General features: G+C 74.2%; 60 protein-coding genes, 2 tRNA genes and 2 pseudogenes (1 of these 64 cut by a window edge). 28 read left to right on the forward strand and 36 right to left on the reverse strand.

Annotated elements, in window-relative coordinates; all coding sequences use genetic code 11:
* The 6 genes from AC1RSJ_RS13555 to msrA all read right to left on the reverse strand — a co-directional run.
* Positions 1-143, reverse strand: partial view of a DUF6993 domain-containing protein gene (locus AC1RSJ_RS13555; protein WP_493118950.1) — the start only. It extends 328 nt beyond the left edge of the window; only the first 143 of its 471 coding nucleotides appear in the window; the start codon lies at positions 141-143; the stop codon falls past the left edge of the window.
* 87 nt (positions 144-230) lie between these two features.
* Positions 231-713 carry a single-stranded DNA-binding protein gene (locus tag AC1RSJ_RS13560; protein WP_493118951.1) on the reverse strand — a complete coding sequence of 161 codons (483 nt, stop codon included), beginning with the start codon at positions 711-713 and terminating at the stop codon, positions 231-233.
* Between the two features lie 202 nt (positions 714-915).
* Positions 916-1,122, reverse strand: coding sequence for a methyltransferase (locus tag AC1RSJ_RS13565; protein ID WP_493118952.1), 207 nt, complete (start codon positions 1,120-1,122; stop codon positions 916-918).
* A gap of 114 nt (positions 1,123-1,236) precedes the next feature.
* Positions 1,237-1,833, reverse strand: coding sequence for a TetR/AcrR family transcriptional regulator (locus AC1RSJ_RS13570; protein ID WP_493118953.1), 597 nt, complete (start codon positions 1,831-1,833; stop codon positions 1,237-1,239).
* Positions 1,826-2,719 carry an alpha/beta fold hydrolase gene (locus AC1RSJ_RS13575; protein WP_493118954.1) on the reverse strand — a complete coding sequence of 298 codons (894 nt, stop codon included), beginning with the start codon at positions 2,717-2,719 and terminating at the stop codon, positions 1,826-1,828. Before AC1RSJ_RS13575 ends, AC1RSJ_RS13570 begins: the two co-directional genes overlap by 8 nt.
* A gap of 178 nt (positions 2,720-2,897) precedes the next feature.
* The gene (gene msrA / locus AC1RSJ_RS13580) at positions 2,898-3,425 is read right to left on the reverse strand and encodes a peptide-methionine (S)-S-oxide reductase MsrA (protein ID WP_493118955.1); all 528 of its coding nucleotides are present in this window, start codon (positions 3,423-3,425) and stop codon (positions 2,898-2,900) included.
* Between the two features lie 166 nt (positions 3,426-3,591).
* Here msrA and AC1RSJ_RS13585 point away from each other — a divergent pair, with 166 nt between their 5' ends.
* The 3 genes from AC1RSJ_RS13585 (at position 3,592) to AC1RSJ_RS13595 (ending at position 5,000) form a co-directional block, all read left to right on the forward strand.
* Positions 3,592-3,921, forward strand: a complete 330-nt coding sequence (locus AC1RSJ_RS13585) for a hypothetical protein (protein ID WP_493118956.1) — start codon at positions 3,592-3,594, stop codon at positions 3,919-3,921.
* A gap of 177 nt (positions 3,922-4,098) precedes the next feature.
* On the forward strand, positions 4,099-4,839 hold the full coding sequence (locus AC1RSJ_RS13590; RefSeq protein ID WP_493118957.1) for a hypothetical protein: 741 nt from the start codon (positions 4,099-4,101) through the stop codon (positions 4,837-4,839).
* Between the two features lie 88 nt (positions 4,840-4,927).
* A tRNA-Arg gene (locus AC1RSJ_RS13595) sits at positions 4,928-5,000 on the forward strand.
* A gap of 2 nt (positions 5,001-5,002) precedes the next feature.
* Here the strand turns inward: AC1RSJ_RS13595 and AC1RSJ_RS13600 are convergent.
* Together AC1RSJ_RS13600 and AC1RSJ_RS13605 are read right to left on the reverse strand one after the other, a co-directional pair.
* On the reverse strand, positions 5,003-5,263 hold the full coding sequence (locus AC1RSJ_RS13600) for a thioredoxin family protein (RefSeq protein ID WP_493118958.1): 261 nt from the start codon (positions 5,261-5,263) through the stop codon (positions 5,003-5,005).
* Between the two features lie 127 nt (positions 5,264-5,390).
* Positions 5,391-5,609 (reverse strand): SCO4848 family membrane protein, encoded by a 219-nt coding sequence (locus tag AC1RSJ_RS13605; RefSeq protein WP_493118960.1) that lies wholly within the window; start codon positions 5,607-5,609, stop codon positions 5,391-5,393.
* 77 nt (positions 5,610-5,686) lie between these two features.
* Here AC1RSJ_RS13605 and AC1RSJ_RS13610 point away from each other — a divergent pair, with 77 nt between their 5' ends.
* The 3 genes from AC1RSJ_RS13610 to orn are packed head-to-tail and all read left to right on the forward strand — an operon-like array spanning position 5,687 to position 8,061.
* Entirely contained in the window at positions 5,687-6,127 is a 441-nt protein-coding gene (locus tag AC1RSJ_RS13610; protein WP_493118961.1) for a MarR family winged helix-turn-helix transcriptional regulator, read from the forward strand.
* Positions 6,124-7,386: an MFS transporter gene (locus AC1RSJ_RS13615; RefSeq protein ID WP_493118962.1), complete on the forward strand. Its 1,263-nt coding sequence runs from the start codon at positions 6,124-6,126 to the stop codon at positions 7,384-7,386. The genes AC1RSJ_RS13610 and AC1RSJ_RS13615 overlap by 4 nt, the downstream gene beginning before the upstream one ends.
* Positions 7,387-7,431: 45 nt before the next feature.
* Positions 7,432-8,061: an oligoribonuclease gene (orn, locus tag AC1RSJ_RS13620; RefSeq protein WP_493118963.1), complete on the forward strand. Its 630-nt coding sequence runs from the start codon at positions 7,432-7,434 to the stop codon at positions 8,059-8,061.
* On the opposite strand, the gene AC1RSJ_RS13625 is transcribed toward orn, so the two are convergent.
* Positions 8,048-8,491, reverse strand: a complete 444-nt coding sequence (locus AC1RSJ_RS13625) for a MarR family winged helix-turn-helix transcriptional regulator (RefSeq protein ID WP_493118964.1) — start codon at positions 8,489-8,491, stop codon at positions 8,048-8,050. The genes orn and AC1RSJ_RS13625 overlap by 14 nt on opposite strands.
* Positions 8,492-8,532: 41 nt before the next feature.
* On the opposite strand from AC1RSJ_RS13625, the gene AC1RSJ_RS13630 reads away from it, so the two are divergent.
* From AC1RSJ_RS13630 to AC1RSJ_RS13655, 6 genes are all read left to right on the forward strand, one after another.
* Positions 8,533-8,745 carry a hypothetical protein gene (locus AC1RSJ_RS13630; protein WP_493118965.1) on the forward strand — a complete coding sequence of 71 codons (213 nt, stop codon included), beginning with the start codon at positions 8,533-8,535 and terminating at the stop codon, positions 8,743-8,745.
* 74 nt (positions 8,746-8,819) lie between these two features.
* A tRNA-His gene (locus AC1RSJ_RS13635) sits at positions 8,820-8,895 on the forward strand.
* Positions 8,895-9,206 (forward strand): ATP-dependent Clp protease adapter ClpS, encoded by a 312-nt coding sequence (clpS, locus tag AC1RSJ_RS13640; protein WP_493118966.1) that lies wholly within the window; start codon positions 8,895-8,897, stop codon positions 9,204-9,206. Before AC1RSJ_RS13635 ends, clpS begins: the two co-directional genes overlap by 1 nt.
* Positions 9,203-9,697, forward strand: a complete 495-nt coding sequence (locus AC1RSJ_RS13645; RefSeq protein WP_493118967.1) for a DUF2017 family protein — start codon at positions 9,203-9,205, stop codon at positions 9,695-9,697. Before clpS ends, AC1RSJ_RS13645 begins: the two co-directional genes overlap by 4 nt.
* The gene (locus AC1RSJ_RS13650; RefSeq protein ID WP_493118969.1) at positions 9,694-10,047 is read left to right on the forward strand and encodes a metallopeptidase family protein; all 354 of its coding nucleotides are present in this window, start codon (positions 9,694-9,696) and stop codon (positions 10,045-10,047) included. The genes AC1RSJ_RS13645 and AC1RSJ_RS13650 overlap by 4 nt, the downstream gene beginning before the upstream one ends.
* A gap of 14 nt (positions 10,048-10,061) precedes the next feature.
* Positions 10,062-10,598, forward strand: coding sequence for a hypothetical protein (locus AC1RSJ_RS13655; RefSeq protein ID WP_493118970.1), 537 nt, complete (start codon positions 10,062-10,064; stop codon positions 10,596-10,598).
* A 17-nt stretch (positions 10,599-10,615) separates the two neighbouring features.
* On the opposite strand, the gene AC1RSJ_RS13660 is transcribed toward AC1RSJ_RS13655, so the two are convergent.
* From AC1RSJ_RS13660 to AC1RSJ_RS13685, 6 genes are all read right to left on the reverse strand, one after another.
* Entirely contained in the window at positions 10,616-11,173 is a 558-nt protein-coding gene (locus AC1RSJ_RS13660) for a nucleoside/nucleotide kinase family protein (RefSeq protein ID WP_493118971.1), read from the reverse strand.
* Positions 11,166-11,954 carry an energy-coupling factor transporter transmembrane component T family protein gene (locus AC1RSJ_RS13665; RefSeq protein WP_493118972.1) on the reverse strand — a complete coding sequence of 263 codons (789 nt, stop codon included), beginning with the start codon at positions 11,952-11,954 and terminating at the stop codon, positions 11,166-11,168. Before AC1RSJ_RS13665 ends, AC1RSJ_RS13660 begins: the two co-directional genes overlap by 8 nt.
* Positions 11,951-13,471: an ABC transporter ATP-binding protein gene (locus AC1RSJ_RS13670; protein ID WP_493118973.1), complete on the reverse strand. Its 1,521-nt coding sequence runs from the start codon at positions 13,469-13,471 to the stop codon at positions 11,951-11,953. The genes AC1RSJ_RS13665 and AC1RSJ_RS13670 overlap by 4 nt, the downstream gene beginning before the upstream one ends.
* A 5-nt stretch (positions 13,472-13,476) precedes the next feature.
* Complete coding sequence (locus tag AC1RSJ_RS13675) at positions 13,477-14,097, reverse strand: ECF transporter S component (RefSeq protein WP_493118974.1); 621 nt, start codon at positions 14,095-14,097, stop codon at positions 13,477-13,479.
* A 171-nt stretch (positions 14,098-14,268) separates the two neighbouring features.
* Positions 14,269-15,153: a glycosyltransferase family 2 protein gene (locus AC1RSJ_RS13680; RefSeq protein WP_493118975.1), complete on the reverse strand. Its 885-nt coding sequence runs from the start codon at positions 15,151-15,153 to the stop codon at positions 14,269-14,271.
* A 51-nt stretch (positions 15,154-15,204) separates the two neighbouring features.
* Complete coding sequence (locus AC1RSJ_RS13685) at positions 15,205-15,876, reverse strand: M23 family metallopeptidase (RefSeq protein ID WP_493118976.1); 672 nt, start codon at positions 15,874-15,876, stop codon at positions 15,205-15,207.
* A 290-nt stretch (positions 15,877-16,166) separates the two neighbouring features.
* Between AC1RSJ_RS13685 and AC1RSJ_RS13690 the strand changes: the two genes are divergently transcribed.
* On the forward strand, positions 16,167-17,465 hold the full coding sequence (locus AC1RSJ_RS13690; protein ID WP_493118977.1) for an acyltransferase family protein: 1,299 nt from the start codon (positions 16,167-16,169) through the stop codon (positions 17,463-17,465).
* A gap of 56 nt (positions 17,466-17,521) precedes the next feature.
* On the opposite strand, the gene AC1RSJ_RS13695 is transcribed toward AC1RSJ_RS13690, so the two are convergent.
* Positions 17,522-18,319, reverse strand: coding sequence for a DUF3097 domain-containing protein (locus AC1RSJ_RS13695; RefSeq protein ID WP_493119010.1), 798 nt, complete (start codon positions 18,317-18,319; stop codon positions 17,522-17,524).
* Between the two features lie 168 nt (positions 18,320-18,487).
* Here AC1RSJ_RS13695 and AC1RSJ_RS13700 point away from each other — a divergent pair, with 168 nt between their 5' ends.
* Positions 18,488-19,537 (forward strand): zinc-binding dehydrogenase, encoded by a 1,050-nt coding sequence (locus tag AC1RSJ_RS13700; protein ID WP_493119011.1) that lies wholly within the window; start codon positions 18,488-18,490, stop codon positions 19,535-19,537.
* Between the two features lie 30 nt (positions 19,538-19,567).
* Here AC1RSJ_RS13700 and AC1RSJ_RS13705 read toward each other — a convergent pair whose 3' ends face one another.
* The 5 genes from AC1RSJ_RS13705 to AC1RSJ_RS13725 form a co-directional block, all read right to left on the reverse strand.
* The gene (locus tag AC1RSJ_RS13705; RefSeq protein WP_493118978.1) at positions 19,568-20,290 is read right to left on the reverse strand and encodes a hypothetical protein; all 723 of its coding nucleotides are present in this window, start codon (positions 20,288-20,290) and stop codon (positions 19,568-19,570) included.
* Between the two features lie 82 nt (positions 20,291-20,372).
* Positions 20,373-20,597, reverse strand: coding sequence for a PspC domain-containing protein (locus AC1RSJ_RS13710; RefSeq protein ID WP_493118979.1), 225 nt, complete (start codon positions 20,595-20,597; stop codon positions 20,373-20,375).
* Between the two features lie 107 nt (positions 20,598-20,704).
* Positions 20,705-22,237 (reverse strand): MFS transporter, encoded by a 1,533-nt coding sequence (locus AC1RSJ_RS13715; protein ID WP_493118980.1) that lies wholly within the window; start codon positions 22,235-22,237, stop codon positions 20,705-20,707.
* Between the two features lie 89 nt (positions 22,238-22,326).
* The gene (locus AC1RSJ_RS13720) at positions 22,327-23,844 is read right to left on the reverse strand and encodes a DUF7059 domain-containing protein (RefSeq protein ID WP_493118981.1); all 1,518 of its coding nucleotides are present in this window, start codon (positions 23,842-23,844) and stop codon (positions 22,327-22,329) included.
* 75 nt (positions 23,845-23,919) lie between these two features.
* On the reverse strand, positions 23,920-24,306 hold the full coding sequence (locus tag AC1RSJ_RS13725) for a VOC family protein (RefSeq protein ID WP_493118982.1): 387 nt from the start codon (positions 24,304-24,306) through the stop codon (positions 23,920-23,922).
* Between the two features lie 114 nt (positions 24,307-24,420).
* Here AC1RSJ_RS13725 and AC1RSJ_RS13730 point away from each other — a divergent pair, with 114 nt between their 5' ends.
* The 4 genes and pseudogenes from AC1RSJ_RS13730 to AC1RSJ_RS13745 form a co-directional block, all read left to right on the forward strand.
* Entirely contained in the window at positions 24,421-25,056 is a 636-nt protein-coding gene (locus AC1RSJ_RS13730; RefSeq protein ID WP_493118983.1) for a TetR/AcrR family transcriptional regulator, read from the forward strand.
* Between the two features lie 61 nt (positions 25,057-25,117).
* Positions 25,118-25,609 (forward strand): FBP domain-containing protein, encoded by a 492-nt coding sequence (locus AC1RSJ_RS13735; RefSeq protein ID WP_493118984.1) that lies wholly within the window; start codon positions 25,118-25,120, stop codon positions 25,607-25,609.
* A 96-nt stretch (positions 25,610-25,705) separates the two neighbouring features.
* Positions 25,706-26,218, forward strand: a complete 513-nt coding sequence (locus tag AC1RSJ_RS13740; protein WP_493118985.1) for a pyridoxamine 5'-phosphate oxidase family protein — start codon at positions 25,706-25,708, stop codon at positions 26,216-26,218.
* Positions 26,215-26,418: pseudogene (locus AC1RSJ_RS13745) on the forward strand (hypervirulence associated TUDOR domain-containing protein); the annotation flags it as partial. The gene AC1RSJ_RS13740 and the pseudogene AC1RSJ_RS13745, both read left to right, overlap by 4 nt.
* Positions 26,419-26,455: 37 nt before the next feature.
* Here AC1RSJ_RS13745 and AC1RSJ_RS13750 read toward each other — a convergent pair.
* The 3 genes from AC1RSJ_RS13750 to AC1RSJ_RS13760 all read right to left on the reverse strand — a co-directional run bounded on the left by AC1RSJ_RS13750 (position 26,456) and on the right by AC1RSJ_RS13760 (position 27,511).
* Positions 26,456-26,728 carry a hypothetical protein gene (locus tag AC1RSJ_RS13750; protein ID WP_493119012.1) on the reverse strand — a complete coding sequence of 91 codons (273 nt, stop codon included), beginning with the start codon at positions 26,726-26,728 and terminating at the stop codon, positions 26,456-26,458.
* Positions 26,729-26,855: 127 nt separating this feature from the next.
* Positions 26,856-27,335, reverse strand: a complete 480-nt coding sequence (locus AC1RSJ_RS13755) for an SRPBCC family protein (RefSeq protein WP_493118986.1) — start codon at positions 27,333-27,335, stop codon at positions 26,856-26,858.
* Positions 27,336-27,337: 2 nt separating this feature from the next.
* Positions 27,338-27,511, reverse strand: coding sequence for a hypothetical protein (locus AC1RSJ_RS13760; protein ID WP_493118987.1), 174 nt, complete (start codon positions 27,509-27,511; stop codon positions 27,338-27,340).
* 39 nt (positions 27,512-27,550) lie between these two features.
* Here AC1RSJ_RS13760 and AC1RSJ_RS13765 point away from each other — a divergent pair, with 39 nt between their 5' ends.
* Positions 27,551-27,982, forward strand: coding sequence for a YdeI/OmpD-associated family protein (locus AC1RSJ_RS13765; RefSeq protein ID WP_493118988.1), 432 nt, complete (start codon positions 27,551-27,553; stop codon positions 27,980-27,982).
* Between the two features lie 14 nt (positions 27,983-27,996).
* Here the strand turns inward: AC1RSJ_RS13765 and AC1RSJ_RS13770 are convergent, their stop codons facing one another.
* Positions 27,997-28,545 carry a GNAT family N-acetyltransferase gene (locus AC1RSJ_RS13770; protein WP_493118989.1) on the reverse strand — a complete coding sequence of 183 codons (549 nt, stop codon included), beginning with the start codon at positions 28,543-28,545 and terminating at the stop codon, positions 27,997-27,999.
* Between the two features lie 99 nt (positions 28,546-28,644).
* Between AC1RSJ_RS13770 and AC1RSJ_RS13775 the strand changes: the two genes are divergently transcribed.
* Both AC1RSJ_RS13775 and AC1RSJ_RS13780 read left to right on the forward strand, forming a co-directional pair.
* Positions 28,645-29,019, forward strand: a complete 375-nt coding sequence (locus tag AC1RSJ_RS13775) for a VOC family protein (protein WP_493118990.1) — start codon at positions 28,645-28,647, stop codon at positions 29,017-29,019.
* A complete protein-coding gene (locus tag AC1RSJ_RS13780; RefSeq protein ID WP_493118991.1) occupies positions 29,004-29,498 on the forward strand; it encodes a DUF427 domain-containing protein in 495 nt (164 codons plus the stop codon). Before AC1RSJ_RS13775 ends, AC1RSJ_RS13780 begins: the two co-directional genes overlap by 16 nt.
* 10 nt (positions 29,499-29,508) lie before the next feature.
* On the opposite strand, the gene AC1RSJ_RS13785 is transcribed toward AC1RSJ_RS13780, so the two are convergent.
* A complete protein-coding gene (locus AC1RSJ_RS13785; protein ID WP_493118993.1) occupies positions 29,509-30,888 on the reverse strand; it encodes a glucose-6-phosphate dehydrogenase in 1,380 nt (459 codons plus the stop codon).
* Between the two features lie 150 nt (positions 30,889-31,038).
* Here AC1RSJ_RS13785 and AC1RSJ_RS13790 point away from each other — a divergent pair, with 150 nt between their 5' ends.
* The 3 genes from AC1RSJ_RS13790 to AC1RSJ_RS13800 all read left to right on the forward strand — a co-directional run bounded on the left by AC1RSJ_RS13790 (position 31,039) and on the right by AC1RSJ_RS13800 (position 34,899).
* Positions 31,039-32,070 carry a hypothetical protein gene (locus AC1RSJ_RS13790; protein WP_493118994.1) on the forward strand — a complete coding sequence of 344 codons (1,032 nt, stop codon included), beginning with the start codon at positions 31,039-31,041 and terminating at the stop codon, positions 32,068-32,070.
* A gap of 92 nt (positions 32,071-32,162) precedes the next feature.
* Complete coding sequence (locus AC1RSJ_RS13795; RefSeq protein WP_493118995.1) at positions 32,163-34,220, forward strand: beta strand repeat-containing protein; 2,058 nt, start codon at positions 32,163-32,165, stop codon at positions 34,218-34,220.
* A gap of 256 nt (positions 34,221-34,476) precedes the next feature.
* Entirely contained in the window at positions 34,477-34,899 is a 423-nt protein-coding gene (locus tag AC1RSJ_RS13800; RefSeq protein WP_493118996.1) for an organic hydroperoxide resistance protein, read from the forward strand.
* A gap of 220 nt (positions 34,900-35,119) precedes the next feature.
* Here AC1RSJ_RS13800 and AC1RSJ_RS13805 read toward each other — a convergent pair whose 3' ends face one another.
* Both AC1RSJ_RS13805 and AC1RSJ_RS13810 read right to left on the reverse strand, forming a co-directional pair.
* Entirely contained in the window at positions 35,120-35,443 is a 324-nt protein-coding gene (locus tag AC1RSJ_RS13805) for a spore germination protein GerW family protein (RefSeq protein ID WP_493118997.1), read from the reverse strand.
* 33 nt (positions 35,444-35,476) lie between these two features.
* Positions 35,477-36,856 carry an MFS transporter gene (locus AC1RSJ_RS13810; RefSeq protein WP_493118998.1) on the reverse strand — a complete coding sequence of 460 codons (1,380 nt, stop codon included), beginning with the start codon at positions 36,854-36,856 and terminating at the stop codon, positions 35,477-35,479.
* A 135-nt stretch (positions 36,857-36,991) separates the two neighbouring features.
* Here AC1RSJ_RS13810 and AC1RSJ_RS13815 point away from each other — a divergent pair, with 135 nt between their 5' ends.
* Positions 36,992-37,210, forward strand: coding sequence for an antitoxin (locus tag AC1RSJ_RS13815; RefSeq protein ID WP_493118999.1), 219 nt, complete (start codon positions 36,992-36,994; stop codon positions 37,208-37,210).
* A gap of 60 nt (positions 37,211-37,270) precedes the next feature.
* Here the strand turns inward: AC1RSJ_RS13815 and AC1RSJ_RS13820 are convergent, their stop codons facing one another.
* The 3 genes from AC1RSJ_RS13820 to AC1RSJ_RS13830 form a co-directional block, all read right to left on the reverse strand.
* Entirely contained in the window at positions 37,271-38,725 is a 1,455-nt protein-coding gene (locus AC1RSJ_RS13820; protein WP_493119000.1) for a sensor histidine kinase, read from the reverse strand.
* Complete coding sequence (locus AC1RSJ_RS13825; protein ID WP_493119001.1) at positions 38,722-39,456, reverse strand: response regulator transcription factor; 735 nt, start codon at positions 39,454-39,456, stop codon at positions 38,722-38,724. Before AC1RSJ_RS13825 ends, AC1RSJ_RS13820 begins: the two co-directional genes overlap by 4 nt.
* Positions 39,457-39,544: 88 nt before the next feature.
* A complete protein-coding gene (locus AC1RSJ_RS13830) occupies positions 39,545-39,742 on the reverse strand; it encodes a CsbD family protein (protein WP_493119002.1) in 198 nt (65 codons plus the stop codon).
* A 161-nt stretch (positions 39,743-39,903) separates the two neighbouring features.
* Here AC1RSJ_RS13830 and AC1RSJ_RS13835 point away from each other — a divergent pair, with 161 nt between their 5' ends.
* Entirely contained in the window at positions 39,904-40,407 is a 504-nt protein-coding gene (locus AC1RSJ_RS13835; RefSeq protein WP_493119003.1) for a metallophosphoesterase family protein, read from the forward strand.
* Between the two features lie 12 nt (positions 40,408-40,419).
* Here AC1RSJ_RS13835 and AC1RSJ_RS13840 read toward each other — a convergent pair whose 3' ends face one another.
* The 5 genes from AC1RSJ_RS13840 to AC1RSJ_RS13860 form a co-directional block, all read right to left on the reverse strand.
* Positions 40,420-40,809, reverse strand: coding sequence for a YciI family protein (locus AC1RSJ_RS13840; RefSeq protein WP_493119004.1), 390 nt, complete (start codon positions 40,807-40,809; stop codon positions 40,420-40,422).
* Positions 40,806-41,603: a YidC/Oxa1 family membrane protein insertase gene (locus AC1RSJ_RS13845; protein WP_493119005.1), complete on the reverse strand. Its 798-nt coding sequence runs from the start codon at positions 41,601-41,603 to the stop codon at positions 40,806-40,808. The genes AC1RSJ_RS13840 and AC1RSJ_RS13845 overlap by 4 nt, the downstream gene beginning before the upstream one ends.
* Positions 41,604-41,696: 93 nt before the next feature.
* Positions 41,697-42,056, reverse strand: coding sequence for a hypothetical protein (locus AC1RSJ_RS13850; RefSeq protein WP_493119006.1), 360 nt, complete (start codon positions 42,054-42,056; stop codon positions 41,697-41,699).
* A gap of 10 nt (positions 42,057-42,066) precedes the next feature.
* On the reverse strand, positions 42,067-42,675 hold the full coding sequence (locus tag AC1RSJ_RS13855) for a PadR family transcriptional regulator (protein WP_493119007.1): 609 nt from the start codon (positions 42,673-42,675) through the stop codon (positions 42,067-42,069).
* A gap of 122 nt (positions 42,676-42,797) precedes the next feature.
* The gene (locus tag AC1RSJ_RS13860; protein WP_493119008.1) at positions 42,798-43,343 is read right to left on the reverse strand and encodes a hypothetical protein; all 546 of its coding nucleotides are present in this window, start codon (positions 43,341-43,343) and stop codon (positions 42,798-42,800) included.
* A gap of 108 nt (positions 43,344-43,451) precedes the next feature.
* Here AC1RSJ_RS13860 and AC1RSJ_RS13865 point away from each other — a divergent pair, with 108 nt between their 5' ends.
* Together AC1RSJ_RS13865 and AC1RSJ_RS13870 are read left to right on the forward strand one after the other, a co-directional pair.
* On the forward strand, positions 43,452-43,790 hold the full coding sequence (locus AC1RSJ_RS13865; RefSeq protein ID WP_493119009.1) for a hypothetical protein: 339 nt from the start codon (positions 43,452-43,454) through the stop codon (positions 43,788-43,790).
* Between the two features lie 5 nt (positions 43,791-43,795).
* Positions 43,796-44,272: pseudogene (locus AC1RSJ_RS13870) on the forward strand (hypothetical protein); the annotation flags it as partial.

Here is a 44,272-nt window from a genome sequence, read left to right on the forward strand (position 1 = left end):
TTCGCGGACCCGGATGCGCTCGCGCTCGGCTTCGCGGTCTTCGACGGCGCCGGGTCGCCGCCGACGCAGCCGGCGAGCATGATGGCCGCCGCGAGGGCTCCCGCCGCGAGCGCGAGCGGACGCGCGAGACGACGTGCGGTCATGATCCCCCACCGTTTCGACCGGGCTGCGAGCGCGCGGCTCGCCGCGCGCCGTCAGTCTAGGCGACCGTCCGGGGAGCGCCGCCCGGCTCAGAACGGCGTCGCGCCGGCGCCGACCGGGGCGGGCGCGTCGTCGTCGAGGCCGTCGACGAGCACGGCCGCGCGCTCCTCCGCCTCCACCTCGCTGAAGGTGTCCTCGGTCTTCGCGACCGTCGAGCTCATCGAGCGCGTCCAGACGGCGGTGCCCCACGACAGGTCCTGGCCGAGCGCGTCGGCGGTGACCTCGACGGTCGTGCCGCTGCGCTCGTCCGCCTCCCACGAGCGCACGCGGAGCCGGCCGAGCACGACCACGCGCTGGCCCTTCTGCAGGGACTCCGCGAGATTGAGCGCGAGCTGGCGGAACGCCGTGATGGTGAACCAGTTCGTCTCGCCGTCGATCCACTTCTGGGCGCCCCGGTCGAACCGGCGGGGCGTCGAGGCGAGCCGGAAGCTCGTGATGGCCAGCCCCTCGCCGGTGACGAGATGGCGCGGCGGGGTGGCGACGAGGCCGGTGAGGGCGATGGAGTCGGTCATGGGTTCCTCCGGATTCGGGCTGATGTCGAGGCATCGGATGCCGGAACCGGCTCGTGCCGGGAAGCGGCTCCGGCATCCGATGGATCGAGGATGCGCGCACCGGCCCGGACGCGGGACGGCCCGCCTCCCGGATGGGGAGGCGGGCCGTCTGGCGGTGCCTGTGGAGGAGCGGTGTGGCAGCCCCGGTGGAGGCCGCTCGCGCCTAGTGCTCGTGGAACTCCGGCCAGTCCGCGCCGGGGCCCATGGCCGCGTGGAGTGCGTTCTTGGCGGCGTTGAGCGTGCCGAAGACACCGCGGTAGCGGCCGTCGCGCTCCATCTTCACGAGGTAGCCGTCGTCGTTGCGGTGGATCGAGCCGACAGCCCCCGAGGGACCGAAGGCCACCCAGCGCTGCATGGTCGTGGTGCTCATCGTCGAGCTCCTTCCCCCGGCATCGGGACCGGGCGTCGCGACGGCGAGACGACGCCGTCTGAGCCGCACGGTACGCCGACGCCGCCCCTGCCGCCACCGTTTCGGAGAACCCGCTCAGGCGGTTCCCGGGCGGCTCGCCGACGCCATCCGCGCCACGCCGCCGCAGAGCACGTCGAGCAGCGCGGCGAAGCTCTGGTCGACGTCGTCGGGCATGCCGAAGCCCCCGCCCGACTCGAGCATCACGAAGCCGTGGACGGCCGAGCGCACGGTGCGGACCGCGTCGACCTCGCGCTCGGGCGGCAGTCCGAAGCCGCGGAGCGCGGCGGCGATCACCTCGACCCCGTCGGCGTAGGCCTGTGCGAGCTCCGCCGGCGGGTCCGTCCAGACGCCGATCTGGGTCGCGCGGTAGAGCCCGGGATGCTCGGTGGCGAAGGCGCGGACCGCACGCCCCAGCGCGCGCAGCGCATCCTCCCCTGCCACACCGACCGCCGCCGCCGACACCCGCCGGTCGAGCTCGCGGACGGCGACGAGCGCGACCGCCTGACGGAGATCCGGCAGCCCGCCCACGTGCTTGTACAGGCTCGGCACCGCGACGCCGGCGCTCTCGGCGACGGCGGCCAGCGTGAGGGAGTCGAGCCCCTGCGGCGCGTCGTCGACGATCCGGACCGCGAGGTCGACGACCGCGTCGCGACTCAGGCCCGCCCTAGGCACCGTCGGCCTGGCCCGTGGCCGGCGCGCCGCTGCCGGACGTGCCGCGACCCGCAGCGCCGTCGCGTACGGCGACGGCGAACGCGACGATCCTCGGCAGCACGGTCGCGGCCTGCTGCGCGTGCGCGTAGTGCGCGGCCTCCGGCACGAGCATCGTCTCGCCGCCGAGGTGCTCGCCGATCCAGGCGAGCTCGGCCGCCGGGTCGCGGTAGTCCGGATCGACGGCGCCGACGACGGTCAGGGAGGGCACGGCGGCGGCGGCCCCGACGGAGGGCTCGACGACGTCGTGATGGAGGGTCAGCGCGAGGCGGCGGAGCGCGGCGAGGCGCCCCGGGCGCGCGATCGCGGCGCGCACGGCGGCGACGTGCTCCCCGAGCCAGGGCGCCCGCGCGCCGCGGTTCAGCGTGCCCGAGTAGTACGACGCCCAGACCGCGGCACCCCACGGCCGCGCGAAGAGCACGCGGTAGCCGAGGTTCAGCGCCGTGCGGGCGGCGCCCGTCGGTCCGGTCTCGCGGAGGAACGGGCTGACGAGGGCGATGCCGGCCACGCGCTCAGGGGATGCCGCCGCGGCGAGGACGGCGGCGGATCCGGCGAGCGAGTTGCCGACGACGATCGCCGGGCCGCCGAGCCCGTCGACGAGGGCGAGCACGTCGTCCGCGACCTCGCGGTCGCCCCAGGCGGTCGCGGTGAGATCGGAGTCGCCGTGGTCGCGGAGATCGAGCGTGGCGACGCGGAAGCCGGCGTCGACGAGCGCCGGGACCAGCTCGCGCCACACCGAGCGGAGGTCGCCCATGCCGGGCACGGCGATCACGAGCGGACCGGATCCGGTCACGTCATAGGCGAGGCGGCCCTCGGGTCGCGCGAGGTGGAGCGTCGGGCTCTGTGTCATAGCCGTAAAGCTAATGTGCTTAGCCGACCGTGTCAATATCCGTGATCACGCCCCGCGCGCCGTCCGCCGCGCACCCTGGCGGCGAGCGCACCTGCGATGGTGGGCACCAGCCGCACGCGCACGCGGCGGGCGGTCATCCATGCGGATGCCCGCCCGCCGCATCAGCGCAGGAATGCGGTCAGCTCGCGAGGATGTACTGCGCGTAGCTCTTGCGCACCTTATTGACCTTCGGCAGCGCCACCGCGAGGCAGTAGCCCTGGTTCGGGTTCTTCGCGAAGAAGTCCTGGTGGTACTCCTCCGCCCGCCAGTACTGCCCGAGCGGCTCGAGCTGCGTGACGATCGGGCCGTCCCAGATCTCGGCGGCGCGGGCGATGGCCTGCTCGAACTCCGCCTTCTGCTCGTCGTCCGCGTAGAACATCGCCGAGCGGTACTGGGTGCCCACGTCGTTGCCCTGGCGGTTGAGCTGCCGCGGGTCGTGGAGCGTGAAGAACACGTCGAGGATGACGGACGACGGGACCACGGTCTCGTCGAAGGTCACGGCCACCGCCTCCGCGTGGCCGGTCATGCCCGTGCAGACCGAGTCGTAGTCGGGCTCGGAGGTCGAGCCTCCGGTGTAGCCGGACACGACGTCGTGCACGCCCTGGAGCGTGCGGTAGACCGCGTCGAGACACCAGAAGCAGCCGCCGGCGAGGACGAATGTGCGCATCGGATGATCCGCCTTTCCGTATCGAGGTTTCGAGGGGTGCAACACCGGCCGCGCGCTCCGCGTTCCCGCGCCGGCAGCCGCATGGCAGGCCACGGCGATGTCGGCGGCCCCGCCTAGTCTCGCCGCAGAACGGCAGGCCGGAGCCGCAGACCCGAAGGAGCACAGCATGTCCTCTGCGACGATCCCCGCGCCCGTCTCCAGCACGCCCGTCATCAGCACGCCCGCCGCCGGTGCACTCGGCTCCGGTGCGCCCGTGCTCTCCGCCGCGACGCCCGCGTACCCGGTGAGCCGGCGCGGCATCCGCACCGTCCCGCTCCGCGGCGGCCGGTGGCGCGTGACGCGCGAGGCCGGCGAGGTGCTCGGCTACGTCGAGCTCGTGCCGGGCGACGCCCCGCGCTGGCGCAGCTCGCGGATGCCGGCCCGCCAGGCGCGGTTCGTGCAGCTCGGCGAGTTCGGCAGCCCCGACGACGCGCTCGACGTGATCCGCCTGGGCTGACCGGTCCGGCGGGGCTCGCGGCTGCCGCGCTCCGGGCTGGGCTGCGGCGCTCCGGGCTGGGCTGCGGGCCGACGCGCTCGCGCGGGCGGGAGTGCCCCGGATCGGGGAGCACCCGGTCGGACCGCCCCCGCGCGGCGGTCCCCGGGATCCGGCGGCGCCCGGGTTAACCTCACCCGCATGGAGTGGTGGAACGGCGTCGTCGACTGGTTCGGCTCTGAGGATGGACGGCTCATCGTGCTGGGCGCGATCATCCCGTTCATCGCGATCGTGGTGGCGGGCCTCGTGGCCGCGACCATCGGGCGGGCCGCCGTGCGCCGGCTCGTCGCCCAGCGCGAGCGGGAGACCCGCGCGGCCGCCGTGGCGGCCCTCATCGCGGCCGGGCAGTCCGCGACCACCTGGCACACCCAGCCGCCGCAGACCCGCGAGCACTTCGAGCGGCTCGCGAGCCAGGCCGACGTGCAGGTGCGGCTGCTCCCGCTGGCCGGCGCCTCGTTGGCGGCCGACTGGGCCGCGCACGAGCTCTCCGACATGCGCACCAACTCCGTGAGCTTCAGCTTCCAGGCCGATCAGACGCTCGCCGAGTACCGCGACCGCCTCGTCGAGTGGCTCCACAAGCCGAGCCGCGCCCGCAAGCTCTTCGCCGCCGACCTCGACCGCTGGCGCTACGACGAGCCGGCCAAGGTCGACCCGGTCGTGCTCCAGCAGCAGCAGTGGGCCGAGGAGCAGTTCACGGCGGCGACGAAGACCGCGCCGGAGCGCGGTGCCGAGCGCGAGCTGCCCGCGGCACGGTCGTCCGATCGTCCCGCCGAGCCGGCCGAGACGCAGGCCATGGACGCCATCGACCTCGACGACGCGCAGAGCGACGACGCGGCGGCCGCCGACCCGGAGCAGCACCGAGCCGACGCCGCCCGCCCGTAGCGGCTGGGACGTCCGCCCCGCAGCCGTGCCCGTGGCCCGTGTCGCGCGTGGGTCCGTAGACTGACCCCACGCCGGCGAGAGTCGGAATCCCCCCGTAGCTCAGTGGATAGAGCATCCGGTTTCTACCCGGCTGGTCGGGAGTTCGAATCTCTCCGGGGGGACCTCAGAGCGAGCGCGCCAGCGCCGTGAGCAGCTGATCGCGCGTCGGCGCACCCTCGGCACGGAACGACTCCGAGCCGTCCGCGGCCCGGACGATGACGGTCGGGGTCGAGCGGATGCCGGCGCGCTCCGCCGCATCCGGGTCGAGGGCGACGTTCCGCTCGGTCACGGTCAGCGCCGGCACGAGCCGGCGCGCCTCCTCGAGCACCTCGCGCGTCACCGCGCACGGGGCGCAGAAGCTCGAGGAGTAGAAGTCGACCTGCATGCTGGGTCGAACCGCCGGGAGGCCGCCGGGATTCCCGGGCAGCCCGCACGAGCGGTCGGCCCGCACGAAGCGATCAGCCCGCGCCGGGCGATCAGCGCATGCCGGGCGATCAGCCCACGCAGGGCGATCAGCCGGCGACGAGCAGCCCGATCGCCGCGACGATCGACGCCGCGGCGAGCACGAGCGCGATCACGATGAGCGTGACGTGCACCTTGAGGAACACGGTGGCGCGGCCCTCGGCGTCGTGCGCACGGGGGTCCTTCGCGATCCGCGGATAGAACCGCGGCCAGGCGACGACGTTGAACAGAGCGGAGACGAGCAGCACGACGGCGGCGAGCACGGACACCCGGCGATGGTAGCGGGACCGCCCCACCCCCGAACTCGTTCACACGCGATATATAACATAGGTATACAATCGAACCCGTGAGCGAGAACGACACCATCCAGTCGCTCGTCATCTCCGCGCACCGGCTCGGCCGGATCGCCGCGGTCTCGACGGGCGATCCGACCCCGGTCGCCCATTGGCGCACGCTGTCGATCCTCCGCAGCGACGGGGCGATGCGCGTCGGCGAGCTCGCCGCGGCGAGCCGCGTCACCCAGCCCGGCATGACCCGCCTACTCGCGACCATGGTCGAGGAGGAGGTCGTCGACCGGGTGGCCGACAGCGCCGACTCCCGTGCCTGGCTCATCCGCATCACCCCGAAGGGCGAGGCCGCGATCGAGGCCTGGCACGACGCGATCGGCGCCGCCCTCTCCCCCCTCTTCGACGGACTCGACGACGACGACTGGCTGGCCCTGCGCCGCGCCGCCGAGATCCTCGACGCCCGAACCCGCACCGCATCGACCACGAAAGCCGCATCATGAACGCCCACGCCCCCGCGGAGGCCACTAGCCTCCTCAAGCAGCCGAAGACCGTCTGGGCGGTCGCATTCGCCTGCGTCATCGCCTTCATGGGCATCGGCCTCGTCGACCCGATCCTCAAGGCGATCGCCGTCGACCTCCAGGCCACGCCCACGCAGACCGAGCTGCTGTTCACGAGCTACCTGCTCATCACCGGCCTCGCGATGCTCATCACGAGCTTCGTCTCGAGCCGCATCGGCGCCCGCTGGACGCTCCTGATCGGACTCGCCATCATCGTGGCGTTCTCCGCGGCGGCAGGGCTCAGCGGCGACGTCAACGCCGTCATCGGCTTCCGCGCCGGCTGGGGCCTCGGCAACGCCCTCTTCATCTCGACCGCGCTGGCGACGATCGTCGGGGCGGCATCCGGCGGCAGCGGCGCGGCGATCATCCTCTACGAGGCCGCCCTCGGCCTCGGCATCGCCATCGGCCCGCTGGTCGGCGGTCTGCTCGGCTCGATCAGCTGGCGCGGCCCGTTCTTCGGCGTCACCGTGCTCATGGCGCTCGCGTTCGTCGCGATCGCCGTCCTGCTCGGCAAGGACGGCGGCCGCGCCACCCGGCAGCGCCTGCCGCTCTCCGCCCCGATCAAGGCCCTGAAGACCCCCGGCCTCGCCGTGCTCGCCGTGGCCGCCCTGTTCTACAACTACGGCTTCTTCACCCTGCTGGCCTGGACCCCGTTCGCCCTCCCGGACACGCTGAGCCCGATCCTGCTCGGCGTCATCTTCTTCGGCTGGGGCGTGGCCGTCGCCGTCTCGAGCGTCTTCCTGGCCCCGTTCCTCACGGCGCGGATGCGGCGCACGACCGCCATCGCGGTCGCCCTGCCCGTGCTGGCGGTCGTCCTGCTCGTCGCCGGGATCTGGGTCGCCGTCCCCGCCGTGCTCATCACCTGCGTGATCGTCGGCGGCGTCATGCTCGGCGTGCTCAACACCGTGCTCACCGAGTCGGTCATGGAGGCCACCGACCTGCCGCGCGTCGTCGCCTCGTCGTCGTACTCGGCCGTCCGCTTCATCGGCGGCGCGATCGCGCCGCCGCTCGGCGCCGCCCTCGCCGCCGCCGCGGGCACGGACGCGGTGCCGTTCTTCATCGGCGCCGGCGCCCTCGTGGTCTCGATGCTCGTCGTGCTGATCGGGCGCCCCGCCCTCCGCCGGGTGGACGGCGTGACGCCGGCCCCCGTCGCCTCGCCCGTCGAGGAGGCCGACGCGATCGGCCTCGGCGACGCCGCCTGAATCGCGCGACCCGGCCCCGACGGACCCCCGGGATAGGCTTCCCCCGTGTCATCGCACCCCGACGTCCTGGTCTGGATCGACTGCGAGATGACCGGCCTCGACCTCGCGGTCGACGAGCTGGTCGAGGTCGCCGTCGTCGTCACCGACTACGACCTGACCCCGCTCGACCCCGGCTTCACGATCGTGATCAAGCCCGACCAGTCGGCCCTCGACAACATGAACGACTTCGTGCGCGATATGCACACGTCGAGCGGCCTGATCGAGGAGATCCCGCACGGCACGACGCTGGCCGACGCCGAGTACCAGGTGCTCGAGTACATCCTGCGCTTCGCGCCGGAGAACCGGACCGCGCCGCTGGCCGGCAACACGATCGGCACCGACCGGATGTTCCTGGCGAAGTACATGCCCCGCGTCGACACGCACCTGCACTACCGCAGCGTCGACGTCTCGAGCATCAAGGAGCTGTCGCGCCGCTGGTTCCCGCGTGCCTACTTCCAGGCGCCGGCGAAGAACGGCGGCCACCGCGCGCTCGCCGACATCCTCGAGTCGATCCGCGAGCTCGCGTACTACCGCAAGGCGGTGTTCGTCGGCGAGCCCGGCCCCACGAGCGACGAGGCGAAGGCCGCGTCCGGCGCGGTCGTGACGGAGTGGGCGCCCCGCCTCAGCCGGGACTGACGGCCGTGCGGGCGGCCGCGCCGAGCTCGACGAGCGCGTCGCGCACGGCGCCGAGCCGCTCGACGTCCATGCCGAGCCGCGCCAGGATCGCCGGCGGCACCTCGAGCGCGCGCTCGCGGAGTGCGGTGCCCTCGGCCGTCAGCGCGACGGCGAGCGCCCGCTGATCGGCCGGATCGCGCGGCCGCTCGAGCAGCCCGGCGGCGTCGAGCCGTCGCAGCAGGGGGCTCAGTGTGGCCGGCTCCAGCGAGAGCCGGCCGGCGAGCGACCGCAGCGACTGCGGGCTGTCCTCCCAGAGCGCGAGCATCACGAGGTACTGCGGATGCGTGAGCCCGAGCGGCGCGAGCTCGTCGCGGTAGACGTCGACCACGTCGCGCGCCGCGGCGACGAGCGCGAAGCAGACCTGGCGATCGAGCGCGAGCGGATCCGTCATCCGACCAGCGTAGCCCGAAACGATGAGTACACTGATCATTCGTGGACGAACGAATTCGCTGGTGGGACCGCCTGAACCGCGCGCTGTACCCGTACTTCGGTCCGGCGGCGCTGGGTCCGGGGCGCGCCGGCGAGCGGCCGGTGGAGCCGGCCTCCGAGGTCTGCCCGGTGTGCGGCGGCCCGCTGCCCGAGCACCGGATCGAGCGCAGCGCCGACGGGCACACGCCGACCCGGCTGGTCTGCCCGGCCGACTGAGACCGCGCCGCCCGCCCGTGTTCTGCGATGGGCCGCGGATGCCATAGAATCGTCCGGTTGCCTCGGCAATCATGGTGGGTGTAGCTCAGTTGGTAGAGCGCTGGCTTGTGGTGCCGGATGTCGCGGGTTCGAGTCCCGTCATCCACCCCATGTACACGGACGCCGCCGCACCCCTCGTGGCGGAGCCGGATCTCGATCCCGGCACCTCCACGGAGGTCGCGGCGGACGTGCCGTGGACGACCGTCGTCTGGAACGACCCCGTCAACCTCATGAGCTACGTCGTCCACGTCTTCCGCACCTACTTCGGGCATCCGGAGCCGGTGGCACGCAAGCTGATGATGCAGGTGCACCACGACGGCCGCGCGATCGTGGCGACCGGCCCCCGCGAGGAGATGGAGCGCCACACCGAGGCGATGCACGAGTACGGCCTGCAGGCTACCGTCGAGCGGGCCGGCGCGTGACCCGCGTCGTGCGCCGCCACGGGCGCATCGAGGTGGAGCTCGACGACGGCGAGGCCGACGTGCTCGCCGACGCGGCGCGCCAGCTCGCGGCGCTGCTCGACGGCGCCGCCGAGGGCCGCGACGCCGATCCCGCGCTGCGCCGCCTGCTGCCGGACGGCTACCGCGACGACGCCGAGGCGGCCGCCGAGTTCGCCCGCTGGACGCGCGCCGACCTCACCACCGCGAAGCTCGCGGCCGCCGAGTCGCTGGCCCAGACCCTGACGGCCGCCCGCGCCGAGGGGCTCGCGCGCACGCGCATCCCGCTCACGCCCGCGGAGGCGACGGGCTGGATGCGCACCCTCACCGACCTGCGGCTCGCCCTCGCCGAGCGCCTCGGGATCGAGACGGACGACGACGAGGTCCCCGAGACGGCCGCCGGTGCGCTGTACTGGTGGCTGGGCGGACTGCAGGAGCTGATCGTCGCGGCGCTGGATGCGGAGGTGGGGCGATGAGCGTGGAGCTCGCGCGCGAGGACTTCGAGCGCCTCGTCGTCGAGGAGCTCGACCGGCTGCCCGACGAGATGGTCGAGGAGATCGACAACGTGGCGTTCGTCGTCGAGGACCGGCCTGAGGACGGCTCGCTCGACCTGTTCGGCGAGTACATCGGGGTGCCGGTGACCGAGCGCGACGTCTACGGATTCGGCGAGCTGCCCGACCGCATCGTCGTCTACCGCGAGCCGATGCTGGCGCACTGCGCCGACCTCGACGAGCTGCGGGACGAGGTGCACATCACGCTCGTGCACGAGATCGCCCACTACTACGGCATCGACGACGCCCAGCTGCACGAGCTGGGGTGGGCGTGATGCGCCGGCCCGCGGTGACAGCCGGACTCGCCGCGCTCGCGCTGCTCGTGCTCACCGGGTGCGGCGCGGACGCCGGCCAGCGCGCGCTCGTGACCTGCCTGCCCGGCACCTGGCAGCTCGACACGACCTCCGCCGCCGTCGGCGTCAAGGCCGCGTTCCTCGAGACCGGGCTCGCGATCGACAGCGTCGAGGTGCACGGCGGTCAGACGCTGATCGTCTCGGACGCGCTGCGCACCGAGGTGCACGCCGACATCACGATGACCGCCCGCGGCACGACGCACGACGGCCGGGACCTCGTGCTGCAGCAGAGCTCCACCGGCATCCGCGAGGCGGACCTCGAGCTCACCGGCGACGACCTCCGCTTCGGCTCGGTGGCCGGGATGCTCGACGAGGACCTGACGCCCCGCGTCGACGGCGAGCGCACCCGCCGCCACTACCGGATGCCGAGCACCGCGGTCATCGGTCGGCCCGGCACGGTGACCTGCACCGCCGACACGCTGACGATCGAGCGGCTGCACGGGGTCGCGCTGACCTTCACACGCGGCGCCTGACGCCGCAGCCTGACGCGCTACCGCTCGGCCGCTCCGGGCACGACGACGTCGGCGAGCTCGGGCGAGCGCTCGCGCCGGATCCGATCGGCCTCCTGCGCGGCCCAGCGGTCCCAGTGCGGCTCGTACGCTCGTCCGTCCCGCTCGAGCGCGCGCACCCGGCGGCGCGCCGCATCGAGCTCGATCCAGACGGCGAGGTCGGCCCGCCGCACCGACCTCCGGCCGATCGCCCCGCAGCCCTCGACCACGAGCGGCGCCGCCGGATCGAGCGGATGCCACTCCGCGGGCTCTGACCGCGCCCAGTCCCAGCGGGTCCATCCCGGGTCCCGGCGCCGCAGCACGGTGCGCGCGACGGCGTCGGCGCCGGCGTCGAGCCCGCTCCAGCCCGGATAGAGGTCGTCGAGGCTCACGAGCTGGGCCCCGAGCAGCGGCGCGAGCCGCCGCGCCAGCTCGGTCTTGCCGGCGCCGGAGCGGCCGTCGACGAGCACGACCGGGCGGCCCCCGGCGGCGCGGGCGCGCGCGGCGAGGTCCGCGGCCGTGCGGTCCGGGTCGGAGCAGGACGGCAGCACCTCAGGCACCGATCCACCGCCAGCTGCCCGTGACCACGGCTGCGACGACGGCCGCGACCGCGACGAGCACGCCCACCGAGAGCAGGGCGGCATCCGCCCGGCCGAGGCGCGACGCGCGCGCCCAGGTGCGCGGCCCGGGGCCGCCGAATCCGCGCGCCTCCATGGCGGTGGCGAGCGCGGTACCGCGCCGCAGGGCGAGCACGAGCAGCCCGAACGCCTGGCGCGCCGTCGCGAGCGGACCCCGGCGGTCGCCGAGACCGCGGGCGCGGCGCGCGAGGCCGATCGCGCGCCAGTCGTCGCCGACGAGCGCCAGCATCCGCAGGCCGGCGAGGGCGCCGAGCACGAACCTCGCCGGCAGCCGCAGCACCTGGCCGAGCCCGTCCGCGAGGTCGGTGGGATCCACGGAGGCGAACAGCACGACGGCCGGCAGCGCGATCGCGAGCACGCGGAGCAGTGAGGCGACCGCCAGCCCGACGGAGCCCTCGGTGACGTGCACGAGCCCCCACGACAGCAGCACGCCGCCGCTCGCCCGGCCGTAGAGCAGGATCGTCACGGCGCCGAGCGGCGCGGCGATCCAGACGGCCGCCGTCACCCGCAGGAAACGGCCGGGGCGGATGCCGGTGAGCGGCAGCAGCACGGCCTCGAGCGCGAGGGCCGTGCCCGCCGAGACCGGATCGATCGTGAGCACGAGCGCGAGCACGAGCGGCAGCGCGGCGAGGAGCCTGGCGACCGGGTTGATCCGGCCGAAGCGCACCGCGAGGCGGCTCGGCGCGGGCGGGAGCGCGGTCATCCGGCCACCCCCGCCGCCAGCGCGGCGCCGGACGGACCGGTGCCGTCGACGGCCTCGCGGTGCTCGTCGCCGTCCGGCCCGGCAGGCACCGCTATCCGGCGCGCCGCGAGCACCTCGAGCAGGGGCTCGTCGTGGCTCACCACCACCACCCCGCTGCCGTCGCGGCGCACCTCGTCGAGCAGTCGGACGACCCCGGCCCAGCCGCGCGCGTCCTGCCCGAACGTCGGCTCGTCGAGCACGAGCAGCCGCGGCGCCGCCGTCAGCGCCGTGCCGACGGACAGCCGGCGCTGCTGGCCGCCCGACAGCGAGAACGGGCTCGCGCCGGCGAGGGCGGCGAGGCCGAGGCGGTCGAGCGTCCGCTCGACGCGCTCCTCGACCTCGGCGCGGCCGAGTCGCAGCGCGCGCGGGCCGATCGCGAGCTCGTCGCGCACCGTCGTCGCGAGGAACTGGTGCTGGGGGTTCTGGAACACCGCCCCGATGCGGCCGAGCAGCCGGCGGGAGCGCCAGCGCCACGGCGACGGGCCCTCCCCGGCGGCGAGCGCCGGCTCCGCTGCGAGGGTGCCGGACACCGGCGCGAGAAGTCCCGCGAGCGTGAGCGCGAGCGTCGACTTGCCGGCGCCGTTCGGGCCGGTGATGCCGAGCACCTCGCCGCCCGCGACGGCGAGGCCGAGTCCGGACGCGACGGGATGCCCCGCCCGGCGCGCGACCGCGAGCCCCTCCGCGCGGAGCAGCGGCTCCCCCGCCGCCGGCAGCGGCCCGAGGTCGACGACGGGGCGGGCGCCCGGCAGCCACACCCCGGCGGCGGCGAGCGCGGTCCCCTGCGCGGCCACCACGGCCGCCGGTGCGCCGTCCGCGACCACCGTGCCCTCCGCTCCGAGCACGATCACCCGGGTCGCGACGGGCCACCAGAGGTCGACGCGGTGCTCCACGATCACGGCCGTGGCGCCGCTCTCGTCGAGCACACGGGCCGCGGCATCGCGCACCTCGACCGCGCCGGCGGGATCGAGCTCCGCGGTCGGCTCGTCGAGCAGCAGGAGCCGCGGCCGCATCGCCAGCACACCGGCCAGCGCGAGCCGCTGCTTCTGCCCGCCGGACAGCGCCTCGGTGGACCGGCCGCGGTCGAGTCGGAGGCCGACGTCGCCCCATGCGCCGGCGACGCGCCGCCAGATCTCGTCGCGCGGCACCGCGAGGTTCTCGGGTCCGAACGCGGTGTCGTCGCCGGCGCGGGCCATGATCATCTGCGCGTCGGGATCCTGCAGCACGAGACCGGCCGCGCCGCGCGCGCGGGCCGCCTCCTCGCCGCCGATCTTCAGCACGCCCTCCGACTCGCCGTCCTCGTCGCCGCCGAGCACGCCGGCGAGCCCGGCGAGCAGCGTGGACTTGCCGGAGCCGGACGGCCCGAGCAGCAGGACGCGCTCGCCCTCCTCGATCCGCAGGTCGAGCCCGCGCACGGCGAAGGCGCGACGGCCGGCGTGCCGCCAGCCCCAGCCGCGGGCCTCGATCGCGGGAGTGCTCACCGGGATCAGACGTCCGCGCGCACGCCGCGGCCCGACGCGAAGCGCGAGAGCACCCCGGTCGCGGCGAGCGCGCGCGTCAGCACCCAGCCGAGCAGCCCGGCCAGCACCGCGCCCGACAGGATCGAGCTGACGAGGTAGATCGCCGAGAAGGCCGGACCCGAGCCGGCGTACCAGAGCACGAGATCGTTGAGCGCGCCCGCGGCGCCGGCGCCGGCTCCGGCGAGCACGGCCACCCAGACCCGCCCGGTGTAGAGGAACAGGAGCAGCACGAGCTCGGCGCCGAGCCCCTGCACGAGCCCGGCCTCGATCGTGAGCAGCCCGCCCCACTGGTTGCCGGCGAGCGCGGAGACGACGGCGGCGAGCACCTCGGTGAAGATGGCGGCGCCGGGCTTGCGGACGACCAGGCCGCCGACCACGCCGGCGAGCAGCCACGGACCGTTGAGCAGCCCCTGCAGGCCGGGCAGCAGCGGCTCGATCACCGCCTTCGGCGCGAGGTAGCCGACGTTCCAGGCCAGGAAGACGAAGCCGATGGCGACGCCGAGGACGGCGGCCACGACGATGTCGACGACCCGCCAGCGCCAGACGATGCGGCGTGCGGACGCCCGGACGGTTGCTGCTGCGGTCACTTTCGTGCCCCTCTCTCAAAGGATGGGCACGGGATGGGGCGCGGCGGCTGCCGCGGACCCTGAGCTGCCTCCCTGCGCCGGCATGATCCGGATCAGGTTCGACGGTCGGAGCTTCGATCGCTCCCTCTCAGCCCGGCACACCGGACTCCCGTGTTCGGGAGCGAGCCTAGCTCAGCGCACGCGGCGGATGCGCCCCGCGCCGCCGGCCGTGGCGGCCTCGGTCAGCGCCGACGTCATCCGGCGCAGCTGCTCGGTGCGCACGGTGACGTCGCGCACGCCCTTGAGCAGCGGGTAGATCGCCGAGAAGACGACCATCGGCGCCCGCAGCCCCGGGTTGCGCAGCGCGTGCGCCGCGTAGGTGCGCTCCCAGCGCCAGACGTACTGGTAGTACTGCCGCGGGTTGTCGTCGAGGCGGCGGGCCGACATCCCGGTCACCATCTTCGAGTCGTAGACGACGCGGTGGCCGCGCTCGTAGAGGTGGATGGAGAGGTCGATGTCCTCGTGGAACTCGTCCTCCTCGTCGCGGCACACGACGCCGCGGATGTCGCGCCACGCCCCGGCGCGCACCGCCATGTTGCTGCCGAACAGGAACTGATAGTCGTCGGCGAGCGTGCGCACGGCGCGGCGAATGCGGTCGTCCGCCCGGTGCCCGAACCGCCGCAGCGGCATGTCGTAGTAGGTGACCGGACCCGTGGCCGCGGCCACCGTCGGGTCGGAGAAGATGCGCTGCACCTCGGCGACCCAGGTGGGCTCGAGCACGGAGTCCGCGTCGATGCGGCCGAGCACCTCGCCGGTCGCGGCGTCGAGGCCGAAGTCGCGCGTCGGGACCAGCCCCTGCGCGGCGTCCTGACGCAGCAGCCGGAGCGGTGCGTCCGGATGCGCCACCTTCAGGGACTCGACGATCTCGCGCGTGCGGTCGGTCGAGCGGTTGTCGACGACGATGATCTCGTGCGCCGGGGAGGTCTGCTCCAGTGCTGCCGCGACGCAGTCGCGGATCGTGCTCTCTTCGTCGTACGCGGGGATCACGATGGACACCGTCGGCGCCGGCTGCGTCATGCCCACACCCTAGCCACGCACCCCGGGAGAGCCCCGGCGGCGCGTCGGCGGTCAGCTGTTGACGTGCGCGCGCATCCAGGCGATCGGGTCGATCGCGTCGCCGTCGCGGAGGACGCCGAAGTGCAGGTGCGGGCCGGTGCTGGTGCCGGTCGAGCCGACCAGGCCGATCAGCTGACCGCGGTGCACGACGGACCCCTCGTGGAGGTTCATCGAGCCGGCCAGCATATGGCCGTAGACGAACGTGACGATGTCACCGCCGACATTGCTCTTGATCTTCAGGTGCACGCCGAGCGCGCCGGACGGGTTGCCGGCCTCGACGACGACGCCCTCGGACGCCGAGACGATCGGGGTGCCCTTGCCCGGGGTGAAGTCGGTGCCGTCGTGCCGGCCGAACGGGTTCGAGATCGGGCTCGACGGGTCGATCGGCCACATGACCAGGTCGTAGCGCGTGACCGTGTAGTCGTCGCGGGCGGTGTCGTCCGTCTCCGCGGAGGCGGCGACGCGCAGCGCCGTCGGCACCACCGCACCGCCGTCGACGCCGCCGGTCGCGCCGCGGCCGTGGTGCTGCTTCTCGATCGGCACAGCCTGCGCCGGCAGATCGTGGATGCCGAGCACCGAGAACGCGAGCGTCGCCGCGGCGATGCCGAGCACGGTGCGGTTCACGTGGAGGAAGTGGCCGATGCTGACGCGGCTGGCGTCGCCGGTGCGACGTGCGTGACGCACGGAGGTTCTGGCGTGTCGGGACAGGAGCTCTCTGCTGCTTTCGTTCGGTGGCGCACATCGCGCGCACGCCGCGGCCGGAGCGCACGGGCGTCTCATCGTCGGTTTGCAGACCCTGCATCGCTCCGCACAGCGGGCTCCGAGAGCCGCACCGGGAACGACGAGGTCAGCGTCAAGTCTGAATCCCGACCCTGGGAAAGTCCGCAACGCGTGCCGCTGTGGGTGTTCCCGCCGCCGACGCCACCGGGAGATCACTGAGGTCGGGAGGCCGCCCCGCGCCTACCATGAGCGGGATGACCTCCACGGCCGCGGCGTCGTCGATCGACCTGTCGAGACGCGATCTCACGCTCGACATCGCGCGCGTGTTCTGCGTGCTGCTCGTCGTGGTCATCCACCTCCTCATGGTCGGCGTGGGCCGCGACGCCTCCGGTGCGCTCGCGGTGTCGCGGCCGCTCGAGAACCAGGCCTGGTTCGACGGGGTCACCTGGGCCGGCCAGATCATGCCCCTGTTCTTCGTGGTCGGCGGGTTCGCGAGCCTCACCGCCTGGCGGAGCCTGGAGCGCCGCGACGGCAGCGGCGCGGACTACGTGCGCAACCGCGTCATCCGCCTCGCCCAGCCGGCACTGCCCCTGTTCGGCTTCTACGTGGTCGTGCTCGGCGGCGCGACCCTGCTCGGGGTCGACCCGCAGCTGCTGTTCCTCGTCGCCCAGGGCGCCGGCGCCCCGCTGTGGTTCCTCGCGGCGTACACGCTGTGCCAGGCGCTCGTGCCGCTCATGGTGCGCCTGCACCGTCGGGCGCCGGTGCGGACGCTGCTCGTGCTGCTCGCCGGCGTGGTCGTCGTCGACGTCGTCCGCTACACCTCCGGCATCGACCTCATCGGGCTGATCAACCTCGCGTTCGTCTGGCTGCTGGTGCAGCAGCTCGGCTTCTTCTACGCCGACGGCTGGTTCGCCGCGCGGCGCTGGTGGCAGCTCGTCGGGATCGCGGCCGTCTGCTACGCCGCGCTCGTGCCGATGACCGCGATCGGCCCGTACGACACCGACATGCTGACGAACCTCAACCCGCCGACGCTGCCGCTCGTCGCCCTCGGGCTCGGGCAGGCCTGCGTGCTGCGCCTGCTGCGGCCGGCGCTCGCCGCGCTCATGCGCACGAAGGCCGCGAAGGCGGTCGTGTTCCTCGTCGGCACCCGGCTCATGACGATCTACCTGTGGCACCTGCCGCTGATCATCGCGTTCTCGGGCATCGCGCTGCTCATCCCGGGCGCGAGCCCGGCGCCGGCCTCCCCCGCCTGGTGGTGGTCGCGACCACTGCTGTGGCTGCTCGTGATGGCGGCGCTGTTCGGCCTGTCGTTCCTCGTCGGCCGCTGGGAGGCGCCGCGGGAGTTCGGCCCGGCTCCCCCGCCCGCGGTCGTCGCGGTCGCCGCCGTGCTCACGTTCGTGCCGGCCTTCGCGGTGATGGAGTGGTACCTCAACCTCGAGTTCGCGGTGCTCGGGGTGGTCTGCCTCACGGCCGCGGTGCTGCTGCTCGGCCGCTGGCCGACGCACCGCGAGCGCGCACCGCGGCGGGTCTCGGAGGCCGCGGTCAGCCGCTGAGCCCGATGAGCTCGGCGAGCTCGCCGAGCTGGCGGGTCATCGAGCGGTGAGCGTCGTCAGCCGGTCACGAAGTCGATGAGCTGCTCGACGCGGCCGCTCAGGCTCGGCTCGAGATCGCGGTAGTCGCGCACCTGGCCGAGGATCCGCTGCCAGGCGCGCGCGATGTCCGCCTGCTCGGCGTGCGGCCAGCCGAGCGCCGCGCAGATGCCGTGCTTCCACTCGACCGAGCGCGGGATCTCCGGCCAGGCCTCCCAGCCGAGCCGCGCCGGCCGAACGGACTGCCAGACGTCGACGTAGGGATGGCCGACGACGAGCACGTGCTCGCTCCGGATGCCGCCGACGATCCGCGACTCCTTCGAGCCGGGCACGAGGTGGTCGACGAGCACGCCGACGCGGGCATCCGCGGCGGGACGGAGGTCGGCGAGCACCGTGGCGAGGTTGTCGACGCCGTCGAGCAGCTCGACCACCACCCCCTCGACCCGGAGGTCGGCGCCCCACACCTTCTCGACGAGCTCGGCGTCGTGGCGCCCCTCGACGAGGATGCGTCCGGCGCGGGCGACCCTGGCGCGCTGCGGGGCGACCGCGCGCGAGCCCGACCGGGTCAGTGCCGGACCGCGCGGCGCGGCCGTCGGCGCGACGAGCACCACCGGCACGCCGTCGAGCAGGAAGCCGCCGCCGAGCGGGAACACCCGCACCCGGCCGCCGCGGTCCTCGAGGCGCACGAGGGAGCCCTCGATGCCGACGACCGCGCCGACGAAGCCGCCGTCCGCGAGTTCGACGACGAGATCGCGCTCGGCGGGGATCCGCTCCGGCGCCGGCGCGCGGCCCTGGGCGCGCCAGTCGCCGGAGAGCACGTCGGCGCCGTACCGATCCCCGCTTGCCTGGGCGCCTCGGGTGCGGTCTGCGCCGCCGGGACGGCTCGGGCTGTTCGAGGTGGGCACCCGGCGAGGCTACGGAGCCGCCGCCGACGACCGGCTCCGGCACGCCGCTCAGGCTCCTCCGGATAGCGTTGCGGCATGACGATTCGCGGAGCGGTGATGCACGGGGCTGGCGACATCCGGGTGGAGGACCGCCCCGATCCGGCTCTGCTGACGGACCGCGACGCGGTCGTGCGCGTCGTGGCCGCCTGCGTCTGCGGCTCCGACCTCTGGGGCTACCGCGGCGTGCGCAGCGGCAGCCGCGCCACGCCGATGGGCCACGAGCTGGTCGGCGTCGTCGAGGAGCTCGGCTCCGCGGTGACGGACCTCGCGGTCGGCGACTTCGTGATCGCCCCGTTCTCGTTCAGCGAGGGCACCTGCCAGGCCTGCCGCCACGGCATGCCCGCCGCCTGCGACCACAAGAGCTTCTTCGGATCGGATGACGCGGACGGCCACCCGGTCGGCGGCGCGCAGGGCGAGCGCGTGCGCATCCCGTACGCCGACGCCGTGCTCGTGCCGGTGCCGGGTCCGGTCGACGAGGACCTCGTGCCCTCGCTGCTCGCGCTGGCCGACGTCGCCTCCACCGGGCACCACGCCGCGGTCTCCGCGGGCGTCGGCCCCGACGACGTCGTGGTCGTGGTCGGCGACGGGGCCGTCGGGCTCTCCGCCGTGCTCGCCGCGAAGCGGCTCGGTGCGAAGCGCATCATCGCGATGAGCCGGCACGCCGACCGGCAGGCCCTCGCCCGGCGCTTCGGCGCGGACGACGTGATCGCCGAGCGCGGCGACGAGGGCATCGCCGAGCTGCGCGAGCTGCTCGGCGGCGAGCTCGCCGACGCCGCCCTCGAGGCCGTCGGAACGAAGGAGTCGATGCAGCAGGCGCTCGACTCGGTGCGCGGCGGCGGCCGCGTCGGCTACGTCGGCGTCCCGGCCGGCGGACCGGAGCTGCCCGTGCGCTACCTCTTCGACCGCAACATCACGGTCGGCGGCGGCATCGCGCCGGCGCGCACGTACATCCCCGAGCTGCTCGCGGACGTGCTCGCCGGGCGCATCGAGCCCGGGCTCGTGTTCGACCTGGAGCTGCCGCTCGACCGGGCCGCCGAGGCCTACGCGGCGATGGACGAGCGCCGCGCGATCAAGGTGCTGCTCCGCCCCTAGCGCGCCAGTGGCGGGGCGGCGCGGGCCGGGTCAGAACCCGAAGTCGCCGAAGTCCCCGCCGCCGAAATCCCCGCCGCCGAAGTCGCTCCCGAAGTCCCCGCCGCCGAAGTCCGCGGCCGAGGCGTCGGTCGCGGAGGCGTCGGCGCCGGACGCGTCCGTGGCGCCGCCCGCATCGCCGGAGTCGGCACTCGCGTCGCCGGATCCGTCGGAGGCCGTGTCGGTGCCGGCGTCCCAGGGCAGGAACGCGGAGACCAGCGCGGAGCCGATGACGTAGCCCGCGACCGTGCCGAGCAGCGTGCTGCCGACCATCGAGCCGAAGCTCGGGCCGGTGCGCTGAGCCGCCTGCTGGCCGTATCCGGACTGCTGCCCCGACCCGGCCTGCCCTCCGGTCGCCGTCGCCGACGAGACCGGCGAGCCGGCGAAGGCGCGCTCCATGGTGCCGGGCTGACGGAACTCGGCGCGCGTCGCCGCACGGGCCAGCGTCGCCGGTTCACTCGAGAGCGGACGCTCACCCGTGCCGGCGCCCCTGCTGAGCTCCTCGTAGATGACCGCGCGCTGCTCGTCGGTCAGCTTCGCGAACGCCTCGCGGTGCACCTGCTCGATCGTCTCGGGCGGCGCGGTCTGCAGGAGGTAGCGGTACCGCTCGATGGCGATCTCGTCCTCGGAGCGGCGTGCCGCCGGCGCCGGGGCGCGGGTCGGAGGCGCCGCCTCCGTGCGCTCGTCGCTGCCGAACAGTCGGTCGAGGAATCCCATGGTGTCCGTCCTTCCTGCGATCACGCTAGGCGCGAGGGCTGGACGGCGACTGCGGGGAACCTCGACGGAAGCGCGGAGGAACCTAGGCGGCCGGTGTGATGACGACCGGGCGCGGCTGCGAGGGGATGACGGCCCAGCAGACGAGGTAGATGATCACCTGCGGCCCGGGCAGGATCACCGAGGCCACGGCGAGCACGCGGATGAGGGTGGGGCCCACGCCGAAGCGCCGGGCGAGGGCGGCGCAGACGCCGCCGATGACGCGTCCCTGGAGCGGACGCTCGAGCCGGGTGGTGGTGTTCGCGGTCATGAGTCCATGCTCCGCCCGGGCCGGCGCCGCGTCGGTGGGGTGCACCCCCGGAACGGCGGCGGGACAGCTCCCGTCTCACCAGCCGCGGCGGGACAGCTCCCGTCCCGTCAGCTGCCGGAGGCCGTGCCCGCGCCGGAGCGCCGCTCGCGGTCCTCCGCCGCCTCCTCGCGATGGATGATCGTGAGCGGGTCGGTGACCGACTCGAGCTGCTTGCGCTCCGCATCCACGCCGAAGATGAACGTGACGATGCCGCCGATCAGCATGATCGCCGAGCCGAGGAAGTAGCCGATGGTGATCGGCCCGCGGTCCGAGCCGTCGCCGATCATCGCGCCGTAGATCAGAGGTGCGAGCGAGCCGAAGATCTGCGCGATCGAGAAGAAGTACGAGATCGCCTGGCTCCGCACCTCGAGCGGGAAGATCTCGCTCACGGTGAGGTAGGCGGCTGAGGCGCCCGCCGACGCGAGGAAGAACGCGGCGCACCAGAAGGCGGTCTGCGTCACCGCGTTGAGGGCGTCCGCCTGGAACAGGATCGCGGACACGGCGAGGATGACGCCCGAGCCGCCGTACGTCAGCAGCACCATCTTGCGGCGGCCCCAGCTGTCGAACAGGCGGCCGAGCACGAGCGGACCGACGAGGTTGCCGATCGCGAACGGGAAGAAGTAGTAGCCGGTCTGCGACTTGTCGATGCCGTAGAAGTTCTGCAGCGCGAGCGCGTAGCTGAAGAAGATCGCGTTGTAGAGGAACGACTGCGTGATCATCATCGTCGCGCCGACGAGCGTGCGCTTCGGGTACATCTTGAAGAACACCTTCGCCAGGATGCGGAACGGCACCCGCTCGCTCGGCGAGATCTCGATCGCGCGCGAGTCGTCGACCGGCTCGAGCTCGTGCCCCTGTGCGGTCAGCTCCCGCTCGATGCGGTCGACGGTCTCCTCCGCCTCCTTCTCGAAGCCGTGGGTCATCTGCCACCGCGGGCTCTCCGGGATGTGCCGGCGCAGGTAGATGATGATCAGCCCGAGCACCGGCCCGATGAAGAACGCGACGCGCCAGCCCCAGCTGTCGACCCAGTCCTGCCCGAAGGCGCCGCTGTTGAGGAAGATCAGGTTGATGCCGGCGCCGAGCGCCGCGCCGCCCCAGTACGTGCCGTTGATCGCGATGTCGACGTGGCCGCGGTAGTGCGACGGGATGAGCTCGTCGATGGCCGAGTTGATGGCCGCGTACTCGCCGCCGATGCCGGTGCCGGCGATGAAGCGCGCGACCCAGAGCAGGATGATGCTCACCCAGTGGTTCTCGAACGGCGGCACGAGGCCGGCCAGCGCGCTGCCGACGAGGTAGATCGCCAGCGTGAGGATGAACAGCTTCTTGCGGCCCAGCCGGTCGGAGAGGCGGCCGAAGAACAGCGCGCCGACCACCTGACCGACGAGATAGACGGTGCCGGTGGCGCCGATCTCGGTCGAGTTCATGCCGAACTCGCTCGCGTAGCCGTTCTGCGAGACGATCTGGATCTCGAGGCCGTCGAGGATCCAGGAGACCCCGAGCCCGACGACGATCATCCAGTGGAAGCGGGCCCAGGGCAGCCGGTCGAGGCGGGCGGGTACGAGGCTGCGGATCGTCCTCGGCGTCGAGGATCCGGGCGCGCTCATGATGGTTCCTTCCCCCGTCGGGCGAGACGTGGGAGTGCTCGGCGGCGAGACGACGCTACGCCCGCGCCCGGGCGGCATCCGTCGGATTGTCAGGCAACGATCAGACCGCTCTCGACGAGGTCGCGCACCTCCGGCAGCACCTCGTCGGCGAGCGCGGCCGCGTCGACCTCGAGCAGCGCCGCGACCGCGTCGACGATCGCGCCGAGCCGGAGGTCGCCGTCGCACGCGCCGACGACCGCGGCGAGCGCGGTGCCGACCCGCACCGTGCGGCCGAAGCCGCCGCCCTGCCGGAGCGCGATGACCGTGGGGTGCTCCTCGCCCGGCCAGTGGCTGCGCTCCTCGGTCACATCGGGCGCGACGCGGAGCGCCAGCGCGGCGAGGGCGGCATCGTCGAGTCCGGCGATCCGGTCACGCGCCGCCAGGACGCGGGCGAGGTGGTCGCCGAGCCCGGCTGGGTTGTCGCCGGGCGCCTCCGCGATCCGCTCGGCGCGGCGGAGCGGAGGCCGCTCGGCGGCATCCTCCGGCCGCCGGAGCAGCAGGTAGCCGAAGCCGACCGCGGTCACTCCACGGGCGGCGAAGTCGTCGAGCCAGGCGGCCAGCAGCCGCTCCCACTCCGGCGATCCGGGGCGGCTGCCGCCGTCGCGGATCCAGGTCTCCGCGTAGCGGGCCGGGTCGGCGGTCTCGCGCTCGATGATCCAGTACTCGAGCCCGGCGGCCTCCGCCCACGCCGCGGCGCGGTCGAGGCCGTCCTCGCCGTCGCGGTACTCCCAGTTGCCGAGCAGCTGGGCGATGCCGCCCGGCTCGAGGTGCGAGGGCAGGTCGGCGACGATCCGCGACAGCAGCCCGTCGCCGACCTCGCCGCCGTCGCGGTACTCGTACTCCGGCACGCCCTCGGCGCGCGGTGTGATCACGAACGGCGGATTCGACACGATGCGGTCGAACCGCTCCCCCGCGACCGGCTCGAACAGGCTGCCGGTGCGGAGATCGAGCTCGATGCCGTTCAGCGCGGCGCCGAGCGCGGCGTAGCCGATCGCCCGCGCGGAGATGTCGGTCGCGACGACACGGTCCGCGATGCGTGCCGCGTGGAGCGCCTGCACGCCGCAGCCGGTGCCGAGGTCGAGTGCCGACCGCACCGGGTCGGGCAGGATCAGGCCGCTCAGGGTCGCGGAGGCGCCCCCGATGCCGAGCACGTGGTCCTCGCGCAGCGCCCCGCCCGTGACGAGCTCGCCGAGATCGCTGACCACCCACCACGCGGCGACGCCGGCGGCATCGACGGCGCTGTACGGGCGGAGGTCGACGGTGCCGCGGAGCAGACCGCCCGACGGGGTCGTCGGCTCGACGAGGCCGAGCCGCACGACGCCGTCCACGCCGGCGGACGGCAGCGCGGCGGCCGCCTCGGCGAGCGGCACGTCGTCGCCGAGCAGCCAGAGCCGCGCGAGCACGCCAGCCGGGTCGGTCCGGCCGGCCAGTGCCCGCAGTGCCGGCACCCGGTCGCCGCGACCGAGCGCCGCATCCGCGACCTCGCCCCAGAGCCCGCGCAGCCGGTCGACGGTGTAGACGGCGCGCTCCAGGTCGGAGCGGAGCAGGGCGGCGAGGGCGGGATCCACGCCCCCATCCTCCCAACTCGCGACTCCGAGGTGCTGCGACCCCGAGGCGCCGCGGGCGCGGGAGTGCGGCGGCGCTCAGTCCGAGATGACGGAGAAGACGTTGCCGGAGGGGTCGGCGAACCAGGCGATGTCCGGCCCGTTGCCGCGCATCGCGCCGTCGGCGTCCTGCGGCATCCCGTCGTAGCGGAGCGGCTCGACGCCCGCGTCGCCGAGCTCGCGGATGGCCGTCGCGACGTCCGCGACCTCGAGGTTCAGCACGGTGAAGGTCGCCGGCACGTGCGCGTCGCCCTTCGGGTAGGCGATCACGACGCCGTGGCCATCGGTGCCGGGCAGCACGAGCTGGAGGATGCCGCCCATGCCGCCGTCGCGCACCTCGAGCCCGACCCGGTCGGCCCAGAACGCGCGGGTCTCGTCGGTGTCGCGCACGGAGAATCCGCTGAAGGCTCCGGTCGTCGTCAGCATGTCGTGCTCCTCACCTCCCGCCCGGGCGGGATGATCCATTCATCGGCATGGACCCACGTCGATGTGTACACTGTCAACAATTGCACAGCATCAGGAGCGAGTCCAGGGGGTGCGATGAGCACGGCATCACGTGATCGCGCGACGTATCGGCACGGCGACCTCCGCGCCGCCCTCGTCGACGCCGGACTCGCCATGGCGCGCGACGGCGGACCGGATGCGGTCGTGCTCCGCGAGGCCACGCGCCGCACCGGCGTCTCCCCGAACGCCGCCTACCGCCACTTCGCCGACCGCGACGCCCTCGTCGAGGCCGTCAGCGACGCCGCGCTCGGCGCCGTCGCCGAGGCGATCGAGGAGGAGTGGGAGCGCATCGACCGCAGCGGCGACCCCGTGGCCGTCGCCCGGGCCGAGCTCGAGGCCGTCGGACGCGGCTACCTCCGCTTCGCCCGCGACGAGCCCGGGCTGTTCCGCGCCGCGTTCACGGTGCACCGCGACCTCGAGTCGGCGCTGAGCCCGGTGATGGCCGGTCCCCGCGGACGCACGCCGTTCGAGCTGCTCGGCATCGCGCTCGACGACCTGCTGGCCGCCGGCGAGCTGCCGGCCGAGCGGCGCCAGGGCGCCGAGCTCGTCGCCTGGTCGGCCGTGCACGGGCTCGCGATGCTCGCGCTCGAGGGGCCGCTGCGCGGCCTCGATCCCGAGGTGCTGCAGCACGCGGGCCGCGCCGTCGTGGCGACGGTGGCACGCGGCATCTGACCGCGTCCGCACCGGCGCCGAAGCGGCGCCGCGACCGGCCATCGGCGTAGGCTGTCGGGCCATGAGGCCGCTCACCGAGTCCGAGATCCGCGACGCGATGGTCAACACCTCGGCCGACGAGTCCGCCCGCATGCCGCTCCCCGGCCTGCACGAGACCGTATGGGAGGAGCGCGAGTACCTCGGTTGGCGCGACCCCCAGGCGCCGCACCGCGGCTACGTGGTGTTCTGGCGCGGCGGCGAGCCGGTCGGCTTCACCGTGCGCTCGGTCGAGTCGCGCATGCGCGGCAGCGCGATGTGCTCGCTGTGCCAGACCCTGCAGCCGGCGGACCAGGTGCGGATGTTCTCCGCCCCGCGCGCGGGCGAAGCGGGCGCCCGCGGCAACTCGGTCGGCACCTACATCTGCGCCGACCTCAGCTGCTCGACGATCATCCGCATGGCGCCGCCGCCCACGCAGTACTACCCCGACCAGGAGTCGGCCATCGCCACCCGCGCCGCCGGGCTCACGCAGCGGCTCGAGTCGTTCGCCGACCGGGTGCTGCAGGACGCCGCCTGACCGCGTCACCGGGGCCGGCCGGAAGCGGGATGCACGTGCCCTGAGTCGTCGCTGGACGTCGCGCCGCCGCGGCCCGCGCGGTGCGAGCGTGTCGTCATGACCGATCCGCACGATCTCGAGACCATCCGCGGCATCCTCGCCGCCGGCCGCACCGCCGTCGTCACGAGCCGCGGCCGCGGCGGCCTGCTGCACTCGCGTCCGCTCGCCCTGCTCGACGACGGGCCGGACGGGGTGTCGCACTTCGACGGCTCGCTCTGGTTCTTCACGAAGGATCCGAGCGAGAAGACGGAGGAGATCGCGCGGCATCCGGAGGTCAACGTCTCGGTCGGCGACGGCAAGGGCTGGCTCTCGCTCGCTGGCGTCGCCTCGATCGACCGCGACCAGCCGCGCATCGACTCGCTCTGGAACCGCTTCGCGGACGCGTACTTCCCGAACGGCCCGGAGGATCCGGAGGTCGCGCTGCTCCGCGTCGACGTGCAGACCGTCGAGCTGTGGGACACCGACCAGCCCGCCCCGAAGAAGGCGTTCGAGCTCGCGAAGGCCCTGATCGGCGGGCAGGAGCCGGACCTCGGCGAGAGCCGCACGATCGACCTCGGCGACGACCGGTGAGCACCCCGCGGGTCGGCGACCGGGTGTCCTGGGCGACGTCCCAGGGACGCACGCGCGGGCACGTCGTCGAGCGGCGCACCGCGGACTTCGAGTTCGACGGCCAGCACTTCACGGCCTCAGGTGACGAGCCGGCGTTCCTCGTCGAGTCGGAGAAGACGGGGGCTCGCGCCGCGCACAAGGGCGGCGCGCTCCGTGTGCTGAGAGCCAGACGCGCCGGGTCGAGCGGGTTCCCGCCCGTCAGGCTCGCGCGAGGATCGCGTCGGGCGCCGCAGCCAGGTCGAGCCGCTGGCCGACCTCCACCGCGTGGTCCAGCCGGGTCCCCGCGAGCGCGACGAACACGGGGCGCTGGTAGTCGACGAAGCCGATGACCTCGCCGGCGAAGACCACCTCGAGGATGCCGTCGGGACGGAGCCGCGTGCGCGGGCGCGACGGCAGATCGACGCTGAGTGCGAGCTGCTCCAGTGCAGGTCGGCCGGTCGACCTCGTCGACTGCAGAAGATCGCTGCTCACGATCGCCTTCCCGTGATTCCCGCGATCAGGCTAGACGGATCGGTCGACCCCCGCGACCCGGAGTCCGCTGGGAGGTCGTCCCGCGTCGCGTCCGGACGCGCCGCGGCCGAAGAGCGGCCTGCCGGGATCAGAAGACGAGCGGTCCGGCGTTCCGCGCGATGGGCGGCAGCACCCGCCGCATGTAGGCGGCCCACAGCACGAGCACGATCGGCGACACGAGCAGGCCGCGGCCGCGCAGCGGGTAGAACGTGTAGGTCCAGCGGATGCGCACGCCGCGCGGATCGGGCGCGAACACCCAGTCGGCGCGGGCCGAGCGCACCAGGTGTCCGAACAGCTTCTGGAAGCCGGTCAGCTGGTACGAGTGGTAGCGCGGCGCGTCGATCTGCACGACCTCCTCGACGACGGAGCCGCCGTCGGAGAGCCGCAGGGTGCGCCGGGCGCCCGGCTCAGTGAACGGCGCAGTCTGCCCGTCGACCCCGACGACCGCGGGCAGCGGACCGAAGCGCGGATACCAGGCGGCAGGATCGACGCGGACGACCGCGTCGAAGACGTCGGCGAGCGTGCCGGCGACGAGCGCCTCTGCCGAGGCGGCGACCCCGCGGGTCATCGTCAGTCGAGTCGCTCGAGCAGGTGGAACGGGATGGCGAGCGCGAGGGCGACGCCGACCAGTCCGAGCCCGAACAGGATGTAGTGGAACGGCGCCTCGACGGCGAACGCGTACCCGAAGGCGAGGAACGAGGCGACGAAGATCACCAGCGACACGACGAACGCGAACACCTTCATGCGCTCAGCGTAACGGACGGCATCCGCGAGACTGTGCGCATGGTCACCTACCGCACCGTCATCGCGCAGACCGGCAACAACACCGGCATCGTCGTGCCGCCGGAGGTCCTCGACGCGCTCGGCGCCGGCAAGCGGGTGCCCGTCACCGTGACGATCGCCGGCTTCAGCTACGCGTCGACGATCGGCAGCATGGCCGGCCGGTCGATGATCGCGCTGTCGAAGGCGAATCGCGAGGCCGCGGGCGTGGCGGGCGGCGACGAGGTCGAGGTGACGCTCGAGCACGATGCCGCCGTGCGCACGGTGGAGGTGCCCGCCGACCTCGCGGCCGCGCTCGACGCCGCCGGCGTGCGGGAGCGCTTCGACGCGCTCGCGCACTCCTACCGCAAGGAGCACGTCCGCTCGGTGGAGGAGGCGAAGGCGGCGGAGACGCGCGCGCGGCGCGTGCGGAAGGTCGTCGACTCGCTCGCCTGAGCTATCGCTCCGGATCAGGAGCGGAGCCCCGCCGACTGCCGGCTCAGGCTCCAGGACTCCACCCTGCCGGATCCGCGCTCCTCCTCGGCCGAGGCCGCGTCGTCTTCGAGCCGCGCCCGGAAGCCGGCGCGCGAGAGCACGATCGCGGATGCGGTGTCGGTCGGGAGCAGGTGCGCGTCGACCCGCGCCACGGCCGGATCGGCGAAGGCCAGCTCGACGAGCGCCCGCACCATCGCCGTCGCGTACCCGTGACCGCGGAACTCGTCGGCGATCTCGTAGCCGATCTCCAGCACGCCGCCCGACTTCGTGCGGAAGCCGCCGTCGCCGACCAGCCGTCCGTCGTCCGCGTCGAAGGCCCAGTGCATCCAGCGGCTCGCCTCGTCGGGCGCCGACTGGAGCGCGTTCGCGACCCAGAGGAACGCGTTCGGGTCGAGCGGCCAGCCGTCGGGCAGAGGCGAGCCCAGCACGTCCGCGAGCTCTGCTGGATCGCGGAAGTACGCATCGAGCTGATCCAGCGTCGCGGGGGCGAGCCGCACACGACGTCGTCCCTCGGAAGCGGACATCGGGGTCAGTGTTCACCCGCCGCTCACCGGGCGTCAAGCGGCCTCCGCGGTGTCGGCGGCCGGCCCTACGCTCGCGGGCAGAGAGACAAGGAGTCCGCGATGGACTGGAAGATCGAGCTGCTCATCCTGCCGGTGTCGGACGTCGACCGCGCACGCGACTTCTACGCGTCGCTCGGCTGGAATGTCGACCACGATCAGACCATCAGCCCGGAGCTGCGCTTCGTGCAGATCACCCCGCCCGGCTCGGCGTGCTCCATCGCGTTCGGCATCGGGCTCAGCGAGGAGCCGCCCGGCTCCGTCAAGGGCATCCAGCTCGTCGTCGCCGACGCGGATGCCGCGCTCGCCCACCTCCGCGAGGCCGGCGTCGAGGCGCGTGGCGTCGACGAGCAGGCCTGGGGCCGGTTCGTGTTCTTCCACGACCCGGACGGCAACGCGTACGCGCTGCAGCAGCTCCCGGAATGGGCCGGGGCGTGACGACCGGCGCGTCCGCCGCCGAGTCGGTGTGGGACTACCCGCGCCCGCCGCGGGTGGAGCCGAGCGGCGAGCACGTGCGCATCGTGCTCGGCGGGCGGGTCATCGCGGAGACGGATGCGGCCCTCCGCGTGCTCGAGACGAGCCATCCGCCGACCTACTACCTGCCGCTCGCCGCCTTCGCCGAGGGCGTGCTGTCGTCGGCGCCCGGCGCGAGCGTGTGCGAGTTCAAGGGCCGCGCCGGCTACCTCACCATCACCGGCGGCGAGCGGGTCGAGACGGCGGCCGCGTGGTTCTATCCGGCTCCGTCGCCGGGGTTCGCCGCGCTGGCGGACCACGTCGCCGTCTATCCGGGGCGGATGGACCGCTGCGAGGTCGACGGCGAGGTCGTCGCCGCACAGGAGGGCGACTTCTACGGCGGGTGGATCACGTCGCGTGTGCAGGGACCGTTCAAGGGCGGACCAGGCACGCGCGGCTGGTGAGGGGCGCGCCTCAGACGATCGGCGCGGCCCAGCGGCGCGGACCGTCGGAGCCGGCCGGGTAGGTCTCGAGCGGCACGGCGTTCTTGCGCCAGGCGGCGATCACCGGCGCGACGATGCGCCAGCACTCCTCGGCCACGTCGCCGCGCACGCTCAGCGTCGGATCGCCCTCGAGCAGCTCGGCGAGCACCTCGCCGTAGGCCGTCAGCTCCCCCGGCTCGAAGTCGGCGCGCAGGGTGTCCCACTCGAGGTCGAACGGGTCGCCGCGGCCGTTCGTCACGAGGTCGAGCGACATCGACCCGGGCTTCATGCCGATGCGCACCTGGGCCTTGCGCGAGGGCCCCGCGAAGCCGGCCGGCAGGTGGGGCACCGGGCGGAGCGTGAACACGAGCTCCTGAACCGCGTCGCCGATCGCCTTCCCGGAGCGCAGGCCGAAGGGCACGCCCGCCCAGCGCCAGGTGTCGACCGCGACCGTCAGCTCGGCGAGCGTCTCGGTCGCCCGGCTCGTGTCGACGCCGGCCTCCCTGCTGTAGGCCGGCAACTGACGGCCGTCGACCGACCCGGCGGTGTAGCGCGCGCGGCGGCTCGCGGTGCCGTCGGGCGACCAGGCGCGGGTCGCGCGGAGCGCCTGCGCCATCGCGCCGCGCAGGTCCTCCGAGCTGAGGCTCGACGGCGGCTCCATCGTGGCGAGCGCGAGCACCTGCAGCAGGTGGCTCTGGATCATGTCGATGAGCGCGCCGGCGTGGTCGTAGTAGCCCGCGCGCCCCTCGAGTCCGAGCTGCTCGTCCACGACGATGTCGACGCGCTCCACGTTCTGCGAGGAGAGGAAGGGCTCGAACAGCCGGTTCGCGAACCGGATGCCGAGCAGGTTGAGCACCGTCGACTTGCCGAGGAAGTGGTCGACGCGGAAGACCTGCTCCTCGGCGACCATCGTCTCGAGCAGCCGGTTGAGGCGCCGGGCCGACGCGAGGTCGGTGCCGAACGGCTTCTCGAGCGCGAGCACGATGCCCTCCGGCAGGTCGAGCCCGCGGAGCGCGGCGCAGGCCTTCGCAGCCACCGCAGGCGGCAGCGCGAAGTACAGCGCGACCCGGCCGGTGGCCGCGTCGAGCACCCGCTTGAGGTCGGCGGCGCTCGTCGCGTCGCCCTGCAGGTAGATCGACTCCGAGGCCACGCGACGACCGCGATCGGACCGCGTCGCCGCGAACGAGGAGCGCACCCGCTTGCGCCAATCCGTCGTGCTCGACTCGGGGCGGTCGACGCCGACGAGCCGGATGTCCTGACCCCGGCTCGAGGCGAGCAGCGATCCGAGACCGGGCAGGAGGAGTCGTGACGTCAGGTCTCCGCCGGCCCCGAGGATGACGAGGGTCTCGATCGGGGATGCGGTGCTCACCATGGTGCAGAGGCTATCGCCGCGCCCCTCGACGGACGCGCTGCCCGACTCGGACCGGCGCCAGTCTGGGAGTACCCCTCGAACGGGGTGGACACGAGCGGGACTCAGGCGTACGGTTCCGCACAAGCCAGATCGCCAGGGGGGTGGTACGGCATGGACGTCGTCGTCGACGCAGCGCGATACCGCGCTCTCCGCCTCGTGCTCGGCCTGCTGGCCGTGCTCGGCGGCTGCGTCCTGGCCGTCCTGTTCTCCGCCGGCCCGGCATCCGCCGCCGAGGATCCCGCCGCACCGGCCGTGCCCGCGGCCGCTCCCGTGCCGGCGCCGGCCTCCGGCGGGCTCGGACAGACCCTCGGCACCCTCGTGAAGAGCGTGACGGAGCCCGTCGGACAGCTGCTGACCGGCGTGACCGGCGCGCTGACGACCCCAGCTCCCGCCCCGGCCGTCCCGGCCCCGGCCCCGGCAGCACCCGCCCCTCCGGCGCCGGTCGCGGCCGTGCCCGCCCCGGCTGCGACCGCTCCCGCGGCGCCGATCGCGGCGCTGCCGACCCCGGACGCGGAGGCCGTCCCGGCCCCCGCCGCCACGGTCGCCGACCACCAGCTCGGCCTCGCCGACGCCCTGCTGACGCCGCTCGCCGGCGAGGTCGACCAGCTGCTCGCGGCGACGCCGATCGTCGGGCCGCTGACCACCGCGCTGCTCGGCACCGCGCCGGTCTCGGCCATCGTCGCGCCGGTCACCGTGCTCGTCGACACGGCTGTCGGCGGTGTCACCGGCGTGGTCGTGACCGTGCTCTCGCCGGTCCTGCCCGCTCTCCCCGCGACTCCCGGCATCGCCACGGCGATCCCGGCGTCGGGGCCCGCCGCTGATCGGGGGGCGATCTCGCCCGCGGCGGCCCCGACCGTCTCCTCGGCGCATCATGCCACCGCAGCGCCGGCCGGCATGTCCTCGCCCGCCGACGCGGCCTCCGGCGCCCCCGGTGCGCCCGCCGGCCCGGTCTTCCCGGGCGGCGACCTGGCGAACGGCGCGCTCGCGCTGATGTCGGGAGCCGGCCTCTCGGGCTTCGTCCTCGCCGGCCTCATCGGCGCCGGCGTCGCGCTGATGGCGCTGCTGATGATGCTCGTCCCGGCCGCGGCCTCCGCCCGCCGGGTTCCCGCTCCCGTCTTCGACACCGACTCCTCCCCCGACTGACCGCGCGGACGCGCCGCCTCACCGACGGCGCCGAACCCGCAACCCAGTCGAATGAGGGGACGCTCCGCCGTCCCCGGATCAGGAGTCAGATCATGAACAGAATCGTGTCGAGAGCACTCATGGGAGTGCTCTTCACCGGGGGCCTGTGGGCCCTCGGAGCCGGCGTCGCGAATGCCGCGGAGCAGCCGGCCACCGACGGGACGGACAGCGTGCTGGGGGGAACCCAGGCGCTCGTGTCCCTGAACCTGCCGATCACCGTCAGCGGCACCGGCATCTCGGTGCTGGGCGACGCCTCGAGCACGGGGGCCGCCGCGGCCGCACCGGCTCCGGCCGCGCCCGCTCCGGCCGCCGCGCCGACGACGAGCGGCACCTCCTCGACGGCCGGCGGCACCCAGGGACTCGTGTCCGTGTCCGTGCCGATCACCGTCACCGGCAACTCGCTGAGCGTGCTCGGCGACGCCGGATCATCCAGGTCCGGCACCGCGCCGGCACCGGCTCCCGCCGCTCCGGCTCCGGCCGCCGCCCCGACCACCTCCGGCTCCGACGGCATCGCCGCCGGCACCCAGGCGGTCGCGCCGATCAGCGTGCCGATCACCATCGGCGGCAACGCGATCAGCGTGCTCGGCGACGCCGCCTCCACCGGCAGCACCACCGCCGCGGGCGCCACGGGCGGATCCACCGCTCCTGCCGCCGCCGCTCCGTCGACCGGCGGCGCGGACGGCATCGCCTCGGGCACACAGGTGCTCGCGCCGATCGGCATCCCGGTGAACGTCGGCGGGAACGCGATCAGCGTGCTCGGCGACGCCGCCTCCACCGGCAGCACCACCGCCGCGGGCACCCCGCCCGCCGGCACCACGGCTGCCGGCACGGGCGCCGCGCCCGTCACCAGCGGCACCGACGGGACCCTCGCGGGCACCCAGGTGACCGCGCCCATCGGGCTGCCGATCACCGCCGGCGGCAACGCCGTCAGCGTGCTCGGCGACGCCGCCTCCACCGGCGGCACCACCACGGCCGGCTCCACGCCGACCACGGGCGCCGGCACGGGCGCCGCGCCCGCTACCAGCGGCACCAACGGGACCCTCTCGGGCACCCAGGTGACCGCCCCCGTCGCCGCGCCGATCACCCTCGGCGGCAACGCCGTCAGCGTGCTCGGCGACGCCGCCTCCACCGGCAGCACGACGGGCGCCGGCTCCACCGGCACGACCGGCACCGGCTCCGCGCCGACCGGCTCCGCTCCCGTCACGGGCGGCGCCGACGGCATCGCGTCGGGCAGCCAGGTCGTCGCGCCGATCACCGCCCCGGTGACCGCCGGCGGCACCGCCGTGAGCGTGCTGGGCGACGCGGTGTCGTCCGGCTCGACCACGTCCGGCGGCACGACGGGCGGCAGCGGCGGCACCACCGCCGCGCCGACCACGTCCGGCACCGACGGCACGCTGTCGGGCACGCAGGTCACCGCCCCGGTCACCGCTCCGGTGACCGTCGGCGGCACGGCCGTGAGCGTGCTCGGCGACGCGAGCTCGACCGACTCGACCACGACCGGTGGCGCCGGCGACGGCACCGCGGGCGCGGGCGACGCGACGGGTCCGGCCACGTCCGGCACCGACGGCACCGCGTCCGGCACCCAGATCGCGGCGCCGGTGACGGCGCCCGTGACCCTGGGCGGCACCGCGGTCAGCGTGCTCGGCGACGCGGAGTCGACCGGCACCGTGACCGAGACGCCGGCGATCGGCGGGTCCGATGACCCGACGACCGACGGCACCGGCTCGGTCGCCGGCGGCACGCAGATCCTCCTCCCGATCGACATCCCGGTCGGCGTCGAGGGCGTCTCCATCAGCGTCGCGGGCGACGCGACCACGGAGGGCGACGGCACCTCCGGCATCGAGGGCGGCATCCCCGGCGACGGCACCGACCCCGGTGACGGCACGGGCGACGGCACCGGCACCACCCCCGGTGACGGCGGCACGGGCATCGGCGGCACCGAGGTCGGCACCTCCGGCTCCGTCACCGCCTCCGCGGTGAGCGCCCAGCAGCTCGCGGTGACCGGCCTCGCGCCGGCGCCCGCGCTGCTCGCCGCGCTCGCGCTCATCCTGCTCGGCGCCGTGCTGATCGTGGTCCGCTCGCGGACCCGTCGGCACGCGCGCCGCGCCTGATCGGCCCAGGTACCGGACCGGCCGGGTCCGCGGATGCCTTGGGGGGATCCGCGGCCCCGGCCCTTCGGCGGGTGCCGTCGGCCGACTCCTGAGCGGCACTCCGGCGACGCGCCCGCGGCTGCACCGCCGCCGCGGGCGCGACGTCGCGCCCGGAGATCCTGTGCGTCTGGGAACCCGGTGCGCACCGGAATAGCCGGACGACCCGCGCCGCTCCCCTCAGGGTGCGGCGCCGCCGCCGGAAGGAGCACCACCAGCCATGAACGCCGTCTACACCGCCGTCGCCACCAGCCTCGGAGAGGGCCGCAACGGCTCAGCCTCCACCAGCGACGGCACCCTCGAGGTGCAGCTCGCGGTGCCGAAGGAGATGGGCGGCCCCGGCGGTGCGACCAACCCCGAGCAGCTCTTCGCGCTCGGCTACTCGGCCTGCTTCCACTCGGCGCTGAAGGGCGTCGGGAAGCAGCTCGGCATCGCCGTGCAGGACTCGGCGGTCACGGCCGAGGTGTCGATCGGCGCCCGCGAGGAGGGCGGCTACGGGCTCGCCGTCGTGCTCCGCGTCGAGATGGGCGGGATCAGCCTCGAGGACGCGCGCCGTGCGGCTGAGGCCGCACACCAGGTGTGCCCGTACTCGAATGCCACCCGCGGGAACGTCGACGTGCGCCTCGAGGTCGAGGTCGGCTGAGCGGACCCGTCGGACGGCTGAGCGGGCCGTCAGACGGCTGAGCGGGCCGTCGGACGGCTGAGCGGGCCGTCGGACGGCTGAGCCTGTCGGAGGGCGACCCTTCGACAGGCTCAGGGATCCGCACGCGGGCTCAGTGGCCCGAGCGCGGGCTCAGGGCTCCGCACGCGGGCTCAGGGGTCCGAGCGCGGGCTCGGGGATCCGGGCGCGGGCGCGCTGGCCGCTAGCGGAAGGCCTTGATGATCTTCGCCAGGGCGGTGCCGGTGGCGCAGATCGCGACCGACGACACGACGAGGAACGTGATGAGGTTCGGCCGGAACTCCGGGCCGTCGAGTCCGGGCACGTACGCGCCGACGGGGATGCTCGCCCCGCCGCCACCGCCGCCGCCGGGGGCGTCCTCGCCGCCCTCCTGGCCGCCGCCGAATCCCATCCACACGAGCGACACGGGCACGAGCTCCGTGCCGCCGACCTCGACGGGGTCGCCGTAGTTCGCCTTGACGCCGAGACGCGAGACCGCGCCGGTCACCTGCTCCAGAACCTTCACCATGGACTCGACGCTACGCGGGCCCGCTCCCTGGTCCTAGCGGTTCTCACGAACCCGGAAGGCGACGAGCAGGGCGAGCAGGGCCGCGGCCGACGTGTAGAGGAAGGCGCCGTCGAACGCGGCGCCCGCCGCCGCGCCACCGAGTCCGACGAAGATGAGCCCCGCGAGCGCGATCGAGGTCGAGCTGCCGGAGGCGTCGGCGATGTTCATCGCCGCGCCGTTCGCGCCCTGGTCGGCCGTCGTGGAGTAGGCGAGCACGAGCGTGTTGAGGCGGGTGAACATGAAGCCCATGCCGCCGCCGGCCAGCAGCCAGCCGGCGCCGATGACGGCCGGGTGCAGCACCAGCAGCGCGGCCACCGCCTGCGTCGCGATCCCCGCGAGCAGGAGGGCCGCGCCGATGCGCACCGCGATCGCGTGCGGGATGCGCTCCACCGTGCGCCCGGACACCTGCGAGCCGATCGACCACGAGACGGCGCCGACGGTGAGGATCAGGCCCGCCGCGGTCGGATCCCAGCCGTAGCGCGCCTGCAGCGAGTACGGCAGATAGATCTCGGTCGCGAAGAACGCGGCCGCGATGCCGGCGCGCAGCAGCACCGTCGCCGGCAGCCCGCGCCGCACGAGCAGGGTGCCGCGCGGCAGCAGCGGGCGCACGGCCAGCACGATGACCGCGATCGCGAGGGCCGCGACCACCCAGCCGAACGGACTCGGGAGGTCGCCGCCGATGCCCACCGCGACGACCGCCGCCGCGACGACGATCGCGAGCACGAGGTTGCGCAGCAGGGGCGGCGGAGGCGGGTCGTCGTCCGCCCGGCCGTGACCGCGCAGCGCCCTCAGGGTCGGGATCATCGCGAGCATCGCGAGCACCACGAGGCCGCCCACCCCGAGGAACACCCAATGCCAGGTCAGGTGCACGGCCACGAAGCCGGCGATCGCCGGCCCGACCATCGACGGCACGACCCACGACGCGGAGAACAGGGCGAAGATCGACGGGTGCAGCACGGGCGGGTACGCGCGCGCCACGATCACGTAGAGCACGACGTTGATGGCGCCCATGCCGAGCCCCTGCAGGAACCGCCCCACGATGAAGACGGGCATCGCGGTCGCCGTGCCCGAGACGAGCACGCCGATCACGAAGACGGTCACGAAGACGAGCAGCGGACGCGTCGGCCCCTGCCGGTCGGACCACCCGCCGCCGAGCACCATGCCGATCACGGACGCGGCGAGGGTGGCCGAGAACGCGGCCGAGTAGAGGGCCTCGCCGTCGAGGTCCTTCGAGATCGTCGGCATGATCGTGGTCACCGCCATCGCCTCGAAGGCGGCCAGGAAGACGAGCGCGTTCGCGCCGATCGTCGACCAGCGGTAGCGGGGCGAGAGGATCCGCTCCCGCGTCGGTGCGGTGGTGGTGCTGTCGGTCATGGCGCCTCGAGTCTGGCACCCGCCGCCGACCGTGCATCATCCGGAAACCCGGCGGGCCTTCCGGAGGACGCCGGCGAGGAGGAGGATGCCGACGTCATCACTGCCCCGCATCACCCCCTATCGGAAGGCACGATCATGGCGGACTTCGATCTCGGCGGACTCGCCGACAAGGCCAAGCAGTTCCTCGACAGCGACCAGGTCAAGGGCGCGCTGAAGAGCGAGCAGGCGGAGGACATCAGCGACAAGGTGCTCGACGGCGTCGAGGACGCCGTCAACAAGGTCACCGGCGGCAAGTTCGAGGCGCAGATCGACGACGCCCGCCAGAACGTCGACAAGGCCATCGGCACCGAGTAGTCATCGGCGCCGAGTAGTCATCGGCACCGAGTAGCCGTCGGCACCGAGCCGCCGACCGGATCAGTCCCGGTACGGGTCGAGCGGCAGGGTCACCCGGAACGTCGTGCGTCCGGGCGTGCTCTCCGCCTCGATGCGGCCGCCGTGCGCGTCGACGATCGCACGGGCGATCGAGAGCCCGACGCCGGTGCTGCCGGCGGCCCGGCTGCGGGAGCTGTCGCCGCGGGTGAAGCGCTCGAAGAGCGTCGATCGCACGGCCTCGGGGATGCCGGGTCCGTCATCCGCGACCTCGATCACGGCGTGCTCGCCGTCCTCGCGGAGCGCCACCTCGACCCGGGTGCCGGGCGGCGTGTGCGTGCGCGCGTTCGCGAGCAGGTTCGCGACCACCTGATGCAGCCGGTCGCCGTCGCCGAGCACGCGCACGTCCTCGGGCAGCTCGCCGATCTCCCACGCGTGCTCCGGCGAGGCGACGTGCGCGTCGCTGACGGCGTCGACGAGCAGGCGGGCGAGGTCGACGCTCTCGTGCCGAAGCTCGGCACCCGAGTCGAGGCGGGCGAGCAGCAGCAGGTCCTCGACGAGCGCCGTCATCCGGATCGACTCCGAGCCGATCCGCTCGAGCGAGCGCTGCACGTCCGGCGGCAGGTCGCCGCCGAACCGCGAGCTCAGCTCGGCGTAGCCGCGGATGGAGGCGAGCGGCGTGCGCAGCTCGTGGCTCGCATCCGCGACGAAGCGGCGCAGCTTGTCCTCGCTCGCGTTGCGGGCGGTCAGCGCCGACTGGACGCGGTCGAGCAGGCGGTTCAGGCTCGCGCCGACCCGGCCGACCTCGGTCGTCGGCACGGCATCGTCGTCGGGCACCCGGTCGCCGACGTCGACCGGCCCGGCCTCGAGCTGCAGCTCCGACACCCGGGTTGCGGTCGCGGCGACGCGGGTGAGCGGCCGCAGCGCCACGCCGACCACGAACAGCCCGAGCACCACGGCGAGCGCGAGCGCGAGCAGCGTCACGACCACGACGATCACGATGAGCTGGCTCGTCGTCGTGTTCACCTCGGACATCGACAGGCCGGCGATCACGATCGTCTGGCCGTCCTGCGAATTCGCGAACACCCGGTACTGACCGAGCCCGCCGAGGTCGACCGTGTGCGGCTCGCCGTCGAAGGGAACGGCGAGCAGGGTTCGCTGCTGGGCGACCGTGAGGTCCTGCACCACGCTGTTCTCGTCGAGGTACCCCGCCTGCACCACCTGCGAGCCGGCGATGTTCACGCGCACGCCGCCGGCGGCGACGCCGGGCAGGAAGCCCGGCGCATCCGGTCGTCCGCCGCCGTTGCCGTCTCCGCCGCCCTGACCTCCCGCGCCGAACCGGTCCGCAGAGCTCTTCACCTGGTCGTCGAGCCGGTGCATGAGGTTCTCGCGCAGCACCGCGACGCTGACCACCCCGATGATGACAGCGACGACGGCGAGCAGCGCCACCGTGCCGACGACGAGACGGCGGCGCAGCGACCAGCGCCCGCGGATCCTCACGCGACGGGCTTGATCGAGTACCCGACGCCGCGGACCGTGTGGATCATCGCGGGACCGAGGGTGTCGATCTTCTTGCGGAGGTAGGAGATGTAGATCTCGACGACCGATGAGCGGCCGCCGAAGTCGTAGCTCCATACGCGGTCGATGATCTGGGCCTTCGAGAGCACGCGCTTCGGGTTGCGCATGAGGAAGCGCAGCAGCTCGAACTCGGTGGCGGTGAGCGTGATGGGGGTGTCGCCGCGGCGCACCTCGTAGGTCTCCTCGTTGAGCACGAGGTCGCCCACGCGAAGCTCGGGCTCCTCGGGCCCGGCGAGGGCGACGTTGCGGCGCACCAGGCCGCGGAGGCGCGCCACCACCTCCTCGAGGCTGAACGGCTTCGTCACGTAGTCGTCGCCGCCGGCGGTGAGGCCGGCGATGCGGTCGTCGACGCCGTCCTTCGCGGTGAGGAAGAGCACGGGCACGTCGTCGCCGCCCTGACGCAGCCGGTGCAGCACCTCGAGCCCGTCGAGTCCCGGCATCATCACGTCGAGCACGACCACGTCGGGCTCGAACTCGCGCGCGATGCGGAGCGCGTCGGCGCCGTTGTCGGCGAGCTGCGTCGTCCATCCCTCGGCGCGGAGCGCCATCCGGAGCAGGTCGCCCAGCGACGCCTCGTCGTCGACGACGAGGGCGCGGACGGGCGAGCCGTCCTGGCGGACGAGGGGCGAGGGGCGGGATGCGACAGCGGCCATAGTGAGAGGGAACCGCTCGTTGCTATGCGATTCCTATGAGCCCACTATGGCCGCGCCGCGAGGGCCGGAGAAGCCCCCGATCGGATGATCAGGACTTCGCGTCGTCCTTGTCGTCGCCGAACAGCTTGTCCTTCACATCGGAGACGGCCTCCTTGACGTGGGCACCCGCCTGGTCGGCCTTGCCCTCGGCGCGCAGCTTGTCGTCGCCGGTGGCCTTGCCGACCTCCTCCTTCGCGTGGCCCTTGAGGTCCTGGGCGTTGTTCTTCACGTCGTCGCCGAATGCCATGGCTGCCTCCTGGAGTCGTCGGCGCCGCCGGTCGGCGCCACGGATCCAGGGTCGCCCCGGACGGCGCGGATGCGGCCCGTGCTCGGGCGATGCCCAGAGGAGGTGGAGCGGTCGCCCAGACGGGGACCCGTCGGACAGCCCGGCTGGGCCAGAATGAGCAGGTGCCGACGCGTCTGCTCCTGCTCTCCGACACGCACGTGCCGCAGCGGGCACGACAGCTCGGCGACGAGACCTGGCGGCTGATCGATCAGGCGGACGTGGTGATCCACGCCGGCGACTGGACGGGCCACGCCTTCTTCGAGCAGGTGCGCGAGCGCGCCGCCGAGCTCCGCGCCGTGTGGGGCAACAACGACGGCGCCGAGCTGCGGCAGGAGCTGCCGGAGTTCACCCGCTTCGAGATCGAGGGCGTCCGGTTCGCGCTGACGCACATCCTCGCGGACGCGTCGACGCGCGAGCAGGCCGCGTCCGCCGCCGCCCCCGACGCGCAGGTGTTCGTCTACGGGCACAGCCACATCCCGTGGAACGCCTTCACGCCCACCGGGATGCAGCTGCTCAACCCCGGCTCGCCGACCGACCGCCGGATGCAGCCGCACTGGACCGTCATGACCGCCGTCGCGGATGCGGGCGAGCTGCGGGACGTGGAGCTCGTGCCGGTCGAGCGCTGACCGCGGCGCCGCTCAGCCGAAGTCGTACACGCGCTCGGCCCGCACCTCCACGTCGAGGCGGGTCGGCAGGCGACGAGCCCAGGCGATCGCGGCGTCGCGGTCGGCGACGTCGAGCAGGTACCAGGCGGCGACCGCGCCCGGCGGGGGCGGGTCGTCCGCCCCGCGCCCGGCCTCGGGCTCCTCCGCACGCACGGCGTCAGGCTCCCCCGCGCCGTCGAGCTCGGTGCGCACGACGACCGCGTCGGCCGCGTCCGCGAGCTCGCCGCCGTCGCGGTAGACACCGGCCTCGCGGGCGGCGGCCTCGTAGTCCTGCCAGACCTGCCAGTCCGCGGCGGTGCCGCCGGTCGCCTCGGCGGGCAGGGGGCGTCCGCTCTCGCGCAGCAGCAGGAGGTATCGCGTCATGACGCCACGGTAGGCGCGGCGTCCGACGGTCCCGCGTCGGGTCGGCGTCCGGCGGGCGCGAACGCGGGGTCGAGGCGGCGGCGGAGCACCGTGCGCTCGACGAGGGTCCACGTCGTCGTCGTGACGAGGTAGACGCCGGCCGCGAGCGGCGCGATCGCGGCGAAGAGCACCGACACGAACGACAGCGACGCGAGCACCCGGGTCAGCCGAGTCGGCTCGACGCCCGTCGCCCGCGACACGGTGAGCGCCTGACGCCGCGAGAACCAGGCGGTGAGGGCGAGCGCGGCCAGCATCGCGCCGACTACCGGCGCGCCCGGCCAGGCCGCGGAGCCGCCCGTGAGGATCGACCCGAGCGAGGTGCCGAGCGGCACGCCGAACAGGGTCGAGGAGAACAGGGTGTTCGCGTGGCCGGCGAGCTGGGCGTGCCCGAGCAGCGTGTAGAGCAGGCTGATCACGGGCAGCTGCACGAGCGCGGTCCACATCCCGGCGAACGGGCTGGTGCCCTCCGCCGCGTACAGCGCGCTCATCTCGCGCGAGAGCCGCTCGGGGTTCTTCTTCCAGCGCTGCTGCAGCGCCTGGAGCTTCGGCGTGACGCGTCGGCGGGCGACCTCGGCGCGCACCTGGGCGGCGCCGAGGGGGATCATCGCCGACCGCACCGCGACCGTGAGCAGCACGATCGCGAGGGCGGAGGCGGCGGGGCCGGCGAGCGGGGCGAGCAGCCCCGACAGTCCGGTGAGCAGGGTGGTGCCGCCCTCGAGCAGGGCGGCGATCGGGGCGAATGAGGTGATGTCCATGGGTGTGTCCTCGGTCGGAAGCGGATGCGGTCGCGGGCGCCGCGCATCCGCCGCTCGACGCCGGCTGCCGGGGCAGCGGGCGGAGGACGTGGACTACGCGGCGGTGGCGACCGCCCCGGGCGCGCGAGGGCGAGGGCGGCCCTCGGTGGCGGGATGCGCCGGCTCGGCCATCCGATCGAGGGATTCGCGGTGGCGGCGATCGCGCCGGCCGATCCGCAGGACGCGGTCGGGGCGCGCGAGCACGCCGCGCGCCGCGAGCCCGAGCGCCGCGACCGCGGCGAGGGCGAGCCCCGCGGCGCCGACGGCGGCCGCGGCCGACGCGAGTCCGGGCTCGGAGCCGGACGCGCCCGTGACGAGCAGCGCGACGGCGAGACCCGAGAACGCGAGCACCGCGGCACGGGACAGCACGACGCCGGCCCGCGCGAGGCGGGTCGGCGTCGGCATTCCGGTCATGCCGGGGATGCTACTCGGCGAGGATGAGGTAGAGCGCCTTGCGCGCCTCATCGAGCTTCTCGACGGCCGCGGCGCGCTGGGCGTCGGTGGCCGCGTGGTGGAACTGGCCCACCACGCCCATGAGCTTGCCGATGCTCTCGCCGAGGGCGCGGTGCGCCTCGGTGGGCGACGGCGTGGAGTCCCAGGCCTTCGCCAGCTCGTCCTCGTGCTCGGCGACGTAGGCGCGGCCCGCGTCGGTGAGCTCGAACTCGGTGCCGCGTCCCTCGCCGCGGGAGCTGATGAGCTCCTCGTCGACGAGCTGCTGCAGCGTCGGGTAGACCGAGCCGGGGCTCGGGCGCCACAGGCCCTCGGTCTTCTCGGCGACGGCCTTGATGATGCCGTAGCCGTTGGACGGGCCGGACGAGAGCAGCGAGAGGATCGCGCTGCGGATGTCGCCGCGCGAGGCACGGCCGCGGCCGCCTCGCCCGCCGCGCGGGCCGAACGGCGGGAAGCCGGGTCCGCCCGGGAAGCCGCCGAAGCCGGGGCCGCCGGGGAAGCCGGCGCCGCGGTCGAACGGGCCGTGGTGGTGGGGGTGGTGCTGGAGGCTCCGCGCCGTGCGCGGGTCGTCGTGGTTCCGCATGGGAGACCGCCTTCCGATATCTGAAAGATGTCTCGCAGAAGTTCTGCGATGCGTCAAAGATATATCGCTAACACGCATCGTGCAACAGGTTCGCTCAGGGCGGACAGCGCGGGTCTGGCTCATCAGGCCTGCACGAGCTCCGGCTCGACCAGCAGCACGCCGCCCTGCTCGATCGCGTTGAGCGCCAGCTCCGGTCCGGCGAGCTGGAAGAAGGCGCCCGTCTCGTTCTCGAGCAGCGTGAGCGTCCAGGCGTCGGAGCCCGAGCCCGTCCCGGCTCCGGCCGCGGCGAGCGCGTCGTCCGCCGCCATCGCGGAGTCGACCAGCGTCCACGCCTCGGCGCTGAGCAGCGACCGCACGCCGGCGAGCGCCTCGGTGCGCTCAGCGGAGGTGAGCGCACCGAGGGGCAGGCCGGCTGTGGCGAGGAGCGCGGACCGCTCCGCGCCGAGGCCGGAGGCGAGGCGCCGGATCGCGGCGAGGGCGGGGATCCCCGACGCCGCGATCCGGCTGACGGCCGCGGTCGCCGCGGCCGCGCCCGGCGCGAGCGCGGGGACGCCCGCGGCCAGGCCGCCCATCACCGCGAGCGCCGCCAGTGCGCCGATGAGCTGGCGCATCGTGCGGCGGTGGAACCTCTGATCGGCGGGCGCTGCGCCCGCGACGGTGCTGGACATGACTCCATCCCGGCGCATCCGGCTTCGGGAGCGCTTCGGGCCGGCTGTGGGCGCGCCCGACGCTCTCCCGGGATGCGCCGGGAGCCGTCATCCGGGAGGATGACGACGATGACCGCCTACCTCACCGACCGCTGGGGAGCCGACCGGCCCGTCGGGTCGGGCGCCGACCTGGAGCGCCTGCTCGACTCGCTGGTCGACGACGCCGACGCGGAGGAGCACGGCTCCGTCTCCGTGTCGGACGAGGACGGCTGGAACCTCGAGTTCTTCCGCGACCGCGTGCTGTTCGAGAACGTGGAACCCGACTCCGAGGGCGTCATCGGCACGCTCGTCGACGTGCCGCGCGACGGGCGCCTCGCACTCGCGCGGCTGCTGATCGACGGCGAGCTCGACAAGCTGCGCGCGCAGGGCTGGATCCCGAAGCGGGATGCCGCCGGCCCAGAGGACTGAGCCGGATGGGCGGGCACCTGGACGACGAGGCCGACCGCCTCTACGCGCTGCCGGCGGCCGACTTCACCGTCGCCCGCGACGCCCGGGTGCGCGAGCTCCGCGACGAGGACGCCGAGCTGGCCCGGGCGGTCGGCGCGCTCCGGAAGCCGAGCGCGGCGGCGTCCGCCGTCAACGCCATCGCCCGCGCCGACCCCGACGGGGTGGCCGGGCTCGCGGAGCTCGGCGAGCGCCTCCGTGCCGCGCAGGACGACGGCGACGGCCGCGCGCTGGCCGCGCTCGTGCGCGAGCGACGCGACGCCGTGCGCGAGCTGATGTCCTCCGCTCCCCCGGTCAGCTCGGCGGCGCGCGAGGAGGCGTCCCGCACGCTCGAGGCCGCGACGGTCGACCCATGGGCCGCCCGGGCGGTGGCCGGCGGGCGGCTGCTCCGCGCGCTCGCCGCGGTGGGCTTCGATCCGGTCGACCTCGACGGCGCCGTCGCGACC

It is taken from the genome of Schumannella sp. GW821-FHT10F01, from assembly GCF_058809295.1.

Bases quoted from the DNA above. Each gene is read 5' to 3' on its own strand.
- AC1RSJ_RS13710 (WP_493118979.1), bottom strand. From the start codon at position 20,597: ATGACCGCGAACACCACCACCCGGCTCGAGCGTCCGCTCCAGGGACGC.
- msrA (WP_493118955.1), bottom strand. From the start codon at position 3,425: ATGCGCACATTCGTCCTCGCCGGCGGCTGCTTCTGGTGTCTCGACGCG.
- AC1RSJ_RS13765 (WP_493118988.1), top strand. From the start codon at position 27,551: ATGGTCACCTACCGCACCGTCATCGCGCAGACCGGCAACAACACCGGC.
- AC1RSJ_RS13665 (WP_493118972.1), bottom strand. From the start codon at position 11,954: ATGACCGCGCTCCCGCCCGCGCCGAGCCGCCTCGCGGTGCGCTTCGGC.
- AC1RSJ_RS13780 (WP_493118991.1), top strand. From the start codon at position 29,004: ATGGGCCGGGGCGTGACGACCGGCGCGTCCGCCGCCGAGTCGGTGTGG.
- AC1RSJ_RS13830 (WP_493119002.1), bottom strand. From the start codon at position 39,742: ATGGCATTCGGCGACGACGTGAAGAACAACGCCCAGGACCTCAAGGGC.
- AC1RSJ_RS13735 (WP_493118984.1), top strand. From the start codon at position 25,118: ATGAGGCCGCTCACCGAGTCCGAGATCCGCGACGCGATGGTCAACACC.
- AC1RSJ_RS13860 (WP_493119008.1), bottom strand. From the start codon at position 43,343: ATGTCCAGCACCGTCGCGGGCGCAGCGCCCGCCGATCAGAGGTTCCAC.
- AC1RSJ_RS13845 (WP_493119005.1), bottom strand. From the start codon at position 41,603: ATGGACATCACCTCATTCGCCCCGATCGCCGCCCTGCTCGAGGGCGGC.
- AC1RSJ_RS13805 (WP_493118997.1), bottom strand. From the start codon at position 35,443: ATGGTGAAGGTTCTGGAGCAGGTGACCGGCGCGGTCTCGCGTCTCGGC.
- AC1RSJ_RS13790 (WP_493118994.1), top strand. From the start codon at position 31,039: ATGGACGTCGTCGTCGACGCAGCGCGATACCGCGCTCTCCGCCTCGTG.
- AC1RSJ_RS13590 (WP_493118957.1), top strand. From the start codon at position 4,099: ATGGAGTGGTGGAACGGCGTCGTCGACTGGTTCGGCTCTGAGGATGGA.
- AC1RSJ_RS13600 (WP_493118958.1), bottom strand. From the start codon at position 5,263: ATGCAGGTCGACTTCTACTCCTCGAGCTTCTGCGCCCCGTGCGCGGTG.
- AC1RSJ_RS13690 (WP_493118977.1), top strand. From the start codon at position 16,167: ATGACCTCCACGGCCGCGGCGTCGTCGATCGACCTGTCGAGACGCGAT.
- AC1RSJ_RS13855 (WP_493119007.1), bottom strand. From the start codon at position 42,675: ATGCGGAACCACGACGACCCGCGCACGGCGCGGAGCCTCCAGCACCAC.
- AC1RSJ_RS13725 (WP_493118982.1), bottom strand. From the start codon at position 24,306: ATGCTGACGACGACCGGAGCCTTCAGCGGATTCTCCGTGCGCGACACC.
- AC1RSJ_RS13755 (WP_493118986.1), bottom strand. From the start codon at position 27,335: ATGACCCGCGGGGTCGCCGCCTCGGCAGAGGCGCTCGTCGCCGGCACG.
- AC1RSJ_RS13625 (WP_493118964.1), bottom strand. From the start codon at position 8,491: ATGACGGATCCGCTCGCGCTCGATCGCCAGGTCTGCTTCGCGCTCGTC.
- AC1RSJ_RS13740 (WP_493118985.1), top strand. From the start codon at position 25,706: ATGACCGATCCGCACGATCTCGAGACCATCCGCGGCATCCTCGCCGCC.
- AC1RSJ_RS13730 (WP_493118983.1), top strand. From the start codon at position 24,421: ATGAGCACGGCATCACGTGATCGCGCGACGTATCGGCACGGCGACCTC.
- clpS (WP_493118966.1), top strand. From the start codon at position 8,895: ATGTACACGGACGCCGCCGCACCCCTCGTGGCGGAGCCGGATCTCGAT.
- AC1RSJ_RS13715 (WP_493118980.1), bottom strand. From the start codon at position 22,237: ATGAGCGCGCCCGGATCCTCGACGCCGAGGACGATCCGCAGCCTCGTA.
- AC1RSJ_RS13705 (WP_493118978.1), bottom strand. From the start codon at position 20,290: ATGGGATTCCTCGACCGACTGTTCGGCAGCGACGAGCGCACGGAGGCG.
- AC1RSJ_RS13825 (WP_493119001.1), bottom strand. From the start codon at position 39,456: ATGGCCGCTGTCGCATCCCGCCCCTCGCCCCTCGTCCGCCAGGACGGC.
- AC1RSJ_RS13560 (WP_493118951.1), bottom strand. From the start codon at position 713: ATGACCGACTCCATCGCCCTCACCGGCCTCGTCGCCACCCCGCCGCGC.
- AC1RSJ_RS13865 (WP_493119009.1), top strand. From the start codon at position 43,452: ATGACCGCCTACCTCACCGACCGCTGGGGAGCCGACCGGCCCGTCGGG.
- AC1RSJ_RS13585 (WP_493118956.1), top strand. From the start codon at position 3,592: ATGTCCTCTGCGACGATCCCCGCGCCCGTCTCCAGCACGCCCGTCATC.
- AC1RSJ_RS13800 (WP_493118996.1), top strand. From the start codon at position 34,477: ATGAACGCCGTCTACACCGCCGTCGCCACCAGCCTCGGAGAGGGCCGC.
- AC1RSJ_RS13810 (WP_493118998.1), bottom strand. From the start codon at position 36,856: ATGACCGACAGCACCACCACCGCACCGACGCGGGAGCGGATCCTCTCG.
- AC1RSJ_RS13650 (WP_493118969.1), top strand. From the start codon at position 9,694: ATGAGCGTGGAGCTCGCGCGCGAGGACTTCGAGCGCCTCGTCGTCGAG.
- AC1RSJ_RS13850 (WP_493119006.1), bottom strand. From the start codon at position 42,056: ATGACCGGAATGCCGACGCCGACCCGCCTCGCGCGGGCCGGCGTCGTG.
- AC1RSJ_RS13840 (WP_493119004.1), bottom strand. From the start codon at position 40,809: ATGACGCGATACCTCCTGCTGCTGCGCGAGAGCGGACGCCCCCTGCCC.
- AC1RSJ_RS13795 (WP_493118995.1), top strand. From the start codon at position 32,163: ATGAACAGAATCGTGTCGAGAGCACTCATGGGAGTGCTCTTCACCGGG.
- AC1RSJ_RS13775 (WP_493118990.1), top strand. From the start codon at position 28,645: ATGGACTGGAAGATCGAGCTGCTCATCCTGCCGGTGTCGGACGTCGAC.
- AC1RSJ_RS13760 (WP_493118987.1), bottom strand. From the start codon at position 27,511: ATGAAGGTGTTCGCGTTCGTCGTGTCGCTGGTGATCTTCGTCGCCTCG.
- AC1RSJ_RS13575 (WP_493118954.1), bottom strand. From the start codon at position 2,719: ATGACACAGAGCCCGACGCTCCACCTCGCGCGACCCGAGGGCCGCCTC.
- AC1RSJ_RS13785 (WP_493118993.1), bottom strand. From the start codon at position 30,888: ATGGTGAGCACCGCATCCCCGATCGAGACCCTCGTCATCCTCGGGGCC.
- AC1RSJ_RS13565 (WP_493118952.1), bottom strand. From the start codon at position 1,122: ATGAGCACCACGACCATGCAGCGCTGGGTGGCCTTCGGTCCCTCGGGG.
- AC1RSJ_RS13815 (WP_493118999.1), top strand. From the start codon at position 36,992: ATGGCGGACTTCGATCTCGGCGGACTCGCCGACAAGGCCAAGCAGTTC.
- AC1RSJ_RS13770 (WP_493118989.1), bottom strand. From the start codon at position 28,545: ATGTCCGCTTCCGAGGGACGACGTCGTGTGCGGCTCGCCCCCGCGACG.
- AC1RSJ_RS13615 (WP_493118962.1), top strand. From the start codon at position 6,124: ATGAACGCCCACGCCCCCGCGGAGGCCACTAGCCTCCTCAAGCAGCCG.
- AC1RSJ_RS13680 (WP_493118975.1), bottom strand. From the start codon at position 15,153: ATGACGCAGCCGGCGCCGACGGTGTCCATCGTGATCCCCGCGTACGAC.